Below are 43967 nucleotides of genomic sequence, written 5' to 3' on the forward strand. Positions count from 1 at the left end.
CAAACAAAGAACACAACCACCAGAACCAACATCCTGTGAAGTTATTTTCTCTGTCAGCCCCTCGCGGCGACTTGGATTAATCTACACACGTTATAGATTGTTCACAAATCGCCAGGTCATAAGGCATAAATCGCGATATATAACTTGCCTTATATCGTGACTTTCGCCCCGGCAAAGTTTTTCTTTCCACGCCGTAGTACCAACCATTTGCCATGCAACAGGTCGTCCGTTTCTGGCTCCCATTCAGCTGATTCTATGCGCTGGTTATTCACATATGCACCGCCTTCTTTGATCGTTCGACGAGCAGCGCCTTTGGATTCCGCTAAACCGGAAACAACCAACAGATCTACGATTGAACGTGCTTCACCTGCACAGATTTCCGCAACTGTGGTTTCTTGTAGCGCACCTTCTAGCGTCCGCTCATCGAGGTCTGCCAAATCGGCGCGACCGAATAAAGCTTGCGACGCCAGTTGCACGGCTTTTCGTGCTTCCACTCCGTGAACCAGGTCGGTCATTTCTTCAGCCAGCCGCCGTTGCGCGGCACGCTTGTGCGGTTCTTCGGCTACGGCACGCTCGTATTCAGCAATTTCTTCTTGTAAAAGGAACGTGAACATCTTGAGATAACGCACAACATCGGCATCACCAGCATTCACAAAATACTGGTACCACGCGTAAGGACTAGTTTTTTCCGGGTCCAACCATAGCTTTCCGCCCCCAGTGGATTTCCCAAACTTCTTCCCGCTGGCATCTGTAACCAATGGGACTGTTAGCGCGTGGGTTTTCGCACCAGAAACACGACGGTTCAAATCAACACCAGAAATGATGTTGCCCCATTGGTCCGAGCCACCAATCTGCAAAACCACATCGTGTTCTTTGTTCAAGTACAGGTAATCATTGGCTTGCAACAACATGTAGGAAAACTCAGTGTAAGAAATTCCATCCGATTCCAAACGACGCTTCACGGTGTCACGGTCCAACATGGTGTTCAGCGAGAAGTTTTTTCCGATATCTCGCAGGAATTGCACGACAGACATTCCCATCGTCCAGTCCGCGTTATTGACCAATGTCGCAGCGTTATCGCCCGTGAAGTCTACAAACTGTCGCAGCTGTTGTTTAATCGCAGAGACGTTAGCTTCAAGCTCCGCTTCGCTGAGCATCGAGCGCTCCCCCACATCACGAGGGTCTCCAATAAAACCAGTAGCACCACCTGCCAAAACAAACGGCCGATGACCTGCTTCTTGAAAACGCCGCAACATAATCATCGGAACCAAGTGGCCAGCGTGCAAGGAATCCCCAGTCGGATCGAATCCGCAATACAACGCGATGGGCTTCGATGTCGCTTCGCGCAGCTCATCGAGATCAGTGGACTGATTAATCAGACCACGCCATTGCAGTTCAGCAACGATATTGTTCATGGTTAATTCTCTCCTTGGGAATCATTCGGCCACTCCATTGCTTCGTCGGCAAGCAGCACAGGCACATTCTCGTCAATACGGTAGGCAATGCCTTTCCGTTCATTGACGAGCACGTTTTCTGCTTCGCGATACACCAATGGACCTTTGTCTTGTGGACAGGCCAAAATTTCCAATAACCGGGGATCAAGACTCATGCGGCTAGCTTATCGCTTCGCTTTATCCGCGACAGTGATAGAGGCCCATTCACGGAACTCGGTGGCTGCCTTTTCCACGGATTCGCGCTGTTCGTCGACGCGGACACCAGCAGTTCCGCCACGGGTTGCTCGCGATGCCACCGCGCCATCAATGGTCAGTACATCACGAACCTCTGGGGTCAATCGCCTGTCGACGCTTGCAAGCTGCTCATCGGAGAGATCCACCAGATCAACCCCTGCTTGTTCAGCTAAGCGGACGCACGAACCAGACGCTTCGTGTGCTTCACGGAATGGGACTCCCTGACGCACCATCCACTCGGCCAAGTCCGTGGCCAAGGTAAACCCGCGGGGTGCGAGTTCACGCATCCGGTCTTCGTGGAATACCAGCGTAGAAACCAAGCCCGTCATTGCGGGAAGCACCAAGTTTAACTGGGCAAAACCGTCGACAAGCGGTTCTTTGTCCTCTTGCAAATCGCGGTTATACGCCAGAGGCAAAGCCTTGCACGTCGAAAGCAGCCCGGTGAGATTACCAATTAGCCTGCCAGTCTTCCCACGCTGCAGTTCCGGAATGTCCGGGTTCTTTTTCTGCGGCATGATCGATGAGCCCGTGGACCATTCATCGCTCAAGGTGACATAGCCAAATTCTGGCGTCGACCAGGCAATAATTTCTTCGGACAGGCGGGACATGTCGACGGAGATCTGCGCCAACACGAATGCTGCTTCCGTAGCAAAATCTCGCGATGAGGTTCCGTCCAAAGAGTTTTCCGCAGAACTGTCAAAGCCCAGCTCCTCCGCGATAGCTTCTGGGTCCAGCTGCAACGAAGAACCAGCCAACGCACCAGAACCATAGGGCGATACTGCCAAACGCTTATCTAAATCGCGGAGTCGATCAAGATCGCGCAGCAACGGTTGTGCGTGGGCCAGCAAGCCGTGCGCCAACAAGATCGGCTGCGCAGCCTGGAAATGAGTCTTACCCGGCATGATTACACGTGGGTGTGCTTTTGCCTGTGCCGCAAGCGCGTCGATGAGGTCGACAACTTGCGTAGCTACGTCGCGAATGGCGTCGCGTACCCACATGCGGAATAACGTGGCAACCTGGTCGTTACGTGAACGACCTGCCCGCAACCGGCCTCCCAATTCCTTGCCAACACGATCAATCAGGCCACGCTCCATCGCACCATGCACGTCTTCATCGCCAGGATCCGGCGTAAACTCGCCCGATTCGACATCACGGCCAAGCTGGTCAAGACCAGCGAGCATTGCCTCCAAGTCCTCATCCGAGAGCAACTCAGCTTTATGTAAAACACGGGCGTGAGCTTTCGAGGCAAGCACATCATAAGGTGCAAGAACCCAATCAAAGTGCGTGGATACAGATAGCGCAGCCATGGCATCGGACGGACCGCCTGAAAAGCGTCCGCCCCACAGTGCGCCTTCGTTCGTGGAATGCGCCTGAATTCCAGCCATTAGTTATTTGCCTCGCGATCACGCTTGTTAGAAATCTGGGTGGACAGACCGTGCAACTGAACGAAGCCTTTCGCGGCGGTCTGGTCGAAGGTATCGCCAGTATCGTAAGTAGCCAGGTTGAAATCATACAGCGACTGGTTTGAGCGACGGCCGTTAACGATGATGTTGCCGGCGTGCAATACCAGACGGATATCGCCGGTGACGTGCTCCTGGGTCGACTGGATAAAAGCATCCAACGACTTCTTCAATGGGCTGAACCACAGGCCGTCGTAAACTTCTTCAGACCAACGGGCATCGATGCTGCGCTTGTAACGAGCAACCTCACGCTCCAGGCAGACGTCTTCGATGGCTTCGTGCGCCTTAATCAACACCATCGCGCCCGGGGCTTCGTAGACTTCACGAGACTTGATACCAACCAAACGGTCTTCCACCATGTCCAACCGGCCTACGCCCTGCGCACCTGCACGGCGGTTGAGCTCTTCAATAATTTCAAGCGGAGAAAGCTTCTTGCCATCAACAGCAACCGGGCGTCCGGCTTCGAAAGAAATGATCACTTCGTCTGGAGCGTTACCCAGCGCTGGGTCCTCAGTGTATGCGTAGAGATCTTTTGTTGGAGGGTTCCACAAGTCTTCCAGGAAGCCAGTCTCGACAGCACGGCCCCATACATTTTGGTCAATCGAGAATGGTGATTTCTCCGATTGCTCAATCGGCAAATCAATCTCGTTAGCAAACTCGATGGCTTTATCACGAGTCCAGGCATAGTCACGCGCTGGCGCAATGATGTCCAGTGATGGATCCAACGCACGGAAGGAAACTTCGAAGCGAACCTGGTCATTACCCTTACCAGTGCAACCGTGAGAGACGTGCGTGCCGCCGTGTTCTTGGGCAGCCTGCACCAGGTGCTTGACGATCAGCGGACGCGAAATCGCAGACACCAGTGGGTACTGCTTCATGTACATGCCATTGGCCTGGACCGTCGGCAAGCAATATTCTTCAGCGAACTCGTCGCGAGCATCGACGACAATGGATTCCACAGCGCCGCAATCCAGTGCACGCTGACGGACCGATTCCATGTCTTCGCCCCCCTGGCCCAGGTCTAGTGCCACGGCGACAACTTCGCCTTCCGTTTGGCGTGCCAGGTATGGAATAGCTACTGAGGTGTCCAAACCTCCGGAGTACGCAAGTACGATGCGGTTTTTCATGATCGTTCCTTTACTGTTGTTTGTTGCTTTCGGTTGTTCCGGGCGCTATCGACGAGAAGCGTGACCCGCCGTTGGTACGGAGCCAACACCGTCCGGATTCAGTGTAGAGGCCCGCCATTGTTTAACAATGTTCGGGGTTTTGGGTACTTTTCGCGCTGGGGTTACTCGGGGTCAATCGTGGCTGCCCCATCCGCCAAGGAGTCGATGAGTTCTTTTCCAGTGAGCGGATCACGTGCGAGCACAAAGACGGTATCATCACCAGCAATCGTGCCGACGATGTCGGATACACCCACTCGGTCAATGAAACTCGCGAGGTAGGGCGCGGCACCGGGCGGCGTACGCAGCACCGCTGTATTCGCCGAGTGATCAGCTGCAACCACGAGATCAGCCATCATTTTGCGGAGTTTATCCCGAGGCCCGGACGCAGACGGTACTTGTAGTGATTCGGCGTCGCCGACCACATAAAAGCTGCGCCCGTCGACGGGTTTGACCTTCCGAGCGCCGAGCTCGTCAAGGTCTCGAGACAGCGTGGCCTGGGTGGTTTCGAAGCCTTCGGCCAATAAGAGCTTGGATAGTTGCGCCTGCGAATAAATGCGCGTCTGTTCCAGCAATTCCACGATCCGTGCTTGGCGCCCGGTACGGGAGTAGGTGTGTGTCATAGCTTCCTCGCTTTCGCTACTGGATTACCGGAGGCAATGCCCAGCAACCACACAAGCACGGCCTTTTGTGCATGCAGACGGTTTTCTGCCTCGTCAAAAACACGTGAAGCTGGGCCATCAATGACCTCTGCCGTGACTTCATTACCACGATATGCCGGAAGGCAGTGCAGGAAAATCGCGTTTTCTGCGGCCTTGTCCATGATTTCTTGCGTTACCCGATACGGCACGAATGGCGTGGTGCGATCTTTACCGTCGCCTTCTTGCCCCATGGATACCCAAGTATCAGTGATCACGACTTCCGCGCCCGCCACATCTGCCGGATCCGCACTCACGGTCACATTGCCGCCAGTAATTTTTGCTTGTCGACGAGCACGATCAACGAATTTCACCTGCGGTTGGAAATCTTCGGGTGAAATGATCCACACATCCATACCAGCCATCGCCAGGCCCAGCATGTAGGAGTTAGCCATGTTCTGGTCGCCGTCGCCCAGATATGCAACTTTCTTGCCGGACAATCCTGCTGCTCCTTTGTCTGGGCAGAGAGATTCCGTCATGGTCTGCAGATCTGCCAAGATCTGGCACGGGTGGAAATCATCTGAAAGCGCGTTGATGACAGGCACGGTGGCGTGTGCCGCCATATCTTCTAAGCCTGCTTGCTCGTACGTGCGCCAGGCAATCGCCTCGACGTAGCGCGAAAGCACCCGCGCAGTATCGGCAACAGTTTCACCTTTGCCCATCTGGGAGGCGCCGGCCTCGGTAACGATGGCACTTCCTCCCAGCTGAGCGATACCGGCATCGAAAGAAAAACGGGTACGAGTCGAAGTCTTATCGAAGACGACTGCCACACTGCGGCCGCCGGACAATGGGCGGTGGCTCAGCGGGTCGGCTTTCAATTCAGCAGCGAGAGCAAGAATTTCTTTTTGCTCAGCGGGAGTAATCGAATCATCCGCCAATAAATGACGAAGCTGTGAAGGTTGTGCTTGCGATGTCATAAAAGTCCTTAATCGAGTATTTCTTGCAGTATTGTTACGCATTCATCGACGTGTCGTCGTTCGATAATTAGCGGTGGAGTCAAGCGCACGACCTTGTCACTTGGAGCGTTAAGGATCAGGCCGCGCTCGAGACCTGCAACGACGACCTCTTTCGCGTTCGCTGACTCGAGCACCACTCCGAGCATCAAACCGGTACCGCGAACTTCCGAGACTGCGGAAAGCTGCTGCAGCTGGCTGCGAAGATACGCACCGATTTCACGTACGTGCTGCAAGAATCTTTCATCCAGAGTGTTAAGCACCGTGCGGGCTGCTGCCAAGACCACAGGATTTCCACCAAACGTGGTGCCGTGCTGGCCGGGCTGGAGGTATTGTGCAGCTGCACCGCGAGCCAGCACTGCCCCCATCGGCAGACCACCGCCGAGGCCTTTGGCCATGGTGACGACGTCTGGAACCACTCCGGCGTACTCATGGGCGAAAAACTTTCCGGTTCGTCCTACCCCGGTTTGTACCTCATCAGCGACCATAAGAATGCCGTAGTCGTCGCACAGCTGACGCACTGCAGCCAGGAAACCTTCCGGCGCGGGAATCACCCCGGTTTCGCCTTGAATTGGCTCGGCGAAAATCGCGGCAATGCCGTCAGGATCTTCCTCGACGATCTCACGCAGTTTCTGCACGTCGCCGTAGGGGTAGAAATCCACACCACCTGGCAGCGGTTCAAATGGGGCTCGTTTTTCTGGTTGTCCCGTCAGCGCGAGTGCGCCCATAGTGCGCCCATGAAAGCCGGCCTCTGCTGCCAATACCCGGCCACGACCTGTCAGGCGGGCAATCTTGAACGCAGCCTCATTAGCTTCCGCCCCGGAATTGCAGAAAAACACCCGAGCGCTGTCGTCTTTGCCATCAGCGAAGCGCTGTTTCAGCGAAGTAGCAACCTCAACAGAATGCGGGGTGGCGAAGATGTTTGAGGTATGCCCCAGTGTGGCGATCTGCGTGCTCACAGCCTCGACAATATCCGGGTGCGCTTGCCCCAAAGCATTGACCGCGATGCCAGCTAGCATATCGAGATAACGCTTCCCCTCAGTATCTGTGAGATACATGCCTTGCCCACCGGTTAAACTGATAGCGGGGATCCCGTAGTTATTCATCAATGCACTAGACCAATCGTTTGCTGTTTTCTGCATCATGCGTGATCATCCTTTCGCAGCACGGTTCCGCCGGGATAGTCCCTGCTTCGGTGATTATTTGGCAACACCATGGTGCCCACACCGCCTTCGGTGAGTAGCTCCAGCACCACCGAGTGCGCTTCCCTGCCGTCGATAACATGGGCTGCATTAACGCCACCGCGAACTGCATTGAGGCAGGCTTCCATTTTCGGGATCATGCCGCTATCCAGCCCCGGTAACAAGGCGTCGAGCTCGTCAACTTCAATGGTAGAAACCAGCGAATCGCGGTCCGGCCAGTCTTTATAAAGGCCTTCCACATTGGTCAGTACCAACAAACGTTCCGCCCCAATCGCAGAAGCTAATGCTCCAGCAGCAATATCGGCGTTAATGTTGTACACCTCGCCGTCGTGATCAGGCGCAATTGTGGAAACCACAGGAATGCGCCCGGCAGCAATAATGTCCATCAAGGCTTCCGGGTTGACGCTGACGATATCACCCACGTGTCCGATATCTACTTGTTCTCCCTCGATATCTAGATAGCGCTTTTCTGCGGTAAACAGCCCCGCATCTTCGCCAGAGGTTCCGACCGCATACGGCCCATGGGAATTGATAAGACCTACCAAATCACGGCCAACTTGCCCAAACAACACCATGCGAACGACATCCATGACCTCTGGAGTAGTAACCCGAAAGCCGCCCTTAAACTCCCCTTCAAGGCCAAGACGCTCTAGCATCTCCGTAATCTGCGGTCCACCGCCGTGGACAACTACGGGTCGAGCCCCGATCGTGCGCAACAACACCATGTCTTTCGCAAACGCTGCTTTTAACTCGTCATCCACCATGGCATTGCCGCCATACTTGACGACGACTATCTTGTCGCGAAGGTGTTGTAGCCATGGCAATGCTTCAGACAGCACTGCTGCTCGGTCGCGGTTACTGAGGTGTTCCAACATGGCCACGGGCTCCTTATTTCCTGGTTTTTGTCTTGGGGACGCGTTATGAGCTGTATGCCGAATTAATTTCGACGTAGTCATGAGACAGGTCAGTGGTGCGCACGAAAGCGCTGCCCGGACCACCGGTGCCAAGATCTACTCGGACGTCGATATCAGCCCCAGACAGGTCGACCTCGCGTGCAGCCGGCGTACCAGTGGTGGCTTTGCAGACCGCATGATTGTTGAAATAGACGCTGATGTTATCCGGATCCATGTCCGCATCAGCCATACCGACGGCGGCCAAAACGCGCCCCCAGTTGGGATCTGAACCAAACATGGCACATTTGAAAAGGTTGTCGCGGCCCAGCGTGCGAGCGGCATTGAGCGCCTGTAAGTCATCCGTGGTGCCTTCGACAGTGATTTTCACGCGCTTGGTGACACCTTCGGCATCCGCTTGCAATTGGTCTGCCAAGTCCGCACAGGCCGCGAGAACCGCTTCATTCAATGCTTCTTGCGTGGTAGTCTCACCGGATGCCCCGCTGGCCATCAGTACCACGGTGTCGTTCGTGGAGGTCGATCCGTCCACATCGAGGGTGTCAAAAGTCAGCGCAGTTGCTTTCTGCAACGCAATAGCGAGTTGTTCTGGGGTAGCTGACAAGTCCGTCGTCAAGCACACCAACATGGTGGCCAGCGATGGTGCCATCATGCCTACACCTTTGCCCATTCCACCGAGGCTCCAGCCATCGCCATTCACCAGAGTTTGTTTCACCGTGGTATCGGTGGTCATGATCGCTCGTGCTGCACCCTCGCCATGGTCTGGGCTATTTCCCAACACACCAGGTAGTTTTTCGATACCAGCCGATACGTTGTCCATCGGCATCGGCTCACCAATCAGCCCGGTTGAACATACAGCTACGTGGTTGGAGTCGAAATTCAGTAATTCAGCAAGTTCAGTCTGCATCTGCTGTGCGTCGCGAAGCCCCAGTGCACCATTGCACGCGTTGGCATTGCCAGCGTTATACAGCACTGCGCGCAACTGACCGTCGGCAAGAGCTTCACGCGAGACCTTAACCGGCGCAGCCACCACGCGGTTCCGAGTGAAAACACCTGCCGCGGAAAATTCTGGGCCATCGTTGACAACTAACGCTAGGTCAGTCTTGCCGGAGGGCTTGATTCCCGCTTTGACACTCGCCGCCCGAAATCCCTGTGGCACGGTAACTCCGCGGGCACTATGGGCGCATTCTCTATTCGCTCCTGCCTGTGGCGTGGAGCTATCTGCGCTGCTCTCTGGGTTGGTCATAGGAAATCCTCGTAGTTTTATGGTTGGCTAAAACATTTGTGCCGGCGCTGTGCGCAAAGCTGGTATTAGCTTCGTTGGCGTTTTATTCGGCGCATCTACGGTTCCCCCTCGTCGGGTTAGGGCGCTAGGCCTGGGTGAGTAAGCCCGGCGGTTTCCTCAAACCCCAGCATCAGGTTCATGCATTGCACAGCCGCTCCACCGGTCCCTTTGGTTAAGTTGTCGAGTACTGCGGTGATCAACAAAGTGTTGGTTGCTTCGTTGACCTCGGCTTGTATCTGGCAAGTGTTTGCGCCAATGACATGTTGCGTTTCCGGTTGCTGACCTGCAGGGAGCACCTGAATGAATGGCTCATCACGGTAGAAATCATGAAAGATATCGGTGATTTCTTCTTGCGACAACGGCGCCGTAAGTTGTGCGGTAGCCGTGGTCAAAATTCCGCGGGTTGCGGGTGCAAGCACCGGCGTGAAGTTGATGCGGTAGTCCTGATCGCGGATTTCGCGGAGGTTTTGCACCACTTCTGGGTTGTGGCGGTGCTTGCCGGAGGTGTTATAAGCACGCAGGTTACCCGTGGTTTCAGACCCTAACAGCGCAACCGCGGCCTTTTTACCAGCACCAGACGTACCGGTAATCGAGACGATGTTGATTGCCGGTTCGATTACTGCTGCCGCTACGGCAGGCAGTAAAGCAAGCGTCATTCCCGTGGGAAAACACCCAGGAACAGCTACCTTGTTTGCTGCCGCAATTTCAGCGCGGTGCCCTGGCATTTCTGGAATACCGTACGGCCACTGGCCTGCATATTCCCCGCCATAGTACGCATCCCAGTCCGCTTTCTTCTGTAGCCGGAAATCAGCCGCACAGTCAATGATTATGGTGTCGTTTGGCAGCTGCTTCGCCAACTCTGCAGAGTGCCCGTGTGGCAGGCCCAAGAAAACAACATCGTGACCAGACAGAATTTCGACTGTGGTGTCTTCAATCATACGATCACGTAGCTGTAACAAATGCGGCATCTGCTGTGAAACAGACTTACCGGCATGTGAGCGGCCAGTCAGTGCACCGATTCGCAAGTCACCATCCCGATAACGCGGATGGTTCAGCAACAAGCGGAGAATCTCACCGCCTGCATAACCGGTAGCTCCTGCTACAGCAACTGAAATCGTCATAGCGCCACCCTAGCAAACTTTATGCAAGAAAGTGCAAATTATTCAATCATGAATATTTACCGGCCTTTCTTCGCAGAAAACCGCGGCGTGGCCACCTTTAGGCGTACAGTGGGACACATATCGTAACCCACATCACCTTAAGGAGTGACCCATGTCTAGCACTGGTTCAATTTCTGCTTCACCCGACGGCTTGCTCATGGCCCTTGTGCAGTACCGCGTCCCCATCGTTGAAAGCCCAGAAGACGTACAGAAAAACGTGGACGAGATCTGCCGCCGTGTAGCATCAACCAAAGCCGGTTATCCGGACTTGGACTTGATCGTTTTCCCGGAATACTCCACATCGGGGCTCAACACCGCAATCTGGTCCTATGATGAATTCCTCATCGCAGTTGACTCTCCTGAGGTCGATCAGTTCCGCAAAGCGTGTAAAGACAACGACGTTTGGGGCGTCTTCTCCATCATGGAGCCACACCATGAAGAAGGAAAGCCGCCATTTAATACCGCGATCATCATCGACAACACTGGTGAACTAGCCCTCCACTACCGCAAGCTACAGCCCTGGACACCAATCGAGCCCTGGTCGCCCGGTGACCTCGGAATGCCTGTTTGTGACGGGCCAAAAGGATCCAAGCTTGCCGTCAATATTTGCCACGACGGCATGTTCCCGGAACTGGCCCGCGAAGCAGCATATAAAGGCGCAAATGTCTATATCCGCATTTCTGGTTACAGCACGCAGGTGCAAGATCAATGGATAATGACCAACAAGACCAATGCGTTCCAGAACCTCATGTTCACCGCATCCGTCAACTTGGCAGGATACGACAATGTCTTCTATTACTTCGGTGAAGGCAATGTGTGCAACTACGACGGAAACCTCATCGCGGAAGGCCACCGTAACCCAGACGAGATTGTCACCGCCGAGATCTTCCCGGCGCTTGCCGATAAGGCTCGCATCAACTGGGGCTTGGAAAACAACATCTTCAACCTGGGCAATCGGGGCTATGTCGCTGTTCCTGGTGGCGCCACCGAAAACTACCTCACCTGGATCGATGATCTCGCCAAGGGGCAGTATAAGCTCCCGTGGGCGGATGAAGTACGCATTAAAGACGGCTGGAAGTACTACCCAGATGGCCCACAGCTGGGACCATTACCAGAAAAGTTCAAGAAATAAGAGGCCGTCTTTCCGGTAAAGCTTTCGTTCCAGAAAGCCTTAAAGCCAGAAAGCCTTAAAGGCTGATTGTCTCCTGTGGCTAACACGATGTCAGAGCGATGTCGTGTTAGCCACTTTTTGTTTAGCGATGCACACTCGCCATGCTCAAAAACACCCCCCGCTGGCGGATTCATAGAAAATCCGAAAGCTGTTCAACAACCCCAGTTGTTTTCATAACCTGAGTCACTTATTCTAAGAACACTTGGGCGTAGCCCGTGTCACATTCTCTTTATGTGATGCCGCCAGGCACTTTAGCCTGCCGAGCGTTACACTCCACCGACTGGAAGGTGAATAAGTCATATGTCAGAACAAAAACCCCAGCCGCACGGCGGCGCAATGGGGCCGACAACAGACGGAAGGCGTGCATCCTATCTTGATGAGGATCAAGGCCTATCCAAAGGAATGGGTCAACGTCAACTACAAATGATCGCTATAGGTTCCGCGATCGGAACCGGCTTGCTGTTAGGTACCGGGGGACGTCTGGAACAGGCCGGACCATTCCTTGCAGTCCTCTATCTCGTTTGCGGTTTCTTCGGCTATATCATTCTGCGCGGACTGGGCGAGCTGATCGTTTACCGGCCGTCATCGGGTTCGTTCGTGTCTTATGCCCGTGAATTCTATGGCGAAAAAGCAGCCTTTATTACAGGGTGGCTGTATTGGGGCAACTGGGCGATGACCATCATCGCAGACTCCACCGCGGTGGCCCTCTACATCCTTTGGTTTGATCGCTACACGTCCGTTCTGGACAGCATCCCGCAATGGCTGCTCGCACTGGGAGTCGTCGTATTCATCCTGGGCTTCAATATGCTTTCGGTCAAGATCTTCGGCGAACTGGAATACTGGTTCTCCTTGATCAAGATCGTTGGGCTCTTGGTATTCATGGCTCTGGGTATTTGGGTAGTTCTCACCGGCCATCCGCAGGGATACGACACTGGATTCCAGCTCATTAGCGAAGGCGGCGGATGGTTACCAAACGGCTTGTTGCCTGCCATTGTCGTTATCCAAGGTGTTGTTTTCGCATACGCAGGTATCGAACTCGTTGGCACAACTTCGGGTGAAACCAAAAACGTCGAAAAGATCATCCCGAAGGCCGTCAATGCGGTGTTGTTCCGCATCATCTTCTTCTACTTTGGTTCGGTTATGCTGTTGACCATGGTTCTGCCGCACACCGAATACATTGCCGGCGTCTCACCATTCGTGACCTTCTTTGATTCTTTCGGCATTGGCGTAGCTGCACCGATTTTCCAGCTGGTTCTAATCACTGCGGCACTGTCCTCGCTCAACGCGGGTCTGTATTCCACTGGTCGAGTGATGTACAACATGTCGATTTCCGGTTCTGGTCCAAAATTCGGTAAAGCACTGTCAAAGGACGGTGTGCCTTACGGCGGTATCCTGCTTGCCGGAGCCATCGCATTCGCTGGCGTGTTCTTGAACTTCGTGGTCCCAGAAATGGCCTTCGAAATTGTGCTGAACCTGGCAGCTCTGGGAACCATGGCCAGTTGGGCAGCAATCAGCATGGCACACTGGAAATTCGTCAAACTTTCCAAGACCGGTGAGTACGAACGCTCCAGCTACCGCAGTCCGTTTAACGCCTGGGGCGATATCGCAGTTGTGATCTTTATCGGTGTTGTGATCATCCTCATGGCTTTCGACTGGCCGGTGGGAACCTACACATTGGCAGCGTCTCTGCTGCTCATCCCGATGTTCTGGTTAGGCTGGCGGGCGTGCAAACCGCAGGTAATGGCACAGCTAGAAGCTCGCCAAGCTCGAATGAACGCGTACAATGAAGGAAGCAATAGCCAGGAATCTGGCGAATAAATAGCTTTCGAACAGCTCTTCCGGCCAGCCCAAATAATCTTTAGCGGTCGGCCCGGAACGAAGAAGCACAATCCGAAAGGAGACCAAAAATATGGTCAAATTTGTAGATGTCGACAATATGGCACGCTGGATCCAGCGCGAAGGTGTCGAAAAAATCATCACCGGTATGGTTAGCTACCTGGAGAAGGATTACTCCGAGTGGGAGCGTTTCGATCTCATTCCTCGCGTTGCTAGCCACACCCCGTTTGGCGTCATCGAGCTGATGCCGACGTCGAACGGCGAAGAGTACTCCTTCAAGTACGTTAACGGTCACCCATCCAACCCAGCACGCGGTTTCCAGACTGTTACCGCGTACGGCATGCTTGCCGACGTCGACAATGGTTACCCAACCTTCTTGGCTGAGATGACGTTGCTGACTGCATTGCGCACCGCAGCAGTGTCTTCCATGGTGGCCAAGAAGCTGGCTCGCCCAGATTCCAAGACCATGGCCATGATTGGTGCCGGTTCGCAGGCTGAATTCCAGGCTTTGGGCTTCCGTGGAACCCTGGGCATCGAAGACATCCGTATCTACGACGTAGACCCTGAGGCCTTGGAGAAGGTTCGCCGCAACCTGGAACCGCTGGGCTTCAACATCACCGTCTGCTCCACCACCGAAGAAGCTGTCGAAGGTGCCGACATCATCACCACTTGCACCGCGGATAAGGCACAGAACCAGATTCTGGGCACCCAGCACGTCAAGCCCGGCGTACACATCAACGCAGTTGGCGGCGACTGCCCTGGCAAGACCGAGTTGGTAGAAGACATCCTGGATATGTCCACCGTCTTCGTCGAACTGCCTGAGCAGACCCGCATCGAAGGCGAGATCCAGCAGAAGCCAGACGACTACGAGGTTGTTGAGTTCTGGAAGGTCATCACCGGCAAAGAAAAGGGTCGTTCATCCGATGAGGAGATTACCTTGTTCGACTCCGTCGGTTTCGCCATCAATGATTTCTCGGCCTTGCGTTACCTCCGCGACGATGTCGCCGGTACCGAGCTCGAGACCGACATCGACTTGATCGCCAACCCAGAGGATCCAAAGGATCTCTTCTCGCTGGTCGCGGAAGTTCCTTCCCTGGTCTAACTCTGGTCTAAGCGATCTCAAGGGCTTAAGCACGCGGCTTATAAGCGCCTAGGCAGCTCATTAGTAGAGATGCTTAGGCACTAAGCTGAAAAATGCGCACTACCGGTTGGTAGTGCGCATTTTCTATCTGCAACTCTATTCCTTCAGCAATTCTTTTCCATGCTTGAGAGACAGTCCCCCACGCTGTAGATCGAAATCGCAGGCTGATGCTGCCCCAAGAAAAGCTGAAAGAAGCACCAGCACAGTCGGAAACTTTTTATGCACGCATGTGAGCTCCCAGCTCGACGCGAGCCTTCTCTGCAGCTTGCACACGGTATTCATTGACCTCATCATCAGTCAAGGTCCGATCATCGGCGCGGAATACCAAGTTAAATGCTAGCGACTTCTTGCCTGCTCCCAGTTGTTCGCCACGGAAGACATCGAAAAGCTCCACGGATTCCAGCAAGTCACCTGCTGCCGATTCAACGACGCGGCGCACAGTCTCGGCAGGTACCTCGTCGTCGACGACCAGCGCCAAATCTTGGTGCAAAGCCGGGAAGGCCGACAGGCGCGGCGCCGGGAAGGATTCGTCCAACGGCAAAGCGGAAAGATTCAATTCCATAGCGCACGTACGCGCAGGAAGTCCAAGAGCTTCGACAACCTGTGGGTGCAGCTCACCAGCGTGACCAACCACGGTGCCCGCAACACTCAGTTGCGCGCAGCGTCCCGGGTGCCACGGCAAATATTCTGCGTTCGCAATTTCCAGTTCTACCCCACACGCACGCGCCACGATGCGCGCAGACTCGATAGCATCTGCATAGGTGTAATGACGACCGCTACCCCACGGTCCAGTAAATTCCAGCTCACCGGAACCTACGGTTGCCACGTGCAGCGGCTGTCGCGGCAAACTATTGATTACGCTCGCCACGGTGGCATCATCCGGCCGCGCGGCAACCGACGGCATAGGGGTGTGATCCGCAACAGCGAAGCTCACCTGTTGGAGACCGAACAAACCAACCGAGTCACGGCCCCGTGCGACGTTACGGCGTACCGCATCCAGCATCGAAGGCAGCAGCGTGGTTCCCAAAACCGCATGGTCAGATTCCAGCGGGTTTTGCACTGCCACGGTGTTGCGGCGTGGGTCGTCAGCAGCCAATCCCCAAGTGTCGAAAATATCATTAGCAATGAATGGCGTCGGCAAGATCTCCGCATAACCGGAATACGCCAAAGCATGACCAACTGCACGGCGGCGCTTTTGCGCAGGGCTTAACCCGCGCCCTGCCGATGGTGTCGGCAAGATGGTCGGAATATCTTCCAACCCTTCCAAGCGCAATACTTCCTCCACCAGGTCGACAGCAACCGTCAAGTCAGAACGCCAAGTTGGTGGAGTCACACGCAATTGTGCACCGTCCTGGGAGACTTCCGCGCCGATCTCTTCCAGACGCCCGATAACAGTTTGTTCCGGGTAGTCAACGCCAGCGATCCGAGACGGGAAATTGATATCCATGGCAATTTCCGGCGCCGCGGGAACTTCCCCCTGCACACTTCGGGTGGCTTCTACCGTTCCGCCAGCGATCTCCGCGAGCAACGCGCAGGCCAGGTCCAGGCTAATCTCAACCAATGCTGGGTCAACGCCGCGTTCAAAACGACGGGATGCTTCCGAGGACAACTTATGCCGGCGCGAAGTACGCGCCACTGTGATCGGATCCCAGTTAGCGGCCTCGAAGTAGACATCAGTGGTCTCAGCGCTGATTTCAGAGGTGGTACCCCCCATAACACCAGCCAAGGACTGGATGCCAGACTCATCACAGATCACGACGTCTTCTGCATTCAGGGTACGGTCGACGTGATCGAGCGTCTCAAATTTCTCGCCTTCTTCTGCGCACCGCACCGTGAGCCCGCCTTGAATCTTGCTGGCGTCGAACGCGTGCATTGGCTGGCCTAGCAGCAACATCAGGTAGTTCGTGATATCCGTAGCAGCATTGACTGGACGCTGGCCGGAAAGCATCAGTTCGCGCTGCATCCACCATGGTGATTGCGCTTTCGGGTCAATTCCGGTGACTTTGCGGAGACCAAAACGACGAGTCTTAGTGTCCTCGGCGATGTTGACGGACAGGGTTTCGCCGTCGGCAGCAGGCACTCCTTCAGTGCTCAATCCTGCAACAGAAGGGTCGACTGCGGGATCCACATATTTCAAGTCAAACGCCGAGGCGATCTCACGAGACAAACCACGAGCGGAAAGAGCATAGCCGCGGTCCGGAGTGATGTTGACATCGAAGATGACATCGTCCAAGCCCAAATAACCACGGGCATCCTCGCCTGGCTCACCGGCATCAGCCGGGAGAGTCAAAATGCCATCAGATTTATCAGTCAGACCCAGCTCAGCTACCGAGCAAATCATGCCGCGAGACATCTTGCCGTAGGTCTTGCGCTCGCCGATGGCGAAGCCCCCGGGCAACACGGTTCCGGGAAGAGCGATAACCACTAGGTCACCTTCCGCGAAGTTCCGTGCACCACAAATAATTTCCTGCAGCTCGCCTGTGCCATTGGCTTTACCAACGTGCACATGGCAGTATCGGATCGGCTTTTTGAACTCGGTCAGTTCTTCGATGTTTTCCACACGCCCAAACACCAGAGGTCCAGTGGTTTCTTCGATTGCCTCATAGCCTTCAGTTTCAAAACCAACGCGGACATAGCCACCGTCGAAATCGGCTGGACTGACGGCCCACTCCGGGTTGTGCTGGTTCAGTAGACGGCTAACCCAGTTCTGGGTGATCAACATTGTTGCGGCTCCTTATTCTGGGTTGGTGGTTAAGCGTGGATTCCGAATGGCAAGGTAAAGCGGACGTCGCCTTCGACCATATCGCGCATATCCGAGAGACCATTACGGAACTGCAGGGTGCGCTCCAGCCCCATGCCGAAGGCAAAACCAGTGTATTCGTTCGGGTCAACACCAACGGCAGTCAAGACGTTGGGGTTGACCATGCCACATCCGCCCCATTCGATCCAGCCGGCACCGCCCTTTTTGTTTGGGAACCAGACATCGACCTCAGCGGAAGGCTCAGTGAACGGAAAATAGTTTGTACGCATACGCGTGGTGGTCTCTGGGCCGAAAAGCGTTTTTGCCAAGTGATCGAGAGTGCCGCGCAGGTGGGCCATGTTCAGCCCCTTGTCGACGGCTAAACCTTCAATCTGATGGAACACCGGGGTGTGAGTGGCATCGAGTTCATCGGTGCGGAACACTCGGCCCGGGCAAGCAATATAGAGGGGCACATCGCGTTCAAGCATAGACCGAACCTGCACCGGCGAAGTGTGGGTGCGCAACACCTGCTGTGAGCCTGGTTTACCAACGTGGAAGGTATCCTGCAGCGTCCGAGCCGGGTGGTCTGGCTTGAAGTTCAGCGCATCAAAGTTGAAATATTCGGCCTCGACCTCTGGTCCATCAGCGATCTCCCAGCCCATACCGATGAAAATATCTGAAATCCGCTCAGACAAAGCAGTGATTGGGTGCAGCGCTCCAGTTTGGTGCCGTGTGGTCGGAACAGTGACGTCAACTCTTTCCCGGATCAGTTGGGCTTGTCGCTCTTGTTCCTCTAATTCTGCATGAATTTGCGAATAAGCCTTTTCCGCTTTACCACGTGCCATATTAACGGCTTTTCCAGCGGCTTTGCGTTGGTCCTTGGGCAATGAGCCTAATGATTGTCGAGCGCGAGGAATATAAGCGCCATCCCCAAGATGTTGCCGTCGTGCTTCGGCAAGGTCTTCCATAGTGGATGCCGCTGAGAAATCTGCCATAGCTTTCTCAGCAGCAGCATCCAAAGCTTCCTGGCTCAAATCAATATCAGTTCCGTTATCAGGTGCGTTCGACACGTCAGCAGTCCTCGCAGTAATCGGTAGTAGTTAAGAATTCGGTTTCGTCCGCATGCCAGTCTAGCGATCAACAATAGGTAACAGGTAGCGGAGTAGCCTTTACGTGCTCAGCACAAATGCTTTAGCGACGCCGGTTTTGCGCTTTGGCGGATTCGTAAAGGCAGATTGATGCAGCCGTCGCTAGATTCAGTGATTCCGCGTTGCCACGAATAGGGATTGACACTCGGTGATCAGCGCGAGCAGCCACACCCGCAGAAAGACCATGCGCCTCATTTCCCAGCAACCAAGCAGTGGGTTTGTGCAACATGCCAGATTCTTCAGCTTCTTCTAGAGTTATCTCCCCATCGGCGGACGTCGCCAAGATCTGCAGATTTGCCGCGCGTAACTGGCCCAATACATCGTTAACGCCTGTTTCTCGCGCCACGGGTGTATGGAATAGTGAACCCGCAGATGCACGCGCCACTTTGTTGGAGTGCGGATCAACAGTGTTTCCCGCGAATACGACGCCGTCTGCACCAAGGGCATCCGAAACGCGGATTAGTGTGCCCGCGTTCCCCGGTTCTGAGGTTTCCACAGGTATCGTCAGCAAGCTCGGGGAAGATTTGATGATTTTGCCGGCACTAAACATCACGGGTAAACAAACCGCGAAGATACCCGGGGTGGTTGTCGTTTCCGAAAGTAATTTCGCCGCACCGTCAGTAATCGGGTGAATATACACATCCATAAACCCTGCGGTGCTCACAATATGCTCGAAACGCTCAGCAGCACTCTGCGTTACAAACAGATCAGTCGCTGCACCCGTCGAGACTGCCGCGTCTACTGAATTCTCGCCTTCGATAAGGAAACGTTGTTCTTTCTTACGGACGGCGGCACGGTGCAGCTTCGCTGCTCGGGACACGCGCGGTGTGCGCTCGGTAAACGGGGCGGAAAAATCTAGCGTCATGGTGGCTTAGTCTACGGGATCAGAGTTAAGGTCTGCAGAACAGCGAAACGCCCCCGGAATCTTCCGAGGGCGTGTGGCGCATACGTACGGTGTTGCGCGGAAAATTAAGCGTTTGCCGGTGCGTTGACGTCGGCAGGCAGTGCGGACTTGGCAGCCTCACACAGTGCGGAGAAAGTGTCAAAGTCATTGACAGCCAGCTCTGCAAGCATCTTGCGGTCAACCTCGATCTCAGCCAAACGCAGGCCGTGGATCAGACGGTTGTAGGTGATGTCATTCATGCGGGCTGCAGCGTTGATGCGCTGGATCCACAGTTTGCGGAATTCCGACTTACGCGCGCGACGGTCGCGGTAAGCGTAAGTCATGGAGTGCAACCACTGCTCTTTTGCTACGCGGTAGCGGCGGGAGCGCTGACCCCGGTAGCCCTTTGCGGACTTCAGGATTGTGCGACGCTTCTTCTTGGCGTTAACGGACCGCTTTACTCGTGCCACGGTGAAACTTCCTTAAATCTTGTTGTTGGTACTGATGTGGGATGAAACGAGTGGGCCTTTAGGCCTTGCCAAGCAAACGCTTGATGCGCTTCTGATCAGCCTGTGCAACGTCAACGTCACCCTTCAGACGGCGGGTGCGCTTAGAAGGCTTGTGCTCCAGCAGGTGGCGACGATTCGCCTGCTCACGACGCAACTTGCCGGAACCAGTCTGCTTGAATCGCTTTGCTGTGCCCTTGTGGGTCTTCTGCTTCATGGAGTTTCCTTAATCCCTTTAATTGACGGTTCGTTATTTCTTGCCCTTGCGTACTGGACCAAGCACCATGGTCATGTTGCGACCATCCTGCTTCGGTTTGGCTTCCACGACGCCATATTCTTCGACATCGTTAGCCAAGCGTTCCAGTAAGCGGAAACCAAGTTCAGGGCGCGACTGCTCACGACCGCGGAACATGATGGTTACCTTGACCTTGGAGCCCTTTTCCAGGAAGCGGACAACATTGCCCTTTTTGGTCTCATAGTCATGGTCGTCAATTTTTGGACGAAGCTTTTGCTCCTTGACGACGGTCTGCTGCTGATTCTTCTTGGACTCACGGGCTTTTTGGGCTTGTTCGTACTTGAACTTGCCGTAGTCCATGATCTTTGCGACAGGTGGCTTTGCGTTCGGCGCAACCTCAACTAGATCAAGATCGGCCTCATAGGCAACTTTGCGGGCGTCGTCTGTACGAACGACACCAACCTGCTCACCTTCAGGACCGATAAGACGGACTTCCGGTACTCGAATACGCTCATTAATGCGAGCTTCAGCGCTGATGTGTGACTCCTAAGTTCAAAAGGGGCGAATGAAACGTCTACCCTGCCACAATAAGAGCACTCCCCCGAGAAAGCACACGTCAGGGATCAACACAGAGATCACTCGACGTATGCACCTTTACCCGTAACCAGCTCACGGAGCGGTATAAGGTGGGAGGAGACTCCACTTGCGACCTAAGTTCCTGGACGGAACCCTAGGTGGTAGTACGCATCAATCTAGCACGCATTAATCAATCACACAAATCGATGAGCACCTTCCCCATAGGAATGCCGCTGCATTGCGGTCACTCGCTCCGAACAGGGCCATCACTCGCTCTAAGCATGCAGGATTTCCGCCAAAAATTGCCCGGTATAAGAGGCTTCCACCTTCGCCACATCCTCTGGAGTACCTTGCGCCACCACAGTGCCGCCACCAGAGCCGCCTTCGGGCCCCATGTCGACAATCCAGTCTGCTGCCTTAATTACATCCAGGTTATGCTCAATAATCAGCACTGAATTCCCTTTGTCCACCAGGCCTTGAATTACCAACATCAAGCGGCGAATGTCCTCAAAGTGCAACCCTGTGGTCGGCTCGTCCAGAATATAGACAGTGCGACCATGCGAACGCTTTTGCAACTCCGATGCCAGTTTCACCCGCTGCGCCTCACCACCGGACAGCGTCGTCGCTGATTGCCCCAAGCGCACGTAGCCCAAGCCGACGTCGACGAGTGTCGCTAGATAGCGATGGATTGAAGTAATCGGCTCGAAGAACTCGGCTGCTTCCGAAATCGGCATATTCAACACTTCGGCAATGTTTTTGCCTTTATAATGCACTTCCAGTGTTTCCCGGTTATAACGCGCGCCCTGACACACCTCACAAGGCACAAACACATCAGGAAGGAAGTTCATCTCAATCTTGAGAGTGCCTTCGCCTTGGCAGGATTCGCAACGCCCTCCCTTCACGTTGAAGGAGAAACGCCCAGGCTTATAACCGCGCACCTTAGCCTCTTGTGTTTCGGCAAATAGGTTGCGGATCTTATCGAACACACCGGTATAGGTCGCTGGATTGGAACGCGGAGTACGCCCAATCGGTGACTGATCGACCTGCACCATCTTGTCCAGGTTTTCGATACCTTCCACGCGCTTCGCCCGCCCCGGAACCTGACGGGCACGGTTAAGCTCGTTGGCCAAAGTCTTCGCCAAAATGCCGTTGACCACGGTAGATTTTCCCGATCCCGAAACTCCCGTGATGCAACACAGCACCCCTAGCGGAATGGTGACGTTGATGCCGCGCAGATTATTTTCCCGAGCACCAACAACGGTCAGCTGCCGCTCCTTATCAATTGGACGACGCTTTTCTGGAACTGCCAAAACCTTACGCCCAGACAGGTAATCCCCGGTTAACGATCCCGGGCAATCCGCAATCCCTGCAGGGGCCCCCTGATAAACGACCTCGCCGCCATATTCACCGGCGCGCGGGCCAATATCGACCATCCAATCCGAGGCACGAATCGTGTCCTCATCATGTTCCACGACAATCAAGGTATTGCCCAAATCGCGCAAGCGCTGCAAAGTAGCGATTAACCTGTTATTATCACGTTGATGCAAACCAATGGACGGCTCATCCAACACGTACAACACACCGGCGAGCCCGGCTCCGATTTGCGTGGCCAAGCGGATGCGCTGTGCCTCACCACCAGAAAGGGTGGAAGCACCGCGGTTGAGCGTGAGATAGGTCAGTCCGACGTCGACAAGAAATTGCAGACGCGCTTGGATCTCTTTGAGTACTGCACCAGCGATGATTTCGTTACGGTGATCCAACTGCAGCGTATCCAGGAACTGCGTGGCTTCTTCAATCGGTAGCTCTGCCAGCCCGGCGATCGAAAGCTCACCATGCGAGGTAGAAGCCAGCCGCACAGCGAGGATCTCCGGTTTCAAGCGTGTGCCCTTGCACTTCTTGCACGGCACCTGGCGGGTATAAGCCATGAAACGGTCTTTTTGTGAATCCGATTCGGCAGTATCCAACTTGCGACGCACATACCCTGCCGCACCTTCGAACGGGGCCGTCCAATCGCGCTGCCGACCGTAACGGTTTCGGTACCGCACACGAACTTCAGTTTTCGTGCCATTAACCAGCGCATCACGCTGCTGCTTAGTCAGTTGTGAAAATGGTGTCTCCGGGTCAAAATCCAGTGTCTTGGCCAGACCTTCGACTAATTTAACGAAATACCGTTGATTCGGGCTGGCGTACCAGGGCTGCACCGCCTTATTGGCTGGGGCATCCGGATCCGGAATCAACAAATCCTGATCCACCTCGTGGCGTGAGCCTAAACCGTCACAACTCGGGCAAGCACCGTACGGTGAGTTAAAGGAAAAGGAGCGGGGTTCATACTCATCAATCGTCAGAGCATGCCCGTTTGGGCAGGCGGAGTTCTCAGAAAACATCCGAGTAGAATCCGGATCATCAACAAAATCAATGGTCACCAGGCCGTCGGCAAGACGCAAGGCCGTCTCCACCGAATCGGTCAACCGTTGTTTATGTGAAGCCTTAACCTGCAAACGGTCCACGATGACGTCGATATCGTGCTTGATCTGCTTTTTCAGTGTCGGTGGATCACTCAGCTGATAGATTTCACCATCAATCCGTGCGCGAGAAAAACCTTGTGCAGACAAACCAGCAAACAGATCCACAAACTCGCCCTTGCGTGTGCGCACGACTGGCGCTAGCACCTGGAATTTGGCTTTTTCCTCGTGCGCAAGCACCTGATCGACGATCATTTGTGTGGTTTGCCGTTCGATCACGGCATCGCAGGTAGGACAATGCGGGGTGCCTGCACGCGAAAACAGCAAACGCAAGTAGTCGTAAATCTCGGTGATCGTCCCGACAGTCGAACGCGGGTTGTGGTTGGTTGACTTCTGGTCAATTGAAACCGCTGGCGACAAGCCTTCAATAAACTCGACGTCCGGCTTGTCCATTTGCCCGAGGAACATACGGGCATACGAAGACAATGATTCCACATATCGACGTTGCCCTTCGGCAAAAATAGTATCGAACGCCAGTGAGGATTTACCCGAGCCAGAAAGCCCGGTAAACGCGATCATCTTATCGCGCGGCAAATCAATGTCCACGCCTTTTAGGTTATGTTCGCGTGCACCTTTGACCACCAAACGATCCGCCACGGATCCACCAAGCCTTCCCACAATTTTCTGTTTATATATCCGGCTGCAACCAGCACGCTTTAGACGCTCTCGTCCCTTCAAAACTACCAGGTTGTATGCAGCAACCATTATCGACGTAAACTGTCTGCATGAGCACCCTAGCGTTACATTCTGTGTCCATATCAGAGATGGACAACCAGTGTTATTTTCTTGTCGACGGCGACCAGGCGTTACTAATCGACGCCGCAGACGATGCCCCACGGCTGCTAGCTTTCGCTCAGGAATTAGGAGTCACCATCACCACGGTGTTGACCACCCACCGCCACTGGGATCACACGCGCGCGTTGGAAGAGTTGTTGGAAAAAACTGGCGCAAAGCACTACGCGTCATACCTGGATGCCCCAGCAATCCCCGGCAACATCGATGTGGAGCTACAGCATGGCGACGTTCTCGAATTCGCTGGCAAGGAATACCCAGTGATTATCTTGCGTGGGCATACTCCCGGTGGAGTCGCTTTAGCTGCTGTGATTGATGGTGTACCAAACTTGTTCGTCGGCGATTCGCTATTCCCGGGCGGTTTAGGAAAAACCGATTCCGAAGGCGATTTCGTGCGCTTGTTCCATGACGTCAGCGACCGGATTTTTGACCAATACCCCGATGAAACCAAAGTTTGGCCCGGGCACGGTAACCCAACCACTTTGGGAGAAGAGCGCGGCAAACTTACAGAATGGTGGGAACGACGCTGGTAAGTAACGAACAATGCCCACCACACTTTGTAGGCAGATAACGTAGAATTAGCGCTTAGTACTTCAAGCTACTATTACAAGGAGCATTACTAGCTATGATCCGCAAGATCGCACGACCAATGCTGGCTTCAGTCTTCATCCTCGACGGCGTTGATGCGCTGCGTAAGACTAACGAACGCGTTGACACCACCGAAGACCTGATCGCGCGTGTGCGCAAGATCGTCCCAGCAGACATCGCGGACGCTATTCCTAACAGCCCAAAGACCGTCGCTCGCGCTTTGGGCGGCATTAAAGTTGGTGCTGGTTCCCTGTTTGCTATCGGTAAGGCACCACGTCTGGCTGCTGCAACCCTGGCAATCACTAGCTTGCCGACGCTTTTCACCCGCGATGCTTTCTGGTCTGCAGACGAAGATGACGAGCGCCGCGCACGTCTAAACAACTTCGCTACTTCCTCAGCTTTGCTGGGTGGCTTGTTCATCGCTTCCCAAGACACCGAGGGCAAACCAGGCCTGAAGTGGCGCGCAGAACACGCTTCGAAGCAGGCTGGCAAGAAGATGCAGCAGGCACTGCCAACACAGTCTGATTCCGAAAAGATGCTCCAGGATGCCCGCGAAAAAGCAGGCGAATTCGGTGGTCAGGCTAGCGACTGGATCAAGGATTCCAGCGAAAAGGCGCAGGCCTACGTCAAGGACAACAAGGGCGACTGGTCCAAGAATGCCAATGAATGGCTGGATGCTGCACGCTCCAACGCCAAAACCGCCAAGAAGAGCACCGTAAAGGCCGCTAAAAAGGCCCAGGACAAGGCCAATGATGCTCTGAAGGACGCCGAGAAGAAGCACGGCAAGAAGGCAAAGAAAGCCCGCAAGAACGCCGAGAAGATTCAAAGCAAGGCAGACAAAGCTCTGTCCAAGGCTATGAAGAAGCTCGACAAGAAAATCGATTTCTAGGAAAATACTGACCATTGTCTCCCCGTAGAACTACGGGACAGCAATCCACGGGTTCGCAGAGAACCAAACGAGTACATCACTCGAACTATTCTGCAGAGCTCGCTGCCGAACAAAGCTATGTTGATGCTTTGTTCGGCATTTTGGATTCAGATGTCTCTCAAGCACGACAGCGTCTTGCCGACGCACAGCTAACTATCGACCCTGCCAATGCTGATTCCGATGCCTTGCTGCGTCGCGAAACCGAATATCACCGACTGCAAGAAAAACTCGACCAGTTGAACCTGGCGCAGATCGGTCTGGTTTTTGGACGCATAGATGTGGACGCGAAAGGTGAAAACCCGACGTCAGAGGGTCTGGACCGCCGATACATCGGACGCATCGGTCTCATGGATCGTGATGACGACTACCGTTCACTGCTGATCGACTGGCGCGCCCCTATGGCTCGGCCGTTCTATTTGGCCACTACTGCCCACCCAGAGGGAGTACGGGTTCGCCGACATATTCGCACCGCGGATCGCGTCGTCAAGGATATCGACGACGAGCTCCTATCTGGCACCGCTCCAGGCGACGCGGATCGCGCTGATGTAGCCGGCGAGGCTGCACTGCTGCACGCAATGAATAGCGCTCGCGGCGAACACATGGAGTCCATCGTAGAAACCATCCAGCGAGAGCAGGATGCGATCATTCGCGATAGCACCCGCGGGGTTCTCGTCGTGGAAGGAGGACCCGGCACAGGGAAAACTGCCGTCGCGCTGCACCGAGTCGCCTACTTGCTATACACCTGGCGGGAGCAGCTTTCACGGACCGGCGTATTGATCATCGGGCCGAACCCGACTTTTTTGAACTATATTTCGCAGGTTCTTCCCGAATTGGGGGAAACTGGCGTGGTTCTAAGTACGATTGGCCGTCTCTACCCGGGGTTGCGCCCTACCTTGCACGACACTGCTGAAACCCGACGGGTCAAAGGCTCGCTGCAGATGGTCGATGTATTGAAGGCAGCGGTCAAGGCTTATCAACACGTGCCGAAGCATAGCCGGGAAGTGGTGCTAGAAGGCACTCGCGTGGAGCTGACACCAACCATGGTGAAAACAGCTCGTACAAAGGCACGACGGTCGCGAAAACCGCACAACGAAGCCCGTGAAATCTTCAGTGAGCAGCTCCAAGAGCTTCTTGCGCAGGGTTTGGCTGAAATCATAGGCCACGATCCACTAGATGGTGGCAACCTACTCAATAGCGCGGATATTTCAGCGTTGCATGAAGATATTTCCGATGAGGCCATCGTCGACGAGCTTGTAGACGAGTTCTGGCCGCAGTTAGGGCCGCGCCAAGTATTGCGCGAACTGTTATCCGACCGTGAGACATTGCACGCTGCTTGTCGCGGTAACGGGGGCGAAGAATTCACGTCTGCCCTATGGCGTTCGGAGCAAGGATGGTCGGATTCTGATGCCGCACTGTTGGATGAGCTTGCCCAGCTGCTGGGCAGCGGTGATGACGAACAGCAAGCTGCTGCGGATGAGCAGGAATGGCGCGAAGCACTGGAAGAAGCCGAGGGTGCACTGGATATCCTGGCTACTTCGGAATCGACCGATAACGATGATGTCTTCGACTCAGAAATACTGTCTGCGCACCACGTGATCGACGCGGAAACCTTAGCGCGTCGCCAGCAGGCACGCGATTATCGGACCACCGCCGAGCGGGCAGAAGGCGACCGTACCTGGGCATTCGGACACGTTGTCGTCGACGAAGCGCAGGAACTTTCTGCGATGGAATGGCGAATGGTGTTTCGCCGGAGCCCTAACCGATGGATGACGGTAGTTGGGGATCCTGCCCAAACGAGTTCACCGGCTGGCTGTGATAGCTGGAGCGAGGCATTGGAGCCGTTCGTCGGCAAGCGCTACCGGCAGCATCAACTGACGATTAATTATCGAACACCGGTGGAAATCGCTGAGCTGGCCGAAAGCATCGTGCACAAGTACAGCCCGGATACCACAGTGGCCCAGGCTATCCGTAACCGGAAAGGCGCTGTGCGCTGGCTACCAAGTGGTACCTCAGCGGAGGAGGTTCGTGATCAATTGCGCGCAGACGAGACTGCAGTGAGTGCGGAAGACGATACCGCTGACCAAAACCAGCGCAGTTATGCGATTATTTCTGCCCACAATGCCGCCACGTACAAGGGCCTAGAATTTGACCACGTGATCGTCGTGGAGCCGGAACAAATCATCGCTGCTTCCTCGCGCGGATGGCAGGATCTCTACGTTGCATGTACCCGCGCAACGCAGACTCTCAGCATTATCGGCACGTTGGACTTAGCAGGGTGAGACTAAGAAGGCTTGGACTTAGCAGGGTTGAGATTAGACAGGCACTAGTACCACGCCGGTTTTCACCGGTCGGCGCCTGTCTAACTGTGGTGGCTATGCCACGGTGTGCACGATAATCACGTCACAATCGGATTGTCGTGCGATATCTGCTGGCACCGAGCCCAATAACCGTCCCGTCAGGGTATTGATGCCACGGTTTCCTACCACGAGCACATCAGCATCGTGTTGGGAAACTATGCGCATTAGCGCCGCGACGGGGCTTCCAGTTTCCATGGCTGCAGCCACTGTCTGTACGCCAAGCGCTCGGGCCTCTTCACACGCTGGTTGCAATATAGAATCGGCTTGTTCTTGTCCGACTACTGGATGTTCACTTTGGCATTCTTGCTGACCGACTGTGTCTTCAGGTTCGTAGTAGGCGCACGCGATGATTAACTCGGCGTCGAAGGCTGCGGCCAAACGCGCAGCACGCCGGACCGCTAATAGTGATGACGGGGAGCCATCGCTGCCAACCACAATGGTGGAATAATCTTCGTTGCTAGGATCGGCGGGTGGCTTCCCCATGCCGGAGGATTCAGATCTCATGATTCCCGGAGCCCTGCTCCCCTATGCTTGCGCTTCGTCTGCTTGTTCATGATGATCACTGTTGACAACCAACACGTCTACATCAAAGCGCCGAGTAACCTCACTGGGTATGCTGCCAAAAACACGACCGGACAGCGTCTTTAGGCCGCGGTTGCCGATGACCACAAGATCGGCTGCGGATTCTTCAACCACCTCCCGTAGCACTGCTACCGGGCCCCCATTAAGTGCACGAAGCTCGATGTGCCCTGCACCTTCGTCCGTAGCTACCTGTTGGGCTTCGAGCAAGATATTTTCGGCTGCATCGCGATTAATAACGGGCAGCGCATTTGCGTCGGCTTTGGCATCAATCATGAGACCATTTTTCTGGTAAAAAGCAGAAACGATGATCAGCTTAGCTTGAAATGCCCGCGCCAGACTCGCAGCTGACCGTACCGCATGCAGTGACGAGTCCGATCCGTCAGATCCAGTAACAATAGTGGAATATGCGACCACGGGGAGTTCCTTCCGAACTTGGCAATAGTGCGATTCTAACGCCTTATCTCAAACTCCACGGAAAAATCACCGGAGAATCCGGCAAATATGACGCGATTATCACCACACTGGCTGCAAGTTATATACCAGCTTCTTTCACTCCGCGCAGTTCCTTTTTCAGATCCGCGATCTCATCACGCAATCGGCCTGCCAACTCGAACTTGAGATCCCGGGCAGCAACCTTCATTTGCTTCGTCAGATCGTCGATAAGAGTTTGGATCTCGCCTTCTGCCATGGATGACACGTCTGGCTTGTCGACGAGGGCCGCATCGCCGGATTCCGAGTTATTTGCCGCTTCCCCGTCATCACCAGATTCGTAAACTTGATCCAGGATATCCGCGATCTTTTTCCGCAGTGGCTGCGGGTCGATGCCGTGTTCCTTGTTGTAGGCGATCTGCTTTTCCCTGCGGCGTTCGGTTTCTTCGATAGCGTTGTTCATTGATTCCGTGATCCGGTCGGCGTACATGATCACTTCACCTGAGACGTTACGAGCGGCACGACCAATCGTTTGAATCAGCGACGTCGTCGAACGCAGAAAGCCTTCTTTGTCTGCATCCAAAATCGCCACCAGGGAAACTTCTGGCAAGTCCAAGCCCTCACGCAACAAGTTGATGCCGACAAGCACATCGAACTCACCCAACCGCAACTGCCGCAGCAATTCCACACGTTGCAAGGTGTCAATGTCGGAGTGCAGGTAGCGCACCTTGACACCGTGTTCCAGCAAGTAATCAGTAAGGTCTTCGGCCATGCGTTTGGTCAGCGTGGTCACGAGCACGCGCTCATTCTTTGCCGTGCGCGTTTTCACCTCATCGATAAGGTCGTCGATCTGGCCTTTGGTTGGTTTCACGGTGACCTTCGGGTCCACCAGGCCCGTCGGACGAATGACCTGCTCTACGTATTCACCACCGGCTGCGGTGATTTCGTAGTCACCCGGGGTGGCAGAGAGATAGACAGTCTGGCCGACGCGTTTTTCAAATTCGTCGAAAGTCAGTGGCCGGTTATCCAGAGCGGAGGGTAAACGGAAACCGAAATCCACTAAATTCCGTTTACGCGACATATCGCCTTCGAACATGCCCCCGATCTGTGGGACGGTCACGTGTGACTCGTCGATGATCGTGAGGAAGTCTTCTGGGAAATAATCCATTAATGTTGCTGGCGCGCTGCCAGCCTCTCGTCCGTCGATATGGCGAGAGTAGTTCTCGATCCCTGAGCAGAAACCGACTTGTTCGATCATTTCCAGATCGTATTCGGTGCGCATGCGTAACCGTTGGGCTTCGAGAAGCTTGCCGCGGTTTTCCAATTCTGTAAGACGCTGTTGCAGCTCCTTTTTGATGTCCGCAATGGCTTTTTCCATGCGTTCTGGCCCCGCGACGTAATGTGTGGCTGGGAAGATGCGAACCTCGTCGACTTGTTCTAGGATGTCGCCGGTCAAAGGGTGGATATAGTACAACGCGTCGATATCGTCCCCGAAAAATTCGATTCGCACAGCGCGTTCTTCATAGGCCGGGATGATATCGACGGTATCGCCGTTGACGCGGAAGGCACCGCGGGTAAATCCGACGTCGTTGCGTTCGTATTGAATATCGACCAGCAAGCGCAGGAAGCGGTCACGCTCGACTTCGTCATCGACCTTCATGACGACGGAGCGGTCCAGGTAGGACTGTGGGGTTCCCAGACCGTAAATGCACGAGACGGAAGAGACCACGACGACGTCGCGGCGTGAGAGCAGCGCGGAGGTCGCGGAGTGGCGCAGGCGTTCGACGTCCTCGTTGATTGAGGAGTCTTTTTCGATATAGGTGTCTGTCTGCGCGACGTAGGCTTCCGGCTGGTAGTAGTCGTAGTACGAAACGAAGTATTCCACCGCGTTGTGCGGGAGAAGCTGTCGCAATTCGTTGGCTAGCTGCGCCGCGAGGGTTTTATTCGGCGCCATGACTAGCGTGGGGCGCTGCTGTTGTTCAATCAGCCAGGCTGCGGTGGCGGATTTACCAGTACCGGTGGCGCCGAGTAGGACGACGTCGGATTCGCCTTCTTTCAGGCGCCGATCGAGTTCTTTAATTGCTGTTGGCTGGTCACCGGCCGGTTGGTACTCAGAGACGACCTCGAAGGTCTTTTTCCGGCGCTCGATTGCGCCGACTGGGCGGTGTTCGGATTCAGATAAAACAGGGTACTCAGCAGCAAAAGCCATAGTCGCCAGTCTACTCTGCTATCTCGGCTGCGCTTGCTTGGTCAACTGTTTAATCTTGTCGACGGCTTGTGCGATTTGTTGCGTTAGGTCTTCTTCAGTGCCGTTGTTGTCAAGGAGGATGTCTGCGTATTGTTTGCGCGTTTCGTCGTCGATTTGCGCGTTGATGCGACGGCGGACATCGTCTACGTCGAGGCCACGCTTGGTAGTCAGCCGTTCGAGGCGCACGTGTTCTGCGGCGTGCACGACGATGGTTGCGTCCATGTCTTTGTGTAGGCCTTTATCAATCAGGAGGGGCATGTCGTAGATGACGGCTTCTGCCCCATTTTCGCGGGCTTCGTCGAATAGTTCTTGTGTGCGCTGGTTGATGCGTGGATGGGTGATGTTGTTGAGTCGCTGGGTGGTGTCTTTATTTGTAAAGGCGCGCGATGCAAGCAGTCCGCGGTCAAGGGAGCCGTCGGCATTGAGGATGTCTTCGCCGAATTCTTTGGCGAGTTCGGCCAGTGCGGGTTGGCCGGGTTCGACGATTTCGCGTGCGATGAGGTCGGCGTCGACGATTGGGAATCCGTGTTCTTGCAGGATTCGGGCGACGGTTGACTTACCGCTGCCGATCCCTCCGGTAAGTCCGATAATTTTCATAATCCCAGTGTAGAACGCAAAAACCCACTTCTCAATGCCCGGGTTAAGGCAGAAAGAAGTGGGTTCTTATGTTTTTGCGGCGCTAGCTGAGAACTTTGGCTAGCTAAGCGGCTTGTTTAGTTGCCAGCCAGCTTGTCGCGCAGTGCAGCAAGCTGCTCGTCGGAAGCCAGGGAGCCTGCATCCTCGGTGGTGCCTTCGGATGACGGAGCGGCATCCGATGCGCCGGACTCGGAGGAGTAGTTAGCGGCTTCGTCGCTGTTAGCAGCGGCTTCTGCTGCGGCACGGTTGCGCTCGATTTGCGCGGTGTGCAGCTGGAAGCGACGCTCGGACTCGGCGTAACGAGCTTCCCAGGCTTGACGCTGTTCGTCGAAGCCTTCTTTCCACTCGTTGGTCTCTGGGTCGAAGCCTTCTGGGAACAGGTAGTTGCCCTGCTCGTCGTAGGAGTCGGCCATGCCGTACTTGGATGGATCGAATTCCTCGGTGTAGTCCTCGTCTGCCTGCTTCAGGGACAGGGAGATGCGACGACGCTCGAGGTCGATGTCGATGACCTTGACCATGGCTTCTTCGCCAACGTTGACAACCTGGTCTGGAACCTCGACGTGGCGCTGGGCCAGCTCGGAGATGTGAACCAGGCCTTCGATGCCTTCTTCGACGCGAACGAACGCACCGAATGGAACCAGCTTGGTGACCTTGCCTGGAACGATCTGACCCACAGCGTGAGTGCGGGCGAATACGCGCCAAGGATCTTCTTGGGTTGCCTTCAGCGACAGCGAAACGCGCTCGCGGTCCAGATCAACATCCAGAACCTCAACGGTTACCTCGTCACCAACGGTGACAACCTCGGATGGGTGGTCAATGTGCTTCCAGGACAGCTCGGAAACGTGTACCAGACCGTCGACACCACCCAGGTCCACGAAGGAACCGAAGTTGACGATGGAGGAAACGACGCCCTTGCGAACCTGACCTTTTTGCAGCTGGTGCAGGAATTCGGAGCGAACCTCGGACTGGGTCTGCTCCAGGTATGCACGGCGGGACAGAACAACGTTGTTGCGGTTCTTGTCCAGCTCGATGATCTTAGCGTCAAGTTCCTGACCGATATAAGGCTCCAGGTCACGAACGCGGCGCATTTCTACCAGGGAAGCAGGCAGGAAGCCACGCAGACCGATGTCCAGGATCAGGCCGCCCTTGACAACCTCGATGACGGTACCGGTGACGTGCTGATCGCTTTCCTTGAGGTCCTCGATGGCACCCCAAGCGCGCTCGTACTGGGCGCGCTTCTTGGAAAGCAGCAGACGGCCTTCCTTGTCTTCCTTCGTCAAAACCAGGGCGTCGATCTGGTCGCCCAGCTGAACAACCTCATCTGGGTTGACGTCGTGCTTGATGGACAACTCGCGAGAAGGAATTACGCCCTCGGTCTTGTATCCGATGTCAAGCAGTACCTCGTCGTGATCGACCTTGACGACGGTGCCTTCTACAATGTCACCGTCATTGAAGTACTTGATGGTCTCGTCGATCGCGGCGAGAAAATCCTCAGCAGTGCCGATGTCGTTTACGGCTACCTGAGGGGCCTTAGAAGCTGTCATATTGTTGCGTGCTCCGAAATGGATAGGAAATCGATTGTGTACATTCGCAGTCTCTCGAAGGCTTCACTTCAGACAATGAACCAAAGAACGGTTCAGCCTTTCATGTAAGCTCACGATCTCGCGCTACAAGCACGTCGAACTTCCTATCAGAGTTCACGCACTTCTAACGCATAGACATGCCCCACAAAGCATAAACCCGTTCAGTGAGCTATGCAAGCTTTTGTTCTCTATTTTCCGGTCGGAGCAGGGAAGTTTTTTAAAACCCAACCGCCAGACACAACTCTCTAACACTACTCCGGTGTTAACTACATCCCCACAGGTCAAGACACGCTTCACTAAAACCTATCACCCCAAACTTGTTCAACAATTTAGGCTTGGCTAAATAACGGGTGAATCAAAACACACGAAAATTTCAGTGAGAGAACAGTCACTGCTATACTTTGCGCAATCCCGCGATCTCACCTCGGCAAAACTACTTACATGTACTTGCAGTGATATTTCAGTCGCCAATTGACGTCATCGCGTGGAGCTTTGAATTCGACACTCACAGGAGAATGTAATGAAGATGACGAAGTCCATCGGAGTGCTGGCAGCTGCCGGGCTCTCACTGACGCTGGTTGCCTGCAGCGACGATTCTGGAAGCTCCAGTGCTGGCGGCAGTACTGAAGGCGGCACCAACTACGTGCTTGCCAACCTCACAGAGCCACAAAACCCGCTGGTTCCCGGAAACACCAACGAGGCTGGCGGCGGAACCGCAATTCAGTTCCTCTATTCGGGACTGACCTACTACGACGCCGAGGGCGAATCACACAATGACCTCGCTGAAAGCATCGACTTCGACGGCGACCGCACCTATACCGTCAAACTGAAAGATGCCAAGTGGGAAGACGGCACCCCGATTACAGCCAATGACTTCGTCGATGCTTGGAACTACACAGTCTCGGAATCGTTGCTCCAGGAGTCTTTCTTCACACCAATCAAAGGTTATGCAGAAGGCGCAGAGTCCATGGAAGGTCTGACCGTCGAAGACGACAAGACCTTCACCATTGAGCTTTCCGAGCCAACCGCTGACTTTGAGCAACGTCTCGGCTACGGCCCATTCAAACCACTGCATCCTTCAGCATTTGACGACATCGACGCCTACGGCGAAAAACCAATCGCTAATGGCCCATACAAACTCGCTGAGTGGAACCACAACGAAAACATCCTTCTCGTTCCTAATGAGGAATACGAAGGCGACCGCAAAGCACAAAACGACGGCGTCGACTTCCGCATCTACACCCAGCAGGATGCCGCCTATGCAGATCTGCTGTCCGGAAACCTGGACGTCATTGATTCCATTCCGGAATCCGCATTGTCTCAATTCGAAGACGAGCTGGGCGATCGGGCAATCTCGCAACCATCCGCAATTTTCCAGGCATTCACAATCCCGAGCGAGCTAGAGCACTTCGAGGGCGAAGAAGGCAAACTTCGTCGTCAAGCCATCTCCCTCGCTTTTGACCGGGAAGAAATCTCCAAGACGATTTTCCGTGACACCGTTACCCCAGCCAAGGACTTCACCTCCCCAGTTATCCCTGGTTATGAAGAGGACCTAGAGGGCAATGAGGTTCTTGAATTCGATCCTGAAAAGGCGAAAGAACTCTGGGAGCAGGCCAACGATATCAGCGAGTTCAACGGCACTTTCGAAATCGCTTATAACGCCGATGGTGGCCACCAAGCGTGGGTTGATGCCCTCACCAACCAGTTGTCGAATAACCTCGAAATCGATGCGATCGGCAACCCATACCCTGATTTCAAGGGTCTGCGCGATGACATCACGAGCGGAAGCATCGACACCGCTTTCCGTTCCGGTTGGCAGGCCGACTACCCATCTTTGGGTAACTTCCTGGAACCGAATTTTGCCACCGGTGGTAGCTCAAACGACGGTAAATACTCGAGTGAAGAATTCGATGCCAAGTTGGCTGAAGCACAGCAGGCAGAAAGCGCCGAAGAAGCTACCAAGCTCTACTCGGAAGCACAGAAGATCCTCTTTAAGGACCTGCCAGCAATCCCAATGTGGTACTCCAACGCTGCGGCCGGATATTCCGAAGCTGTCGAGAACGTAGAATTCGCATGGAACCGAGTTCCAGTGTTCTACGCCATCACCAAGTCTTAAGAAAAAGCTAATGAGTGTTACAAAACACTCAGATAGGTTACACTAAGGCGACGTCAATCCGGTCAGTCCGAATGCGACTGACCGGATTTCGCCCGTTATAAGTTAAGGAAAAACCTATGTTGCATTACATAGGGCGCCGAGTCTTGCAAATGGTTCCAGTCTTTTTCGGAGCCACGTTCTTGATTTTTGCCCTCGTGTTCTTGATGCCAGGTGATCCCGTCGAAGCCCTCGGCGGCGACCGTGGTCTCAGTGATATTGCCCGGCAGCGTATCCAGGAAGAATACAACCTGGATAAGCCCTTCCTCGTGCAGTACCTGCTCTACCTCAAAGGCATTTTCACCCTTGATTTTGGCATGACTTTTTCTGGCCAGTCAGTCTCATCGCTTATGGCCAATGCCTTTCCGGTGACGATCAAACTGACAGTAATGGCTGTCGTGTTCGAAACCATTTTTGGTGTGCTGTTCGGTTTCATTGCCGGAATTCGCCGCGGCGGAATCTTCGACTCCACCGTTTTGGTGCTGTCTCTGCTGGTAATTGCGATTCCATCCTTCGTGATCGGTTTCGTGATGCAATTTTTCGTCGGTGTGAAATGGGGCTTGTTACCCGTCACGGTCGGTCGTAACGAAACCTTCCTCGAGCTGCTCATGCCCGCCATCGTGCTGGGTGCAGTATCGCTGGCCTATGTCATCCGCTTGACCCGGCAATCCGTATCGGAAAATCTCCGGGCAGATTACGTGCGCACCGCTCGCGCCAAAGGCATGTCGGGCGGCTCAGTAATGACCCGCCACGTGCTGCGGAATTCCATGATTCCCGTGGTTACCTTTATCGGCGCCGACCTCGGAATTCTGATGGGCGGTGCAATCATTACCGAAGGAATCTTCGGCATTAACGGTATTGGTGGCACTTTGTACCAGGCGATTATCCGTGGTGAACCCGCCACCGTCGTATCCATCACCACCGTGCTGGTCATCGTCTACATCATCGCCAACTTGCTGGTCGACTTGATGTACGCCGTGCTCGATCCAAGGATTCGCTATGACAAATAAGAACTACTTCCAACGCCCGCGCCTGGAACGCTACGTCGCAGACACCGATGAACAAGGCCTGGGCGCAGTCGACGCCGTGAACGACGACCGCCCGCCACGTTCCCAATGGGGCGAAGCCTGGGCTAGCCTGCGCAAACGCCCCCTATTTTGGGTCTCGGCAGTTTTGATTCTGTGCACCATCGCCTTGGCACTGTTCCCGCAGCTCTTTACCTCGACTGATCCACGCTTTTGTGAATTATCAAATTCCCTGGGTAAACCAACTTCCGGTCACCCATTTGGCTTTGACCGTCAAGGCTGCGATATTTATGCCCGCACCGTTTATGGCGCACGCGCTTCGGTGGCCGTAGGAATTCTTGCAACCGCCATGGTCATGATTATCGGTACCATCATTGGCGCAACCGCCGGCTTCTTCGGCGGCTGGGTGGACTCGGTCCTCTCTCGCTTTACCGACGTTTTCTTCGCCGTGCCACTGCTGTTGGCCGCCATCGTCGTCATGCAGATGTTCCGCGAATCGCGCTCGCTATGGTCTGTGGTCCTGGTGCTGTCATTATTCGGTTGGACGAATATCGCACGTATTGCCCGTGGAAGTGTGATGAGCGTGAAAAATGAAGACTTCGTTACCGCCTCCCGCTCACTTGGTGCCTCACGCTGGACCATGCTGACCAAACACATCCTGCCAAATGCCGCGGCTCCAATCATCGTCTACGGCACCGTCGCACTCGGTGTGTTCATCGTCGCCGAAGCTACCTTGTCCTTCCTGGGTATCGGGTTACCACCAGAAGTCGTGAGCTGGGGTGGCGATATTTCTTCGGCACAAAGCTCGTTGCGTACCCGACCTGAAATTCTGTTCTATCCAGCCGGAGCACTGGTAATTACCGTGCTGAGCTTCATCCTCATGGGCGATGTCGTCCGCGACGCCCTAGACCCGAAAGCGAGGAAACGATGAGTTCTTCCGAGAAACACTCCAGTGGTGCCAAAACCGACGTAACAAAAACCAGCGAAGCTACCTCAACTGCAGACTCACCACAGCCTTTGCTGCGCATGGACGACGTGAAGATTTCATTCCAGTCATCGACAGGTGTCGTCGAAGCAGTCCGCGGAGTCAGCTTCGATATTTATCCCGGTGAATCCGTCGCGATCGTCGGCGAGTCGGGATCGGGTAAATCCACCACCGCGATGTCGATCCTAGGGCTATTGCCCGAAAACGGTTCAGTCACTGGTGGCTCGATCATCTTCGACGGCCAGACCATCAACGAGATGAGCGAACGGCAGATCCAGCAAATTCGAGGTTCAGAAATCGGACTGGTCCCGCAGGACCCGATGTCCAACCTGAACCCGGTATGGAAGATCGGCACGCAAGTCGCGGAATCTCTGAAGGCGAATAACGTCGTCGGCAAATCCGATGTGAAAAAGCGCGTCAATGAATTGCTGGCGGAAGCCGGTTTGCCTGATCCAGAATCGCGCGCGAACCAATACCCTCACGAGTTTTCTGGTGGTATGCGCCAGCGAGCATTGATCGGTATTGGCTTGGCAGCGAACCCACGTCTGCTTATTGCTGACGAACCAACCTCCGCGTTGGACGTGACCGTGCAGAAAAAGATCCTGGACCACCTGAAAACTCTGACTGATCAGCACGGCACTGCCCTGCTATTTGTCACCCACGACCTGGGGCTGGCGGCAGAGCGTGCAGAGCACCTGATCGTAATGCACCGCGGACGCATTGTAGAAGCCGGACCTTCGCGGGAAATCCTGGAAGACCCGCACCACCCGTATACGCAACGCCTGGTCAATGCTGCTCCCTTGATGGCCTCGCAGCGCACCCACACCACCGCACAGGTAGGCGTCGGCAAACAGGCTGATGAAACCGCCGCGCAGGATCACAAGCCAGCGCACGACAAAGCTGCCCCGCAGGAGATTATCCGAGTAAAAGACCTGACGAAGGAATTCCCGGTTCGCGGCAAACGCGGTGAAATGTTTAAGGCCGTTGATAACGTCTCCTTCACGCTGAACAAGGGCGAAACTTTGGCAGTCGTCGGAGAATCTGGTTCCGGTAAATCCACCGTGGCGAATATGGTGCTGAACCTGCTGGAACCAACCTCGGGCGAAATTCTGTACCAAGGCGAAAACGTGCAAAAGATGACGGCGAAAGAAATCTTCCGCTTACGCCGCAAGTTGCAAGTTGTGTTCCAAAACCCGTATGGCTCGCTGGATCCGATGTATTCGGTATACAAGTCCATCGAGGAACCGCTGGTACTGCACAAGGTTGGCAACCGGAAGTCGCGTGAAAAGCGAGTCGCCGAATTGCTGGATATGGTGGCCATGCCAGCGTCCGCTATGCGCCGCTACCCCAACGAGCTTTCTGGTGGTCAACGCCAGCGCATCGCTATTGCGCGCACTCTAGCGTTGGAACCAGAAGTTATTGTGCTCGACGAAGCCGTGTCTGCTTTGGATGTCCTGGTGCAAAACCAGGTCATCGAACTGCTCAATGAACTACAGCAGAACCTGCGTTTGTCCTATCTGTTCATTACGCACGATCTGGCAGTGGTCCGCCAGACCGCCGATAACGTGGTGGTGATGAAAAATGGGCAGATTGTGGAGCGCGGCCCGACAGAATCGCTGTTCGACGATCCGCAGCAGGACTACACCAAGGAACTCATCAACTCGGTTCCAGGTCTGTCCATCAAACTCGGTTCTGGGTTGCAGCAGGGCTAAAACCTGGGGTAGAACCGGGCTAGCACAAGGCTAAGCCCTGGCTACGGGGGATGCCGGGGTACAACCGCCACAGCTGGGTCAGCAAAGTACGACTAAAATGGGCTTATGGTCCGCACACGTACTTCGTACCCAGCAAGCACCCGATTTCTGCAGGTGCTGCGCGTCCAGGATGTCACCGACGGCATGCGTCGGGTCACCCTGGGCGGCCCACAACTAGCAGCGCATACTGCCGACAACGGCTACGTCGTCCCAGAGTTTCGCTCAGATAATTTCGATGACTCCATCAAACTAATCCTGCCCAATTCTCCTGGACAACAACCCGTGGGCCCATCGCAGCGCGATGGAAAATTGGATTGGCCTGCAAAATCTTCGTCGTCGCCACGCCGAACTTATACCGTGCGCCGTTTCAATAGCCAGCACGGCGAGCTAGATATAGATTTTGTTTTGCACGGCTCCGGCCCCGCCACCTCGTGGGCGTCGCAAGCCCAACCCGGCGATATTCTGCAAATCGCAGGCCCGAAGTCGACGTCTTCCCAACCGCAAGGCGCTGACTGGATCCTTGCCGCCGGCGATGCCACCGCGTTGCCCGCGCTGAGCCGTTGGCTAGAAGAATGGCCTGCCGGGCAGCGCGGCAAGTTTTTTATTTTGGTCGACGAGCACTCCCACCGCCAACAACTCCCCTGCCCAGAAGGCGTGGAAATCACCTCGTTGTTCCACAGCGATGGGGACACACTGTACGATGCCATCACTGCCACCGACTGGTGGGACGGCGAAGTTTTCGCCTGGATAGCTGGCGAGTCTGCCAGTTTGAAACCAATTCGCCGGTGGCTGGAGGAGGCCAAGGGGCTACGTAAACACCAGATGCATTTTTCTGGTTATTGGAAATCCCGCACGAAGCACTACTCCACGCCACCACGCCGGGCGCCAGAAACGCTGGCCAGTCCCAGCGCACATACCGCAACAACGAACACTGCCGAACCAGCACAATTAACGCCGCACAAGGACGGGCACGCTGGGAACGGTACGTCAACCCGCAACACTCAGGCAGAATTTGCCGCCCTGAGTGACCTCACCGCGGCTTTCGCCATTCGCACGGCAGTAACCGTGGGACTGGGCACCACTTTGGCCACCGCCCCGCGTGATGTGCACGAGCTTGCCGCAGCCACGAACACCCAACCGGCTGGGTTAGAAAAACTGCTGGTGTACCTGGAAACCCTGGGCTTGGTTTCCCGTGCCGCGTCTGCGCAGTGGCAGTTGACTGCTTCTGGCCGGGTTCTGGCTGAAGACGCCACCGTCGAGCAGCTATCTGATAACAATCAGCGTAACCAAGCAGCACTGGCGGGTCTCGTGCACCTGCATACCGCGCTTGTCGACGGCTACCACCCGGGAATTGCGGCTGCGGCCGGGACAGCCACGGGATTAGGCACCGCAGCAGCACCAACCGAAGCAACCGAAACAACAGACGCAACCGACGCAACTAACTCAGTCATCCCGGTGACTGCGGATCTGGCCCAACGTGACGATGCGGCGGCAACCGAGTATCTGCAGGATCTCTACCGCAAGCAACAACAAGCCGGGGCAGATTCGCTGCGGCTTGCTTGCCAGTGCCGGTTGCCGGATTCCATCGGTGAAACTGGTGCCACCGCGCGGTCTGCTGCCTCACGTTCTACCACCGCGCAGTCTAGTGCTGAGCGATCTAGTGCCGAGAGCGCACTGGTCACCTTCGCACTGTACGGCGAGCAGCTGCGCAGCCGGGAAGAGCTGTATTATCTCTTCGGCCGCGCAGGGTTGCCAGCGCCGACCGTCGGCAAGCACGGCTCCGATCTGCCAGATGCAGGCAGCTTAGTCTTCGAGTTTCGGACCTAGAAGAAGTGGCTCACGCCCCGACCGCAATGCCGAGCAACTTGCGGTTGGCTCTCGAGCACTCCAGAATGCTGCCGGGTGCTAGCTCTAGCTAAGCTAGTGCTCGGCGGCTTGCCAGTTGGTGCCCGAGCCGGTGGAAACCTCCAGCGGGACGGTCAGCGTGATGGCTTGATCCATTTCGCGTTCCACCAGCTCGCGGACCTGCTCTAGCTCGCCTTGCGCGATTTCCACGACCAACTCGTCGTGCACCTGCAGCAGCACCCGGGACCGCAGCTTCGCTTCCCGCAGCGCGTCGTCGACGCGGATCATCGCCACCTTAATGATGTCTGCGGCCGTGCCCTGAATCGGCGCATTCAACGCGGCCCGTTCGGCGTTCTCCCGGGCAACGCGATTATCCGAGTTCAGCTCCGGCAAATAACGGCGCCGCCCAAACACCGTTGCGGTAAAGCCATCATGCCGGGCCTTTTCGACGACCTCATCCAGGTACTGCTTCACCCCACCGAAGCGGGCGAAGTAGTTTTCCATGATCTTTTTCGCCTCCCCCGGTGGAATATTCAGCTGCTGCGATAGGCCATAGGCAGACAAGCCGTACACCAGGCCGTAGGACATTGCCTTAACCCGGCGGCGCAGTTCCGGGGTGACTTCTTCCACCGGGACGTCGAACACGCGCGAGCCGACGTAATTGTGCAGGTCTTCGCCTTCTTGGTAGGCCTGGATCAGCCCCGGATCTCCGGATAAGTGCGCCATCACGCGCATTTCGATCTGCGAGTAGTCCGCACTCAGCAGCGTTTCAAAACCTTCACTGACCTGGAATGCGGAGCGGATTTTCCGTCCGGCCTCGGTACGCACCGGGATATTCTGCAAGTTTGGGTCTGACGAGCTCAACCGGCCGGTCGAGGCCACCGTTTGGTGGAAGCTGGTGTGAATGCGCCCATCGCCTTGCACGGTTTTGGACAAGCCTTCCAGGGTGGTCTTCATTTTCTGGTATTCGCGGTGTGCCAGCAGCCGGTCCAAAAATGGGTGCGGGTGCTTCGCCGCCAAAGCCTCGATCTCACCAGCGGCGGTGGAATAACCAGTTTTGGTTTTCTTCGTCTTCGGCAAATCTAGGGTCTCAAACAGCACAGTTTGCAGCTGTTTAGGAGAATTCAAATTCAGGTTCTCATCACCGGCCAGCTCGCGGGCGGCGTCTTGTTCTTCGCGCACCATCTCGGCGAAGGTCTCGGCTTGCTCGTCCAATACCTCACGGTCGACGGCAATGCCGGTGGCTTCCATCGTTCCTAGGATCTGCACTAGCGGCAGCTCCAGGTCGCGGTAGAGCTCGAAACTCTCGATCTTCAGCAACTCGGCGGTCAAAAGCTCCGCCAGCTCGAGGATCGCCCCGGCTTTTTCCAACAGCTGCTGGGTTTCCCCCTCCCCGCCCGGCAAGGTTTTCTGCAGGTGGCGCTGGTAAACATCGGCCAGATCATAACCGCGCTGGCCTGGGCGCAGCAGATATGCGGCGATCGCGGTGTCGTGGCTGATGCCGCGCAGCTGGTAGCCGCGGCCTGCCAGCATGTGGAAGGCCGCTTTAGCCTCGTGCAAATATTTGCTGGCGCTGTCGTCGGCAAGCCATTCTGCCAGGGCTTTGTCTTCGTCGGCGGAAAGATCTTCCAGCACCACCGTGATGCCCTGCCGGTTCGTGTCGACGAGCGCAATCGCTGTGGCATCACCCTGGCCCGGCGCGCCGTTGCCGTCGACGAACATGGCGACGCCTTCGGTGTGCTCGGCGAGCCAGTCGGTGAGTGTGGCTTCGTCGTGTGTGATGGCGGGTAATTCGGGGGTGTCGTCAATCTCGGCTTCGGCGCCAAATACGCCGAGTACGCGGTCGCGTAGGTTGGGGCCGAATTCGAGGTCGTCGAAATGGGCGGCCACTTGGTTGGCGTCGACGTTGGCAAAAGAAAGATCATCCGGGCTGTGCGAAAGCTGCATATCGGTGATCATTTGCGTGAGTTCACGGTTGAGGCGCACTTGTTCAATGCGTTCGCGGAAGCTGTTGCCGGCTTTGCCTTTGATGTCGTCGGCGTGTGCGATCAGCTCGTCGAGGCTGCCGTATTGTTTGATCCATTTTTGCGCGGTCTTTTCGCCCACGCCGGGGATGTTGGGCAGGTTATCGGATGGGTCGCCACGTAGCGCGGCGAAGTCCGGGTATTGCTGCGGGCTCAAGCCGTATTTTTCTTCTACAGCATCTGGGGTGAAGCGGTGCAGCTTGGATACCCCGCGCATGGGGTACAACACGGTGGTGGTGTCGTTGACCAGCTGTAGGTAGTCGCGGTCGCCGGTGACGATCAGTGTTTCGTATTCGCCGGACTGTGCCCCGGCCGCGGTGGCCAGGGTGGCGAGGATGTCGTCGGCCTCGTAGTTTTCGACTGAGAGCGTGGTGATGCCGAGTGCTTCGATGACTTCGCGGATGAGTTCAACTTGGCCCTTGAATTCTTCTGGCGTGGCCGCGCGCTGGGCTTTGTAATCCGGGAATTTTTCGGTGCGGAAGGTCTTGCGCCCGACGTCGAAGGCCACTGCGATGTGGTCGGGTTTTTCATCGCCGACGATGCCGGTAAGCATGGTGAGGAATCCGTAGACCGCGTTGGTGTGCTGGCCGCCGCCGGTAGAGAAATTTTCTGCCGGGAGTGCGTAAAAAGCACGGAAGGCCATGGAGTGTCCGTCGATGAGCAAGAGGCGTTTCATGCCCTACACCTTAGCCGCCGACGGCAGCACACTACAGCCGCAGCGCTAGAGCCCAACCGCCGCAGCTAGAGCACCATGGCCTGCTGCCCCG

At 55.3% G+C, this 43967-nt stretch carries 34 protein-coding genes; 11 read left to right on the forward strand and 23 right to left on the reverse strand.

Annotated elements, in window-relative coordinates; genetic code table 11:
- Positions 1-149 precede the first annotated feature (149 nt).
- The 10 genes from tyrS to argC form a co-directional block, all read right to left on the reverse strand.
- Positions 150-1415 carry a tyrosine--tRNA ligase gene (gene tyrS, locus A5774_RS05565; protein ID WP_027017834.1) on the reverse strand — a complete coding sequence of 422 codons (1266 nt, stop codon included), beginning with the start codon at positions 1413-1415 and terminating at the stop codon, positions 150-152.
- Between the two features lie 2 nt (positions 1416-1417).
- Positions 1418-1609, reverse strand: a complete 192-nt coding sequence (locus A5774_RS05570) for a Trm112 family protein (protein WP_023019533.1) — start codon at positions 1607-1609, stop codon at positions 1418-1420.
- Between the two features lie 9 nt (positions 1610-1618).
- Complete coding sequence (gene argH, locus A5774_RS05575) at positions 1619-3064, reverse strand: argininosuccinate lyase (protein WP_031267972.1); 1446 nt, start codon at positions 3062-3064, stop codon at positions 1619-1621.
- 8 nt (positions 3065-3072) lie between these two features.
- Complete coding sequence (locus A5774_RS05580) at positions 3073-4275, reverse strand: argininosuccinate synthase (protein WP_021352201.1); 1203 nt, start codon at positions 4273-4275, stop codon at positions 3073-3075.
- Positions 4276-4436: 161 nt separating this feature from the next.
- Complete coding sequence (locus A5774_RS05585) at positions 4437-4934, reverse strand: arginine repressor (RefSeq protein WP_021352202.1); 498 nt, start codon at positions 4932-4934, stop codon at positions 4437-4439.
- Positions 4931-5926 (reverse strand): ornithine carbamoyltransferase, encoded by a 996-nt coding sequence (gene argF, locus A5774_RS05590; RefSeq protein WP_027017831.1) that lies wholly within the window; start codon positions 5924-5926, stop codon positions 4931-4933. The genes A5774_RS05585 and argF overlap by 4 nt, the downstream gene beginning before the upstream one ends.
- Before the next feature lie 8 nt (positions 5927-5934).
- Positions 5935-7107, reverse strand: coding sequence for an acetylornithine transaminase (locus A5774_RS05595; protein WP_023019535.1), 1173 nt, complete (start codon positions 7105-7107; stop codon positions 5935-5937).
- A complete protein-coding gene (argB, locus tag A5774_RS05600) occupies positions 7104-8039 on the reverse strand; it encodes an acetylglutamate kinase (protein WP_027017830.1) in 936 nt (311 codons plus the stop codon). The genes A5774_RS05595 and argB overlap by 4 nt, the downstream gene beginning before the upstream one ends.
- Positions 8040-8082: 43 nt before the next feature.
- Positions 8083-9318: a bifunctional glutamate N-acetyltransferase/amino-acid acetyltransferase ArgJ gene (argJ, locus tag A5774_RS05605; RefSeq protein WP_231892361.1), complete on the reverse strand. Its 1236-nt coding sequence runs from the start codon at positions 9316-9318 to the stop codon at positions 8083-8085.
- 116 nt (positions 9319-9434) lie between these two features.
- Complete coding sequence (gene argC / locus A5774_RS05610; protein ID WP_064833764.1) at positions 9435-10478, reverse strand: N-acetyl-gamma-glutamyl-phosphate reductase; 1044 nt, start codon at positions 10476-10478, stop codon at positions 9435-9437.
- Positions 10479-10629: 151 nt separating this feature from the next.
- On the opposite strand from argC, the gene A5774_RS05615 reads away from it, so the two are divergent.
- From A5774_RS05615 to A5774_RS05625, 3 genes are all read left to right on the forward strand, one after another.
- Positions 10630-11649 carry a formamidase gene (locus A5774_RS05615; protein WP_064833767.1) on the forward strand — a complete coding sequence of 340 codons (1020 nt, stop codon included), beginning with the start codon at positions 10630-10632 and terminating at the stop codon, positions 11647-11649.
- 441 nt (positions 11650-12090) lie between these two features.
- Positions 12091-13506, forward strand: coding sequence for an amino acid permease (locus A5774_RS05620; protein WP_255364749.1), 1416 nt, complete (start codon positions 12091-12093; stop codon positions 13504-13506).
- 91 nt (positions 13507-13597) lie between these two features.
- Positions 13598-14626 carry an ornithine cyclodeaminase gene (locus A5774_RS05625; protein WP_021352210.1) on the forward strand — a complete coding sequence of 343 codons (1029 nt, stop codon included), beginning with the start codon at positions 13598-13600 and terminating at the stop codon, positions 14624-14626.
- A gap of 256 nt (positions 14627-14882) precedes the next feature.
- On the opposite strand, the gene pheT is transcribed toward A5774_RS05625, so the two are convergent.
- The 7 genes from pheT to uvrA form a co-directional block, all read right to left on the reverse strand.
- Complete coding sequence (gene pheT / locus A5774_RS05630; RefSeq protein WP_064833769.1) at positions 14883-17387, reverse strand: phenylalanine--tRNA ligase subunit beta; 2505 nt, start codon at positions 17385-17387, stop codon at positions 14883-14885.
- 29 nt (positions 17388-17416) lie between these two features.
- Positions 17417-18475: a phenylalanine--tRNA ligase subunit alpha gene (gene pheS, locus A5774_RS05635; protein WP_064833771.1), complete on the reverse strand. Its 1059-nt coding sequence runs from the start codon at positions 18473-18475 to the stop codon at positions 17417-17419.
- 121 nt (positions 18476-18596) lie between these two features.
- Entirely contained in the window at positions 18597-19418 is an 822-nt protein-coding gene (locus tag A5774_RS05640) for an RNA methyltransferase (protein ID WP_021352213.1), read from the reverse strand.
- Positions 19419-19522: 104 nt separating this feature from the next.
- Positions 19523-19906 carry a 50S ribosomal protein L20 gene (gene rplT, locus A5774_RS05645; RefSeq protein ID WP_021352214.1) on the reverse strand — a complete coding sequence of 128 codons (384 nt, stop codon included), beginning with the start codon at positions 19904-19906 and terminating at the stop codon, positions 19523-19525.
- A gap of 58 nt (positions 19907-19964) precedes the next feature.
- Positions 19965-20159, reverse strand: coding sequence for a 50S ribosomal protein L35 (rpmI, locus tag A5774_RS05650; protein WP_018120128.1), 195 nt, complete (start codon positions 20157-20159; stop codon positions 19965-19967).
- 33 nt (positions 20160-20192) lie between these two features.
- Positions 20193-20714, reverse strand: coding sequence for a translation initiation factor IF-3 (gene infC / locus A5774_RS05655; protein WP_081703749.1), 522 nt, complete (start codon positions 20712-20714; stop codon positions 20193-20195).
- Between the two features lie 314 nt (positions 20715-21028).
- Complete coding sequence (gene uvrA / locus A5774_RS05660; RefSeq protein WP_064833773.1) at positions 21029-23872, reverse strand: excinuclease ABC subunit UvrA; 2844 nt, start codon at positions 23870-23872, stop codon at positions 21029-21031.
- A 128-nt stretch (positions 23873-24000) separates the two neighbouring features.
- Between uvrA and A5774_RS05665 the strand changes: the two genes are divergently transcribed.
- The 3 genes from A5774_RS05665 (at position 24001) to A5774_RS05675 (ending at position 27862) form a co-directional block, all read left to right on the forward strand.
- Complete coding sequence (locus tag A5774_RS05665) at positions 24001-24600, forward strand: MBL fold metallo-hydrolase (protein ID WP_021352216.1); 600 nt, start codon at positions 24001-24003, stop codon at positions 24598-24600.
- Positions 24601-24692: 92 nt separating this feature from the next.
- Positions 24693-25544 carry a DoxX family protein gene (locus A5774_RS05670; protein WP_021352217.1) on the forward strand — a complete coding sequence of 284 codons (852 nt, stop codon included), beginning with the start codon at positions 24693-24695 and terminating at the stop codon, positions 25542-25544.
- 14 nt (positions 25545-25558) lie between these two features.
- Positions 25559-27862: a UvrD-helicase domain-containing protein gene (locus A5774_RS05675; RefSeq protein WP_064833775.1), complete on the forward strand. Its 2304-nt coding sequence runs from the start codon at positions 25559-25561 to the stop codon at positions 27860-27862.
- A gap of 93 nt (positions 27863-27955) precedes the next feature.
- Here the strand turns inward: A5774_RS05675 and A5774_RS05680 are convergent, their stop codons facing one another.
- From A5774_RS05680 to rpsA, 5 genes are all read right to left on the reverse strand, one after another.
- Positions 27956-28444, reverse strand: coding sequence for a universal stress protein (locus A5774_RS05680; protein WP_023019545.1), 489 nt, complete (start codon positions 28442-28444; stop codon positions 27956-27958).
- Between the two features lie 21 nt (positions 28445-28465).
- Positions 28466-28936 carry a universal stress protein gene (locus A5774_RS05685; protein ID WP_021352220.1) on the reverse strand — a complete coding sequence of 157 codons (471 nt, stop codon included), beginning with the start codon at positions 28934-28936 and terminating at the stop codon, positions 28466-28468.
- Positions 28937-29054: 118 nt separating this feature from the next.
- Complete coding sequence (gene uvrB, locus A5774_RS05690) at positions 29055-31160, reverse strand: excinuclease ABC subunit UvrB (protein WP_021352221.1); 2106 nt, start codon at positions 31158-31160, stop codon at positions 29055-29057.
- 18 nt (positions 31161-31178) lie between these two features.
- On the reverse strand, positions 31179-31796 hold the full coding sequence (coaE, locus tag A5774_RS05695; RefSeq protein ID WP_027017820.1) for a dephospho-CoA kinase: 618 nt from the start codon (positions 31794-31796) through the stop codon (positions 31179-31181).
- 116 nt (positions 31797-31912) lie between these two features.
- Positions 31913-33379 carry a 30S ribosomal protein S1 gene (gene rpsA, locus A5774_RS05700; protein ID WP_023019548.1) on the reverse strand — a complete coding sequence of 489 codons (1467 nt, stop codon included), beginning with the start codon at positions 33377-33379 and terminating at the stop codon, positions 31913-31915.
- A gap of 559 nt (positions 33380-33938) precedes the next feature.
- On the opposite strand from rpsA, the gene A5774_RS05705 reads away from it, so the two are divergent.
- From A5774_RS05705 to A5774_RS05725, 5 genes are all read left to right on the forward strand, one after another.
- Positions 33939-35534 carry an ABC transporter substrate-binding protein gene (locus A5774_RS05705; RefSeq protein ID WP_023019549.1) on the forward strand — a complete coding sequence of 532 codons (1596 nt, stop codon included), beginning with the start codon at positions 33939-33941 and terminating at the stop codon, positions 35532-35534.
- Between the two features lie 116 nt (positions 35535-35650).
- Positions 35651-36580 carry an ABC transporter permease gene (locus A5774_RS05710; protein ID WP_023019550.1) on the forward strand — a complete coding sequence of 310 codons (930 nt, stop codon included), beginning with the start codon at positions 35651-35653 and terminating at the stop codon, positions 36578-36580.
- The gene (locus tag A5774_RS05715; RefSeq protein ID WP_027017817.1) at positions 36570-37526 is read left to right on the forward strand and encodes an ABC transporter permease; all 957 of its coding nucleotides are present in this window, start codon (positions 36570-36572) and stop codon (positions 37524-37526) included. Before A5774_RS05710 ends, A5774_RS05715 begins: the two co-directional genes overlap by 11 nt.
- 95 nt (positions 37527-37621) lie before the next feature.
- A complete protein-coding gene (locus A5774_RS05720) occupies positions 37622-39292 on the forward strand; it encodes an ABC transporter ATP-binding protein (RefSeq protein WP_064833781.1) in 1671 nt (556 codons plus the stop codon).
- A gap of 105 nt (positions 39293-39397) precedes the next feature.
- Positions 39398-41158 (forward strand): siderophore-interacting protein, encoded by a 1761-nt coding sequence (locus A5774_RS05725; protein WP_064833777.1) that lies wholly within the window; start codon positions 39398-39400, stop codon positions 41156-41158.
- 93 nt (positions 41159-41251) lie between these two features.
- Here the strand turns inward: A5774_RS05725 and polA are convergent, their stop codons facing one another.
- Positions 41252-43876, reverse strand: coding sequence for a DNA polymerase I (polA, locus tag A5774_RS05730; protein WP_064833779.1), 2625 nt, complete (start codon positions 43874-43876; stop codon positions 41252-41254).
- Between the last annotated feature and the right edge of the window lie 91 nt (positions 43877-43967).

This window comes from Corynebacterium sp. EPI-003-04-2554_SCH2473622 (assembly GCF_001665955.1).
Classification (GTDB): Bacteria; Actinomycetota; Actinomycetes; order Mycobacteriales; family Mycobacteriaceae; genus Corynebacterium; species Corynebacterium pseudodiphtheriticum.

Bases quoted from the DNA above. Each gene is read 5' to 3' on its own strand.
- tyrS (WP_027017834.1), bottom strand. From the start codon at position 1,415: ATGAACAATATCGTTGCTGAACTGCAATGGCGTGGTCTGATTAATCAG.
- A5774_RS05570 (WP_023019533.1), bottom strand. From the start codon at position 1,609: ATGAGTCTTGATCCCCGGTTATTGGAAATTTTGGCCTGTCCACAAGAC.
- A5774_RS05580 (WP_021352201.1), bottom strand. From the start codon at position 4,275: ATGAAAAACCGCATCGTACTTGCGTACTCCGGAGGTTTGGACACCTCA.
- A5774_RS05585 (WP_021352202.1), bottom strand. From the start codon at position 4,934: ATGACACACACCTACTCCCGTACCGGGCGCCAAGCACGGATCGTGGAA.
- argF (WP_027017831.1), bottom strand. From the start codon at position 5,926: ATGACATCGCAAGCACAACCTTCACAGCTTCGTCATTTATTGGCGGAT.
- A5774_RS05595 (WP_023019535.1), bottom strand. From the start codon at position 7,107: ATGATGCAGAAAACAGCAAACGATTGGTCTAGTGCATTGATGAATAAC.
- argB (WP_027017830.1), bottom strand. From the start codon at position 8,039: ATGTTGGAACACCTCAGTAACCGCGACCGAGCAGCAGTGCTGTCTGAA.
- argJ (WP_231892361.1), bottom strand. From the start codon at position 9,318: ATGACCAACCCAGAGAGCAGCGCAGATAGCTCCACGCCACAGGCAGGA.
- argC (WP_064833764.1), bottom strand. From the start codon at position 10,478: ATGACGATTTCAGTTGCTGTAGCAGGAGCTACCGGTTATGCAGGCGGT.
- A5774_RS05615 (WP_064833767.1), top strand. From the start codon at position 10,630: ATGTCTAGCACTGGTTCAATTTCTGCTTCACCCGACGGCTTGCTCATG.
- A5774_RS05620 (WP_255364749.1), top strand. From the start codon at position 12,091: ATGGGTCAACGTCAACTACAAATGATCGCTATAGGTTCCGCGATCGGA.
- A5774_RS05625 (WP_021352210.1), top strand. From the start codon at position 13,598: ATGGTCAAATTTGTAGATGTCGACAATATGGCACGCTGGATCCAGCGC.
- pheT (WP_064833769.1), bottom strand. From the start codon at position 17,387: ATGTTGATCACCCAGAACTGGGTTAGCCGTCTACTGAACCAGCACAAC.
- A5774_RS05640 (WP_021352213.1), bottom strand. From the start codon at position 19,418: ATGACGCTAGATTTTTCCGCCCCGTTTACCGAGCGCACACCGCGCGTG.
- rpmI (WP_018120128.1), bottom strand. From the start codon at position 20,159: ATGAAGCAGAAGACCCACAAGGGCACAGCAAAGCGATTCAAGCAGACT.
- A5774_RS05665 (WP_021352216.1), top strand. From the start codon at position 24,001: ATGAGCACCCTAGCGTTACATTCTGTGTCCATATCAGAGATGGACAAC.
- A5774_RS05670 (WP_021352217.1), top strand. From the start codon at position 24,693: ATGATCCGCAAGATCGCACGACCAATGCTGGCTTCAGTCTTCATCCTC.
- A5774_RS05680 (WP_023019545.1), bottom strand. From the start codon at position 28,444: ATGAGATCTGAATCCTCCGGCATGGGGAAGCCACCCGCCGATCCTAGC.
- uvrB (WP_021352221.1), bottom strand. From the start codon at position 31,160: ATGGCTTTTGCTGCTGAGTACCCTGTTTTATCTGAATCCGAACACCGC.
- coaE (WP_027017820.1), bottom strand. From the start codon at position 31,796: ATGAAAATTATCGGACTTACCGGAGGGATCGGCAGCGGTAAGTCAACC.
- rpsA (WP_023019548.1), bottom strand. From the start codon at position 33,379: ATGACAGCTTCTAAGGCCCCTCAGGTAGCCGTAAACGACATCGGCACT.
- A5774_RS05705 (WP_023019549.1), top strand. From the start codon at position 33,939: ATGAAGATGACGAAGTCCATCGGAGTGCTGGCAGCTGCCGGGCTCTCA.
- A5774_RS05710 (WP_023019550.1), top strand. From the start codon at position 35,651: ATGTTGCATTACATAGGGCGCCGAGTCTTGCAAATGGTTCCAGTCTTT.
- A5774_RS05715 (WP_027017817.1), top strand. From the start codon at position 36,570: ATGACAAATAAGAACTACTTCCAACGCCCGCGCCTGGAACGCTACGTC.
- A5774_RS05720 (WP_064833781.1), top strand. From the start codon at position 37,622: ATGGACGACGTGAAGATTTCATTCCAGTCATCGACAGGTGTCGTCGAA.
- A5774_RS05725 (WP_064833777.1), top strand. From the start codon at position 39,398: ATGGTCCGCACACGTACTTCGTACCCAGCAAGCACCCGATTTCTGCAG.
- polA (WP_064833779.1), bottom strand. From the start codon at position 43,876: ATGAAACGCCTCTTGCTCATCGACGGACACTCCATGGCCTTCCGTGCT.